Genomic DNA, 57671 nt, shown 5'->3' on the forward strand with positions numbered 1-57671 from the left:
CGGCACGGGCTCCGCCAATCTGGCCATCGGCGAGATCGCTTCGCCCGGCCTGTTCAAGATTTTTGCGTCCAACCCCAGCAACGCCAAGAACGTGCTGGATGAGTTCATCGTCGCGAAAGACAGTCCCATCAAATCCATCGCAGACCTCAAGGGGAAAAAGGTCGGTTCTGGTCCCGGCATCCAGAATTCCACGCTGGCCAAAGCAGTCCTGGAGCGCGCCGGCGCAACGGGGGCAACCGTGGTGGAGTTGGCGATCAGCCAGCACGTCGCCGCGGTTGCCGCCGGCCAGTTGGACGCGTGCTACACGCTGGAACCCACGGGGACGGTGGGCCGCCTGAACGGCACGACCCGCGTGCTGGAGACCGGCGTCATCGCCAAGTACGTCCTGGGCGATCCGATGGCGCCGTGGTTCGGGGGTTCTGCCTCGCTGACCACCGCCTTCCTGAAGAAGCATCCTGAGGAAAGCAAGAAATTCATCGCCGCGTACGCGCGCGGCATCGAGCTGATCCGCACCAAGCCCGACGAGGCGCGCCCCTTCCTGAAGGGCTACACCGCCATCGAAGGCCCGATGACCGAGGAAGTGCCGCTGGCCGCCTACACGCTGCACAACGAGTTCACGCCCAGCGACGTGCAGTACTTCCAGAAGTTCTTCGACCTGTTCACCGACAAGGGCGTCTTCGCGCAGAAGGTCGACGTCTCGACCATGCTTTACAAGGGTTGATCCATGACCGCGACCACGGCTACGGGCGCCACGCCCGCCCCCTCTACGGCCACCGCCGCCGCGCCGGCCAAGGCGCAGCCGACCATGTCTAAGACGCAGCCGGCCATGTCCAAGCCGCCGCGCAAGTTCGACTCCTCCCGCCTTCTGCCGCTGATCGGCCCGCTCGCGCTCTTTGTGGTGTGGGACCTGGTGGTCCGGCTGCAGCTTGTCAGTCCGGTGCTGCTGCCCACGCCCAGCGCCACCATCGTGGCGCTGGTCAAGGGCATGGCGGGCGGCCCGCTGCTGGCGGACTTCCTGTCCTCTTTGAACCGCACCGTGCAGGCCTTCCTGATGGCCGGCGTGATCGGCGTGCCGCTGGGCGTGCTGCTCGGCAGCAACGAAAAGGCCTACCGCAGCGTCGAGTTCCTGGTGGACTTCTTCCGGTCCACGCCCTCTTCCGCGCTGATCCCGTTGTTCCTGATGATCTTCGGCGTGACCGACATGAACAAGATCGCCATCGCCGCCTTCGCGGCCGTGCTGGTGATCCTGTTCAACAGCGCGTACGGCGTCATCAACGCCCGCAAGCAGCGCGTGATGGCGGCGCGCGTGATGGGCGCGTCGCGCTGGCAGATCTTCAAGGACGTGCTGATCTGGGAAAGCCTGCAGCCCACGTTTGTCGGCCTGCGCAGCGGCGTGTCGATGGCGCTGGTCATCGTGATCGTGGCCGAGATGTTCATCGGCTCGGACAGCGGCCTGGGCAATCGCATCATCAATGCGCAGCAGGTGCTGAACGTGCGTGAGATGTACGCCGCGATCCTGGCGGCCGGCGCGCTGGGCTATGTGCTCAACATTCTCTTTCTCGTGCTGGAAAAGCGCGTGGTTCACTGGAGCGGCCGATAAATGTCCACCGTCATCAACCCCGTCATCGCCCCCGCGCCAGCCGCCGCGCCCTTCCAGCCCGGCCCGCTGGGCACGCACATCACCATCCGCGGCCTGACCAAGTATTTCGCCGGCTGGCCGCTCTATGAAGACTTCAACCTGGACATCCCGAAGGGCAAGATCGTCTCGGTCTTCGGGCCGAACGGCTGCGGCAAGTCCACGCTGATCAACATGATCGCCGGGCTGATCCCCATCGATTCCGGCGAGATCCTGTTCGACGGCAAATCGCTGGCGCAGACCAAGATCGGCTACGTGTTCCAGAACTACCGCGAAGCCATGTTCCCGTGGCTGCGCACCATCGACAACATCGCGTATCCGCTGCGCCTGGAAGGCCGCAGCAAGGCCCAGGTGGATGCGCGCGTCGAGGAACTGGTGGCCTCGTTCGACGTGAAGTTCGACCTGAACCGGTATCCGTACGAACTCTCGGGCGGACAGCAGCAGACGGCATCCATCATGCGCGCGCTGGCCCCCGGACCCGAAGTGCTGTTTCTGGACGAACCGTTTTCCGCGCTGGATTTCGAGATGACGCTGTTCATCCGCGAAAAGCTGCAGGAAGTCTTTTTGCAGACCGGCACGACCATGCTGCTGGTCTCGCATGACCTCGAAGAAGCGGTGTATCTGGCGGACCAGGTGCTGCTGCTGACCAAGCGTCCCACGCGGGTCGCGGAGATCCTGGACTACACGGATGCGCGGCCCCGCACGGTCGAGACGCTGTCCGAGCCCAGCTTCATCCAGATGAAGAAACTGAGCCTGGAAATCTTCCAGCGCGAAGTGCGCAAGTAATCCCACGCCACCATCGGAAGCCATCGCCATGACACAGGAAACCATCGACCAATACGTGCGCAGCGCGCTGGCGCTGTCGGGATATGCGCTGCGCGAGTCCGCCGCCGAGCAGGTCGTGCAGCAGTTCTCGCGCATCCACGACATCGCGTCGACTTTCGCCGACGAGCCGCTGCCCGTGGAACTGGAATCTGCTTCGGTGTTCCGTCCGTGACCGGCCCCGCTCACGATATCGCCCGCCAGGTCCGCAGCGGCGAACGCAGCGCCGCCGCGGTGCTGGACGCCACGCTTGCCCGCGTGCGCGAGCGCGATCCCCGCTACAACTGCTTCACCGCCGTCACGGAAAGCCGCGCCCGGCAGGAAGCTCTGGCCATCGACGCCCGCCGTGCGCGCGGCGAAGCGCTGCCCCCGTTGGCGGGCGTACCCTACGCCGTGAAGAACCTCTTCGACATCGCCGACGAGGTCACGCTGGCCGGCGGCCGTGTCAACGCGTCCAACCCGCCCGCGCGGCGCGACGCGTTGCTGGTCGAGCGCATGCGCGAAGCCGGCGCCGTGCTGGTCGGCGCCCTCAACATGGACGAGCACGCCTACGGCTTCACCACCGAGAACACCCATTACGGCGCCTGCCGCAATCCCCACGACACCTCGCGCATCGCGGGCGGCTCGTCCGGCGGCAGCGCCGCCGCGGTGGCCGGCGGACTAGTGCCGCTGACGCTGGGATCGGACACCAACGGATCGATCCGCGTGCCCGCCTCGCTGTGCGGCGTATTCGGCCTGAAGCCCACGTTCGGCCGCCTGCCGCGCACGGGCTCCTTTCCGTTCGTGGGCAGCCTGGATCATCTGGGCCCCTTCGCGGGCAGCGCCAGCGACCTGGCCGCCGCCTACGACGCGCTGCAAGGCCCCGATGCCGCGGACGTTTCCTGCGCGCAGCACCCGGCAGCGCCCACGTTGCCAGCCATTGCCGACGGCGCAGGCGGGCTACGCATCGCGGTGCTGGGCGGCTACTTTTCGGAATGGGCGGGTCCCCAGGCGCGCCGCGCCGTGGAAATCGCCGCGCGCGCCCTGGGCGCGACCGACGTGGTCGAGATGCCGGCCGCCGTGCAGGCGCGGTCTGCCGCCTTCATCATCACCGCGGCGGAAGGCGGCGCGCTGCACCGCCGCCGGCTCGTCACGCACTACGACTACTACGAACCGCACTCGCGCGACCGCCTGGTGGCCGGCAGCCTCGTCCCTGCGGCGTGGGTGCAGCAGGCGCAGCGCGTGCGCCACCGCGCCTACCTCGAGGCGCTGGCCCTCTTCGAGCAATACGACGTCCTCATCGCCCCCGCCACGCCCGTCAGCGCCACACCGATCGGCGCGGACTGGCTGACGCTCGCCGGCAAGCAACTGCCAGCCCGCGCCAGCATGGGGCTGCTGACGCAACCGATTTCCGCCATTGGCCTGCCGGTCTGCACGGCGCCCACGTGGCCCGAATTGGACGAGGACGGCCATCTGCCGCTGGGCGTGCAGCTTATCGCCGCCCCCTGGCGCGAAGCCGATTGCCTGCGCGCCGCCCACGCACTCGAGCAGGCCGGCGCGGCCCGCACGCGGCCGGTCTGACACGCCCACCCTGCCCTTCTATCGCAAAGCCTGGAGCCTCGACATGGAAACCGCATTCGCCGCCATCGACATGCCCCGCACGCTGGCCGACTCCGCGTACACCACGCTCAAGCGCGACATCTTGGAGTTCCGGCTGGCCCCGGGCGACCGCTTCACCGAAACGGAGATCGCGGACCGCCTGCAGGTCAGCCGCACACCCGTGCGCGAGGCGCTGTTCCGCCTGGAGCGCGAAGGCTATCTGGAGGTGCGGCAACGTAACGGATGGCTGGTCAAACCCCTGGACTTCGAGACGCTGGATCACTTTTATGAGCTGCGCAGCGTGCTCGAAGCGGCGGCGGTACACGCGCTGTGCGCCCCGGGACAATCGCCCGATCCGCTGCTTGCGCTGCGGCCGCTCGCGGAGACGTGGCTGGTCGACGAGAACGAGCGGTCCAGCGATTGCGAATGGCTGGCCGACCTGGACGAGCGCTTTCACGTTGAATTGGTGGCGGCCGCTGGCAACCCCGAGATCGCGCGGGTGCATCGGGCCGCAACCGAGCGGATCCGTATAGTGCGCCGGCTGGACTTCACCCAGCCCGACCGTATCGGCACCACGTACCGGGAACACGGCGCAATCCTGTCTGCCGTGCTGGCGCGCGACGGTGCAGGCGCGGCGGAATTGCTGCGCGCACATATCAAGGACAGCCAGGACGCCGTGCGCAAAATCACCCTGCACCGGCTCTACGCCACACGCCGTGCAAAGGCGGCGTGAAGGCGGGATCAAGAACGCTTTAGCCTGCGCGCAGCCAGCGGTGCAGCACCCGCGAGATGAACGGAATGCAGACGAACACCATGATGGGCGTCAATATCACGCTTGTGATCAACACGCGCCAGAACACCGGCAGGATGCTCAAGTGCTCGCTCACCAGCACCGAGAACACCAGCAGCACCGGAAAATAGGCCAGCCAGATGCTGACCGCCTGCTTCCAGCGCGGCGGCGTGCTGGCCTTCGGCGCAAACCAGCCGGCCGTGCCAGTCACCCGATGCTCGTGACTCGCGCGCACCAGCGTCGCGCCACGTTCCAGCCACATGCGGCGCGGCAAGGATTTTTCCCACCGGTTCAAGCTTGCCTCGTCGGTAAAGCGCAGCACAATCTGATACTCGTCGCCCCCTTCCGGCGGCTGCAGCACACCAGACCCGAGAAACCCCGGAAAGCCCGCCGCCAGGATTTCGCCCTGGCGCATCCACGACAGGAAATCGCTATAGCGCTCGGGCGCGATGTGCCGAGTCACCAGCATGGTGACCGGACTGGAAACGGCAGAATGAGACATGGCGGAACTCCTGGGCAGCGTGCAGCGTGTTATGCACGTTAACCCTAGCAATCCTCGTGCCAGCTTTGCGGCGCAGCATTTGCCCCGAGCCAGCGCCGCTAAGCCCGAATGGTCGAATAATTGCGCACCGCAACACACCCCATATTGGTGATAACCCTAAACAACGCACCAATTCGGTGCACACGGAGATACGCAGCAATGGACATCAATCTGCCCGACGTCTTGGCCGAAGTCACAGCCGCCGTTGAACGCTACGAGGCCGCGCTGGTTTCGAACGACGTGCAGGTGCTCGACACCCTGTTCTGGAACAGCCCTCACACCTTGCGCTACGGCGCCGGCGAAAACCTTTACGGCTACGACGAGATCCGCGCCTTCCGCGCACAGCGTTCGCCGCAAGGACTCGCAAGACAGGTCCTGCGCACCGCCATCACCACCTATGGCGAGGACTTCGCCACCGCGAACCTGGAATTCCAGCGCGAAGGCAGCACGCGTATCGGACGCCAAAGCCAGACCTGGATGCGCACGCCGCAGGGCTGGCGCGTGGTGGCGGCGCATGTCAGTTTGATGACTTGAGGCAGTCATGCGCGTGCGCTTCACTCGGTGCCAAGCGAGCCATATGAATATGCGCAATCGGCATTGAGCCTGGCCCCATGCAGGTCTACACTGGCTGTTCCTTTTTCCCTCGTTGGAGCACACGCTCATGAGCACATACAAGATTGCAGTCTTCGTCGGAAGCCTACGCGCCGCCTCGATCAATCTGCGCCTGGCGCGTGCGCTGGAAAAGCTGGTTCCGGCCGACTTCAAGTTCGAGTATGTGAGCCTGGGCGACATCCCGCTCTACAACCAGGACAACGAGAACAACCTGCCCGCGCCCGCCGCCAAGCTCAAGCAGCAGATCGCCGATGCGCAAGGCATCCTCTTTGTCTCGCCCGAACACAACCGCTCGGTCCCGGCCGCCATCAAGAACGGCATCGACTGGGGCACGCGCCCGTGGGGCCAGAACTCGTGGGCCGGCAAGGCCGTGGGCATCGTCGGCGCATCGCCCAGCGCCGCCGGCACCGCCATGATGCAGCAGCACCTTCGCAACATCCTGGCGGCCGAAGGCGCCAACGCCCTCACCACGCCGGAGGTCTTCCTGCAATATTCCGAAGGCCTGGTCGACGACCAGTTCAACATCACCAACGAAGGCACCCGCAAGTTTCTGCAGGGCTGGGTGGACCGCTACGTCGACTGGATCAAGAAATTCAACGCCTGATCTGCCGCCGACGCCGGCCACGCGCAAGGCGTGCCGGCGCCGATCGCCCGACCTACCTCCGGGCGATCAAGCCCCTCGATTCGTCGAGGGGCTTTTTTTTACTTTGGAATCTGGCACACGTTCGCGATATTCCGAACCCATGACATGCACGGGCGGCGGCATGCCTCGGACTTTCAATACTCGGCACACCGCGTACCAACACAGAGCGCAAAACATGTTGTAGGGGAAGAAAATCAGCCATAGGGGCAAAAGCCAATTGCTCTTTCCTTGCATCTCATTGGGTTCTCCCGTGCGCCATGGGACGTAATGGCGCAATGCCTGGGCGGGAGTCAGGCAAATACGAAGATTCGGACTGTTCCACCAGCTGGATTCGCCAGGTTCCGGCAGTTTGTCTGGACCTTCATCCATGAAAATTCGAATGAATTCCCATACTTGCGCAATATATATCTCAAACGGCTCGGTCGGCGCATTGCTTTCGATCGAAACGAACAATGACACCGGTAAGGACGTTACCCCGTCAAGAGATGATGATTCGGCTTGCATTCTCAATAACAGCGAGTGCATTACCACCACTGATTTGCCAGTAAATTCCACTTTGGATTGCTGACCTCCAACTGTGGAATCCCAATCACCTGCAATTACACGTCCGCGCTCCCTGTAGAAAACCCTCTTGGTAGACCTATCAAAGAGAAAATCGGATTCGTTTTTTATCACACGAACGCTCACCCCAAGCATCAATGAAATGAACGCAATCACTAACGCCACTGAAATCAAGAAACCGTAATCTAATCTGGGCTTCCCATAAACTTCACTCAGAAAAAATAAGGTCGCCGCAGCAGTGCCGCCGATTAGGACAGATGCATAAATTTTCCCCATCTGCGCGGAGTTTGCCACCCATGGGTTCCTCATTCGCAAACGGGCATTGTCGATACTTACAAGTTGCTCTCCGATTCTTGGCTCGACACCAGCAGAATCTTTGCTCGACCAAATCCAATTTATTGACATATAAACCGCTCAATCCTCTAGCAGAAAGTCGGCGACGGCGATGGCGTCTTCATCCAGCCCTTGGTTTGGCTTAAATTCAATCGCCAATATCGCATTGGCATGCCCCGTATGCTTGATTTTGAAATGCAATACCAAGCCAGCAGACGTGGTGATACAAGTCGGTTCCACGCCAAATACTGTAACTGGAGGCTCACCCAGCCCTACCGTTTTACCAACGCTGCCCAGCCCGCCTTCCCATGTACTTTGCTCCATAACAAATCCCGGCAGAAGCACCACGAATTCGATGTCATCTTCGGAAAACCATTTGTCGTGCCACCCGCTCGCCATGCCAGTCAATCCGAGAGATTCGATTTGATCAGAATCGAGCAAGATGGGAACAAAAAACGCCTGATACCAATCCTTCATTTCTGTGTTCGGGTCCACATATCTTGGAAGATTGAGATCTTTATCGAGCACTAGGCCTTCCCGACGCTCGCCGTCATTTTTTAAATTACCGAATTGGCATCGTGCGGCCCAAAGCTCCATGGCTGAATGCATTTCACCGGCGGCTAAAGAATGGAACCAAATACCTCCCGCCAAAAAAGCCACGCCCGTCAGAACGACTGCCGCCACCACCCAGCCAACAACCGGAACGGTTGCCGATGCTCCCGCAACCGCAGCCCCACCCGAAAGAGCGTTGGCAATGGCGCCAGTTCCCAAGAGCACGCCCGATCCTATTGCCGCCAGTGTTCCTCCGGCATACGTGTAGTTTCTTGCAGCCTGATTGCCGCCCTGGAAGAGCCGATTGGCTTTTATTATGTCGGCCGCCAAACCAGCAATAATCGCGACCCCGCCAGTAGCCGTAGCATATAACCTGGACATCACAAGCCTTTTTCTTGCAACAGAAAAGGCGAGACCAGGAATTCTATAGCCAAGTTTCGCTATTGCCGCTGAGTAAGCCGTTCGCGTACTCATCGCTGCCGCGCTTATAGAACTTATCATCCCTAGAAGCGCCGAAGCGAAATTCACAGCAGCCTCGTGCGAGTATTTACTTTCCAGCGTCTTTAGCGCATACCCCAGATTGATAACGTTGAAGTAAAGCATTCCGTAGTTAAAGCCAACTCCCATTGTCGTGGCGCTCAGGGACTTTAGCTTCGGCTTAACCGTGAGAGTCTGGGTTCGTTCGATCGATACCGTTCTATTGCCTTTAACGCTGACGCTACTGCTAGCAAGTTCCACTTCAGCCATGCCTTTGTCCACGAGTTTCTTCAATTCCTTGGAAAGCTCGTGTTTTGTGGTCACCGTATCTAAGGTCCTATAACGCCCCGCCATCAACCCCAACAATTTTTCCAAATTTGCCTCTCGCGCTGCCGCGTGGACTTGTTGGCGGAGATTGCGGCTTGCGTCCCACCGAGTCTTGCCCTTGAGCCGCTTTAACGCGACGGTGGTAACGGTCTGGGATGTCAGATCGGTGACGCCGTTAATTGCTGGAAATTTGAGGCCAAGCTCGGATATGACAGCGTCTGGTGCGCCCAGTATCGAACCAACCGCGTCGGCTTTATCTTTAAATGGATTAAATGCCGCTAGTGAAATATAGACAGCACTTTCCGGATCATCACACCATTTCTCAAGCCGTTCATACCGGGAGTCCCCGTCGTCTTTGATAGCGAGCGCCTGCGTCATGCTCTGCAACATCAACGCGATAGACAATTCCAAGCCCGCCGCAGACTGACGGTTATTCCTGTCAAATGTCTCGAACGCTGCAGCTAGACTCTTCGGGTCAAGCTTATGCTTTGATTCCGCGGAGGATATCCAGCAGTCATGATCCGAACACGCTTGGTCCAGTTCATGCACCATTACGCGCAGCTGTGCATCGGCTTCTTTGCGTTGCCTTAAGAAATCGAAATATCGTTCGGTGTCGATTCTTGTAGCTAGGCGCGCGCCGGGCGGAGACATTCTTTGGTCGGTCAGGACTTCATATTCAAGCTGCTCGTGCGATGGTATCGGCCGGTAAGTTGGCTGATTCCGATGCCACTCGCCTCGTCTTGACGCGATGCTCGCGGGATCGTCGCCGTCAGCGCGAAACATGGACCGCAGGGTCCGAGTCAACAACAGGGCGGTTAGATTCTTGTGATGAAACTCTGAACTTGCAAGATGGATTTGTTCGACGTCCAAGCGCAGACAGTCGGGTAAGTGAGGCCGACCGGCACCTTCAGCCCGCTTACTAGGCGCGAGTTTCAAATCCGTAATCTGATGTTGATACGCAGCGGCAATCAAACCCAGATCGAGGCTGATCCCCTCTGCGTCATTCAGTGCAACCACCGCGGGCACGCGCGGTTGCGTGAAGCGGTAGTGGTTGGCCTGGGCTACGAAGGTAGCGGCTGACAAGTCATCCTCGCTGGCATGGCAACTCCACTCCAGCGGCAGGCGCTGCTCGAGAGGCTTGAAATCTTCCACCCACTCCATCAAGGCATTGGCCGGTAGTAAATGGGGCTGGTCAGATGGTGATTTGACGCCGGAGGTCAGTTCGACCATGTCCAACGCTCGCATATGAAGCTGACGCGCTGCAGGATCTTTGCTGACCCTCTTCGTCATGGCGTTGGTCCAAAGATGCGTGCTGTAGCCAATCCACACCTCCGCGGCGGTGGCTGGGCTGGTGTCTGCCCACACCCATCCCATGCGCGCTCCCGCCCTGTACTTGTCCTTCTTGTCGTAGCCTTCCAAACCCGTGTAAGTCAGTTCCTGATAATGGCCCTCACCATCGTATTCATGGATGACTAACTTTTCGCCCCGGGGGCCTTTCATGAACACGTAGACGTATCCCGGTCTAAGCGCACGCAAGGTATAGGAGGAAAGCTGCAGTCGCTGGAAACCCGCTTCCAGATTGAAGCCGGACTTGCCATACCGATACAGGGGAGATCCATCCGCATTCGGGACGATTGCATATCGGATAGGAAGAATGGGGATGCGCGGGCAGCAGGCCGGTGCCGACGTCGCGCCGCCGGCCGTTGTCTTGGACATGGGTGGATTCCTTTGCATTCAGACCTATCTCACATTCTGTGAGGATCAAGGCCGCCAATAGGAACGCGTCCACCGCAAATAGGAAATCGCAATGGACGCGCATGGAATGCGCTTCCATTACCCCACACCTACCCCCCTCTGAAAATCAGACAAAAACTATTTTTGGCGGCAAACAATCTGAATGTTCAAAAGCGCGCGCGGTTTCGAGTCGTGATGACGTTTGTCAACCCGAAGGAGCTACATCCAGCGATGCACCACGCCGCCGGGATCGGTCCTGACCGAGCCCCGCTGCGCAAAATCTCCGCTCGGCCGCACTTATCCCCCTGAACTGTGGAGAAAGGTGAGGACAGCCTTGGGGCAGGTCGAAAATCTCCTGCCACGCCAAGCACTTGCGAGGGTCGATCAATAAATGCGCAATCATCCTTTTGGACGATTTCCGGTGGAGTTATCCCCGTTTTTAAGCGCGCGGAGCGGCGGAAACGGTGTTTGCGCACCCCGATGTGGATTTGTCCCCGCCTTCTGTGGAAAAGCATGAGGACAGTGTGAGGGCAGGTCGAAAATCCTGTTTCATATCAACGCCCTGCAGGCCGTGGTCAAGAAAGGCCCAAACGCAGTTTGCGCGGGCCTGTGTTGTCCCCGCCAAATGTGGATAAGCCTGAGGACAGCTTAGGGGGAGTCTGCAAAAAGCCTTGCAGGTCAGTGACTTGCGGGTCGCGGGCAAGAAACGCTCACGTGGCCGCCATGATGCTGGCCGCGCTGTGGATGACCGAGCCTGGGGGAAAAGCAGACAGGCTTGTCCCCACGGAATGTGGACAAGCCTCTGAACAGTCGGACAACAAGTCCGGAAACTCCTTATCCGACAGTCACTTGCGAGGTGCGGTCAAGGAATGACCACCACTGGATCAGGAATCGCCTTCGAGGCGCATGCCGATCTTCAATCCCACCTGCCAGTGCGCCACCTTGCCGTCCTTGATGTGACCACGCACTTCGGTCACCTCAAACCAATCCAGATTGCGCAAGGTTTCGGATGCGCGCTCGATGGCTTTCGCGATCGCATCGTCGGAGGATTTGGTGGAAGAGCCCACCAACTCGATCTGCTTGTAGACATGATTCGACATAGCTCGTCTCCGCTGTGAGGTGAGTCGTGAATCGTCGGTGCTTGGGCCGTGTTCCGGCGCTTACGACCGGCAATCCATTCGAACACACAGGATACCTGCGCAGCGATAGAGTGGTGTTACGAGTTCCGTCGCGCGGTCTCGACCGGCGACGGAATCGCTTTTGCAATGCGAGCAAAGGAGGTCACCATGCCTGAACGAAAAACCATTGAACGCGCCAAACGCGACAAGCGCGAAGGCAAGTCTGCGTCCACACAGGCCGGGGAATTCGTGCGCGAGGAAATCGACAACGTGCGCGAAGGCAAGCACGGCGTGCGGTCCAGCAAGCAGGCGATCGCGATCGGCCTGTCCAAGGCGCGGCGCGCTGGCGTCAAGCTCGGCACGCCCAAGAAGGCCAGCGCCGAAACCAAGCGCAAGGCAGAGCAGGACACGCGCGCGGCGCACGACGGCCATGCCAAGTCGAGCACGCGCTCCAAGGCCGCGACGAAGGCCTTGAAGAAGGAAAGCACCAAGCCCGCGTCGAAGGCGGCGCTGTCACGCAACGCCACCAAGACGGCCAGCAAGCGCACGCCTGCGGACCGCTCGGCCGCCGCGCGCAAGGCAGCGGCGACCAAGGGTGCTGCCGGTCGCTCAGCCGCGGCCAAGAAGGCGGCGCGCACGCGTGCGGCGAACAAGCAGGCAGCGGGCGGGCATCATGCGGCGCATTGATATGGCGAATTGATGTGGCGTGCCGACGCCGCCCCCCATCAACGCGCTGCTATCCCGCCTCGAACGCCTTGAACCGCTCCTGCAAGAACTCCCGCAATCGCCGCACCGCCGGCGACAGCAGCATGCGGTGCACGCACAGCAGGTATAGCGGCGACGGTTCGCTGACATAGCCGGGCAGCAGTTCGACGAGCCGGCCCGCGCGCAAGTCCGTCAGCACGTCGTACCGTGATTTGTATGCCACGCCGTGCCCGGCCAGCGCCCACCGCCGCACCAGATCGCCGTCATCGCCGACGCGATCGCCCTTGACCGGAATGGTCAAGCTGGTGCCGTCTTGCTCGAACGTCCAGCGGTCGTGCAGGGTCTCGCCGAGCACGAAGGATAGGCAGTTGTGTCGCCGCAAATCCGCCGGCGTTTGCGGCACGCCGTGCCGCGCCAGATATGCGGGCGCCGCACATACGACGCGCCGGTTGTGCTCGGCGAGCGGTAGCGCGACCAGGCTCGAATCGTTTGGCGTGCCATAGCGCACGGCGATGTCGACCGGCTGCCGGTACAGGTCCGCCAGCCGGTCGCTGATGCGCAGCTGGAAGCTGACGCGTGGATGCTGCCGCTGGAATTCGTCCAGCCACGGCAGCAGCACGTGGCGGCCCAAATCAGATGGGATTGACACTGACAGGGTGCCCGCGATGTCTGTCTTGTCGCGCGCCATGGCATTCTTGCCGGCGTCGAGCGTGGAGATCGCGGAGCGCGCATACTCCAGATAGCGCTCGCCGTCGCTGGTCAGGCGAAGGCTGCGCGTGGACCGCACGAAGAGCCGCGTCTCCAGCTCCTGTTCCAGCCGCTTGAGCGCGGCGCTGGCCACCGCCGGCGTCAGGTCGAGTTCGCGCGCGGCAGCGGAAAAGCTGCCCAGATCCGTCGCGGCGACAAAAATCCTCAAATCCTCGAATCGGACCAATTTGGCCTCATTTTCAAAAATTTATTGAAACTGCCTGCGATGCTAGCCCGTTTTTCCCCGGTGCGGTGTGGGTAATCATGCAGTCATTCCCCGACAAGCAAGGAGTCACCGCATGAAAATCGAACTGAAGGGCAAGAAGGCATTGGTCACCGGATCGTCCGGTGGGATTGGCTTGGCCATCGCCACCGGACTGGCCGAAGCTGGGGCGCAGGTCGTCCTGCATGGCCGCAATGCGAGCAAGCTGGCGCAGGCCGCGCAGGCCATCTCGCAGCGGGTGGCGGGCGCGCAGATCACCACCGTGCAGGCGGATCTGGCGACCGCGGACGGCGCGGCCTCGGTCTGCGCCGCGCATCCCGACGTGGACATCCTCGTCAACAACGCGGGCACGTTCACCCCCAAGTCCTTTACCGAAATCACCGATGACGACTGGCAGGCCATGATGGACACCAACGTCATGAGCGGCATCCGCCTCTCGCGTTATTACCTGCCGCGGATGCTGGCGGCCAACTGGGGCCGAATCGTCTTCATCTCCAGCGAGTCCGCCGTGCAGATCCCCGCCGAGATGATCCATTACGGCGTCAGCAAGACAGCTCAGCTCGCCGTGTCGCGCGGTCTGGCCGAGCTGACCGCGGGCACCAATGTCACCGTCAACGCCGTGCTGCCGGGCCCGACCCGTTCCGAAGGCGTCTCCGACTTCTTCGCGGAAATGGCGAAGGAACAGGGCGTTTCGCAGGAACAGATGGAGCAGGACTTCATCGCCCAGCATCGCCCGACGTCGCTGCTGCGCCGCCTTGCCACGGTGGAAGAGGTGGCGAACATCGTTGTCTACACCTGCTCGACGCAAGCGTCAGCCACCAACGGCGCAGCCCTGCGCGTGGACGGCGGCGTGGTCCGCTCCATCATCTAATCCCTTGAACAGCCTGAACTCCCACATGAAAGCCATTGCCTACTTCAAGAACCTGCCCGCCGATAACGCCGACGCGCTGCAGGACATCACCGTCCCGGAACCCGTGCCGGGCGACCACGACCTGCTGGTGGACGTGCACGCCATCTCGGTCAATCCCGTTGACGTGAAGATCCGCGCCAACCGCAAGCCGCAGGACGGAACGCCGGAAATCATCGGCTGGGACGCCGCGGGCGTGGTGCGCGCGGTTGGCGCCCGGACCAGCCTCTTCAAGCCAGGTGACCGCGTCTGGTATGCCGGCGCCCTGACCCGCCCCGGCGCCAACAGCGAACGCCACATCGTGGACGAGCGCATCGTCGGCCACATGCCCGAGAGCCTGGATTTTGCACAGGCCGCCGCCCTGCCCCTGACCACCATCACCGCGTGGGAACTGCTGTTCGACCGTCTGCGGGTGCTGGACAACGCGGCCCCCAGCCAGCGCAGCCTGCTCGTCGTCGGGGCGGCCGGCGGGGTGGGCTCGATCCTCGTGCAGTTGGCGCGCCGGCTTACGGGCCTGACGGTCATCGGCACGGCATCGCGGCCCGAGACCCAGGCCTGGGTGCGCGAACTGGGCGCGCATCATGTCATCGATCACACGAGGCCGCTGACCGAGGAACTCAAGCGCATCGGCTTTGAAAACGTCAGCTACATCGCGGGCCTGACCCACACGGACAAGCACTTTGCGCAGATGGCTGAGGCAATCGCGCCGCAGGGCAAGATCGCGCTGATCGACGACCCGGCCGCGGTGGATGTGCGGCTGCTCAAGGGCAAGTCGGCCTCGCTGCATTGGGAGTTCATGTTCGCGCGGCCGCTGCACAACACGCCCGATCTCATCGCCCAACACGAGCTGCTGAACCAGGCAGCCCGCCTGATCGACAACGGCACGCTGCGCACGACGCTGGGCGAGCACTACGGCAAGATCAACGCCGAGAACTTGCGGCGCGCCCACGCCTTCATCGAAAGCGGCAAGGCGCGCGGCAAGATCGTGCTGGAGGGGTTCTAGAGACGCGGCGATCCCGAGCGGGGCCGCGCGCCAACGCCGTGCGCCGCGCCGGGCGCGACCAGGCCTGTCAGCCCCGGCCTTCGCGCTTGGCGCGCGCGTGCGGATCGTTGATCTCGGCTTCCAGCTCGGCGATCAGCCACTGGAACCAGCCATTTTCCGTGCGGGCATAAACGGCGGCCGCCGGCGTTTTGCCTTCGCGCCAACCTGTCTGGTGCGCGTCCATCCAGGCCGACAAGCTCTTGTGCGGCGCCAGCAGGCCCGACAACCACGACCACACATAATCGGGCACGTTGCGGCGAAAGCCCTTGGCGCTGGCATAGATGGTCGGCTCCAGCGGCAGGTTGCCCGCGCGAGCCAACTTGACCTGCGTCCGGCGCAGCGTCTCGACAGCGGCCTGCAATTGTTCGGTGCTGAGCTTTTTCACGTAACGACTCCTGATACTGGGTTCGTGCGGATTATCGCCGCAGGGTGCGGCGGTTACCAAGCTGCCATTCACTTTTTGCGCGCTGGCGCAAGCCCCAGCAGCAGCGTGGCAGCGAAGCGCTCGCCCGGTTCCAGCACCTGCATGCCAGTACGGGTATCGCCGGCCGCCGCCAGATTGAACGCGTCGGCCACATTGCTGACCGGTTCCACGCAAAGAAAATCCGCGCCCGGCGCCGTGTACACCACCAGATGCGCGAACGCCGGATCGGCATGCAGCGCCAGCTCGTGGCCATCGGGCCAGTGCAGCGTCGCGCGGCCCTGCCACTGCGACAGGTACGTATCGCATCCCTCGGCGGACTGGCGCAATTCCCGCACCGTCGTCGTTTTGCTTCCGGTGGGCAGACCATTCTCATCCGACGGCCAAATGCGCCGAGCATGCAGCGAAACGCGCTGGGCCGTGAAATACGGATGGATGCCCATGCCGCACGGCATCGGGGTGTCGCCCCGGTTGGTGATGGACAGCTTCAGGCTGAGTCCGCGGCTGTCCAGCCGCCAGCGCTGCACGCACTCAAACGGCCAGGGCCAGCCCAGCACACCGGCCGGTTGGTCAAGCACCAGGTCGACGCTGTCGGCCGTCAGATTGCGGACCTGCCACGACTGGAACAGCCCGGCGCCATGGATCGCCTGTGGTCGATTGGGCACGGACTGCAGCGCGTGTCGGGCGCCATTGAAGGTGAAGACGCCGTCGCGGATCCGGTTGGCATACGGCGCCAGCGGATACGACCCGGCGCGCGGCCATTTGCCGGCGGGCCATTCGGTGGCGGTCAACGGCACTATCCAGTCGTGTCCGCCGGTGGACAGCCGCGTCAGCCGCCCTCCACCGCCCGGGGCGAACTCAGCCTGGTGGTCGCCACTGGAAATGGAAACGCGCTCGGTGGCGTCCAGGACGGCGGGAACGGCAATATCTGGCATGGCATTGAAACTCCCGCAGCGTCCACACGCGCCACGAGGTGGGATTGTGCCCGGCGGCACGACGCGGCTGCAAGTTGGCGTCACCGTGACGCCGGCCGCTACTCTCTGGCGGACCACCACAACCATGCCGCCGCGGCAAGGCCCACCCAGACCAGAACGATGAATACTGCGCCAAGGAAGCTCCGGGGCTTCGAACGCTTTGCGAGCACCCATTCTTCAGCGCGACTGCGGCAGTCTGAAATGGCATCCGGGGGCACCAGCTTGATGCTTGTTCGTTAGCTACGACAACTCGGCTGCCGCCCGCGTTGAATTTCAGAGCGGCTGCGGGGTGCTAGTGCCAGTTCGGGTTTGACAGCCCCGGCTCATGCCCCGCGTGCGCAGTCCCTCCCTGGAAATGCCATGCTCGAAGCACGCCTACGCTTCATCGAAGAACTGATCGACGTTTTCAATTTCGGCAGCTCGATCAGAAGTAGTTCGAGGGTGACCAAAGGCAAAGGGCCGAACCCCTTGTTTCAAAGGATTCGGCCCCACTTGCTAGGTGCCAGCCCGCTTGCCTTAGGGCAAGCCAGCCAGTTCTTAAATCGGTTTGATCATTGTCGCCTGAGGACCTTTCTGACCTTGGCCGGCGACGAACGTCACGCGCTGGTTCTCTTCCAGAGATTTATGCCCGCTACCCTGAATTTCGGAGTAATGAGCGAAGAGGTCCTTACCGCCCTGCTCCGGCATGATAAAGCCGAAGCCCTTGTCGTTGTTGAACCACTTCACAATACCAGTTTCAATCTTCCCTGCCCTCACTATCGGGCATTGTCAGCCAGATTGATATGTCCGTTTCAATTTGACACATTCTCCGACGCGCCCGCCGGTGCCCGTCATGGCGATAGTCCCACGCCGCCCCCAGTTCACGGCGAAGGATCTGCGGCTGTACAGGAATGTGGGAGAACGATTCGATGAGACAAAACGCATCCGCACGAGTGACCGTCTCTGCAGGCTTGCTCGCAAGGTCCCCCACATGGTTTTGAACGTGCGCTTGATCTCAATCAGGCATTTCTCTGCCCGATGCTGTTTGATGTGTCCGGTTAGGTAAATGTCGCAGGCGTCCGCTACCGTCAAAAGGCCTTTAGCCTTAACTTTGGCTGCAGCAGCGGCAACCTTCAACGCCTGGCGCTCTTGCCTGGCCTCCACCGCCACGTCCATGCCAGCATCGCGTTTTTGTCGGAGGATTTCCCATTCCACGACCGCAGCAGCGATCGACATGGCCGGCCAGCGTCCCAGCTTCTTCTGACGCATATTGCCGCTCACCGGGCTCTTGTACGGGTAGATCCATGTTCTTGCCGTGGCGGTTGCTTCAAGCCGCAGCCCGGGATAGCCATCAATGGTAAGGTGTCGGCCTGGCTCAAGCAGCTTGGCGGCGCGCGCGTCGAATTGCATGAAGGGAAGGATCCTCTGGCGTCGGTTGCGAGAGTCCTAAACGAAGCGGCGTAACTTCTCAATTCGACCCACCAAAAAGCTACGCCAAACCGCCAAGTGTTGGTGGATTTTGATGGGCGTGGTTGGGCCATACGACGATGACAACTTTCCCGACTCTCCCTCAATAAATGCAAGAAACTCAAGGCACAACGCCGAAATCTCGGGCCAAAACGGACGAGGATCTGTCAAGCCATACCCCCATGATGCAGCAGTACCTGCGCCTCAAAGCCGAGGCCGGGCCGTTGCTGCTGTTCTATCGCATGGGCGATTTCTATGAAATGTTCTACGAAGACGCCGAGCGCGGCGCGCGGTTGCTCAATCTGACGTTGACCAAGCGGGGCTCGTCCAACGGCGTGCCCATCCCCATGGCCGGCCTACCCGTGCACGCCATGGAGCAGTATCTGGCGCGGCTCGTGGCGATGGGCGAGTCCATCGCCATCTGCGAGCAGATCGGCGATCCCGCCGCCTCCAAGGGCCCGGTCGAGCGCCGCATCGTGCGCATCGTGACGCCCGGCACGTTGACGGACGACGCGCTGCTGCCCGCCAAAGCGGACCGCGCGCTGGCGGCCGTTTTCGTCAGCGGCAGCGCGCGCGCGCCGCGCGCCGGGTTGGCCTGGCTGAATCTGGCCAGCGGCGAGTTCCGGGTGACGGAATGCGCGCCTGCCCAGCTGGAATCCGAGTTGCACCGCATTGCGCCGGCGGAGATCATCTGCGCCGACAGCGCCGAGTTCGACTTCCCGTTCGAAGGCGCGCGCTCCCGGGTGCCGGACTGGCACTTTGAAAGCGACGGCGCCCGTGCGCATCTGCTGGCGCATTTCAAGACGGACACGTTGGCGGGCTTTGACATCGAAGACATGCCGGCCGGCATCTGCGCGGCGGGCGCCCTGCTGCGTTATGCGGCGCGCACGCAGTCGCAGGCGTTGGCGCACGTGCAGAGCCTGTCGGCCGAGCGGCCCGGGCAGTTCGTGTTGCTGGACCCGGTCACGCGCCGCAATCTGGAACTGACGCAGACGCTGTCTGGCGAAGACTCGCCCACGCTGTTCTCGCTGCTGGACGGTTGCCGCACGCCGATGGGCAGCCGCCTCTTGCGCCGGTGGCTACATCACCCCTTGCGCGAAAACGACCAGGCGCTGGCGCGCCAGCAGGCGATTTCAGCGCTGCTGGCCGGGCGCATGGACGTCGAGCAGACCTTCGGCTCGGCGGGCCTGCTCGAAGCCCTGCGTGCCGCGCTGAACGCCTTTCCCGATATCGAGCGGATCGCTGCGCGTCTGGCACTGCGCTCCGTGCGCCCGCGCGAACTCGCCAGCCTGCGCGACGCGCTGCAGGCCCTGCCCGCGCTGGCCGATCTGGTTGAACCCATGTCGGCCTCGCCGCGCATCGGCGAACTGATTTCGTATCTGTCCGTGGATCCCGCGTTGGCCGCGCTGCTGGTGCGCGCCATCGCGCCCGAACCGGCCGTGGCCATCCGCGATGGCGGCGTGCTGGCGGCCGGCTTTGACGCGGAACTGGACGAATTGCGCGGACTGGCCGCCGACGGCGGAGACTTTCTTGTCCAGCTGGAAGCCCGCGAGCGCGAGCGCACCGGCATCAGCAATCTGCGCGTGGAGTTCAACCGCGTGCATGGCTTCTACATCGAGGTCACCAAGGGCCAGACGGCCAAGGTGCCGGAAGACTACCGCCGACGCCAGACGCTCAAGAACGCCGAACGCTACATCACGCCCGAGCTCAAGACCTGGGAAGACAAAGTACTGTCCGCGCAGGACCGCTCGCTGGCCCGCGAAAAATGGCTGTTCGAGCAATTGCTCGACGTGCTGGCCGAACACGTGCGCCCGCTGTCCGACTGCGCCGCGGCGCTGGCCGAACTGGACACGCTGGCCGCCCTGGCCGAGCACGCGCAGCGCCACGACTGGGTCGCGCCCGAGTTGTCCGAACAAGCCGACATCGACATCGACGCCGGCCGCCACCCGGTGGTCGAGCGCGCCATCGAACGCTTCACGCCGAACGGCTGCCGCCTCGATCCGGCGCGGCGCATGCTGCTGATCACCGGCCCGAACATGGGCGGTAAGTCGACGTACATGCGGCAGGTGGCGCTGATCGTGCTGCTGGCGCGCATCGGCAGCTTCGTGCCCGCGTCGCGCGCGCGGATCGGCAAGATCGACCGCATTTTCACCCGCATCGGCGCGGCCGACGATCTGGCGGGCGGACGTTCGACCTTCATGATGGAAATGACGGAGGCCGCAGCCATCCTGTCTGCCAGCACGCCCAACAGCCTGGTGCTGATGGACGAGATCGGCCGCGGCACGTCCACGTATGACGGCCTGGCGCTCGCCTGGGCCATCGCCTGCCGCCTCTTGTCGCACAACCGCGCGCTGACGCTGTTTGCCACCCACTACTTTGAACTGACCCGTCTGCCCGCCGAGCAGGCCACGGCGGCCAATGTGCACTTGGCCGCCGCCGAATCGGCAAGCGGCATCGTCTTCCTGCACGAAGTGCGCGAAGGCCCGGCCAGCCGCAGCTACGGGATTCAGGTGGCCCAGCGCGCGGGCGTGCCCGCCGCCGTCATTCGCCAAGCGACGCGCGAACTCGAACGCCTGGAGGCGCAAGGCGCCCCCACGCCGCAGCTTGGTCTGTTCTCGGCCGCCGCCGAGGCTGACGCGCAGGCGTACGCCGAAGCCGAACGCTCCGACGCCATCGAGGCGCTGGATTCGCTGCGCGAGGAGCTCTCAGCCATTGACCCCGACAGCCTCACCCCGCGCGAAGCGCTGGATGCCCTTTACCGCTTGAAGAAGCACCTCCAATGAACCTCGACCAACCGCTGCCGCTCTTGGGCAATCAAAGCCCCAACGACTTCATGCGCCGTTACTGGCAGAAGAAGCCGCTGCTGATCCGCCAGGCCATCCCGGCTTTCAAGCCGCCCGTCACCATCGCGGCCATCAAGAAGCTTGCGCGCCGCGACGACGTGGAATCGCGCCTGATCTGGCGCGAAAACGGCGAATGGCAGATGGAAAACGGCCCCTTCGCGCGCCTGCCCAAGGACAACGAGGGCGACTGGACCCTGTTGGTGCAAAGCGTGGATCTGCACAGCGATGCGGCAGCCGAGCTGATGGCCTTGTTCCGGTTCATTCCGGACGCCCGCCTGGACGACGTGATGATCAGCGTTGCCAGCCACGGCGGCGGCGTCGGCCCGCACTTTGACAGCTACGACGTGTTCCTGCTGCAGGCCGCAGGCGAGCGCGAGTGGCGCTATGGCCGGCAAAAGGATCTGTCGCTGGAGCCGGGCCTGCCGCTCAAGATCCTGAGCAACTTCCAGCCCGAGGAAAAGGCGGTGCTATCGCCCGGCGACATGCTGTACCTGCCGCCGCAGGCCGCGCATGACGGCATTGCCATGGGCGACGGGTGCATGACGATCTCCATCGGCTTTCGCGCACCGACGCAGGCCACGCTGGCGCGCGGCCTGCTGGAAGCGGCGGCCGACCAGGTCATGGCGCGCGTGGGCCTTCTGGGTGGCCCCTACGGCGAACCGGCGTTGCCCGGCGCAAAGCTGTCGGCCGTGTACCGCGATCCGGCCCAGCCGGCCGTGGACACCCCTGCGGCGCTGCCCGACGCACTGGTGGCCGCCACGCTGGACACCGTCGAAAAACTGCGCTTTGACGACGCCCTGGCGTCGCGCTTCCTGGGCTGCTGGCTGACCGAGCCCAGCAATCTCAGCGTGTTCGATGCGCCCGAGGGCATGGACGTGGATCTGGAGGAAGACTGGCCCGCCTCCGGCCGCCTCGTACTGGATCGCCGCAGCCGCATGCTTTATCGCGGCAAGCAGCTCTTCATTAATGGGGAAACGGCCATGACGCCCGCGGACACGGCATTGCGCCTATTGGCTGACGCGCGTAGCCTGGATTGCGCGCATCCCGCTTGCGCCCGCTTATCGGAGGACGCGCGCACCTGCTTGGCGGACTGGCTGGACTCGGGCTGGATTCATTACCGCCCCGAGTAGTATCTGGAAACGTCGGCGTATCCGTGTCGCACAGAAAGAAATCAGGTCTGTAAGGCGGGTCACATCAAGAAAGACATAACACCAAGCTGAAAGGTTTGTTGCTTTTGGGATGCCACCGCTTTAACTTTCATACGCGATCGGCTTGAACCTTCCTGTAGCCTGGATTCTGGTTTCCCCTAACGGGGTTTCAAGAGTCGTCATCTATAGGAGTTCAAATAATGATGAGCAAAACCTTGATTATTGCCTCGGTGCTGGCCGTCGCGCTCAGCGCTTGCAACAAGAAGGAAGATGCCCCGGCACCGGCGGCCAACCCGACTCCGGGCGCCTCCACGCCCGCACCCGCTCCTGGCGGCACGCCGCCGGCCTCGCCCGCGCCGACGCCTGGCACGACGCCCGGCTCCGGTTCGACCACTCCGGGCGGCTCGACCACCCCGGCGTCGTAAAGCTTCAGGCACGAACCCCCGCACTGAAAAGACGCAAAAAAAACCCTGGCATGTCATGCCAGGGTTTTTTTGTGTCTTGCCGCAGCGCAGGCGGCCATTGAAGGCCGCATTTGCCGCCAGCCGGGCGCGGATTCCGTTGGAACCCTGCCGGCGGCCGCGGCACGCGGAGCGTGCGCGGCCTGGCGTTTCAATTACATCTTGTCCTTCAGGACGCTCAGCAGGCGCTGCGCCGTCGGGCTGTTGTCAGGCGAACCGTTGGCGTCCAGCACCGAAACGGTCGTCTGTTCGCCGCTGCCCACCAGGTGGATGCGGTACTGGGGCGCCTGCGCCTTCTTGTCGCCAGAGAACATACGGCTGAAGAAACCAGGCTGTTCCATCTTTTCGCCGGTGTCGGTGTCGACATAGCGCACGAAGTAGTCGCCGGCCGAACGGTCGCGGTCTTCGACGGCGAAGCCGCCGCCATCGAGCGCCACGCCGACACGACGCCATGCGCGGTCGAACGATTCGCTGACGATGAGGGACGCGCCCTGCGCGCGGACATCCTGCTGCACGGCGGGACGCTGCGGCGACGCTTCGGCCTGCTGCACCAGCTTGCGGGCGTTGTCGACGTCGGTGCCCAGGTAGACCATCATGCGCGCCAGCATGGCGGCGTTCAGGCCCGGGTCTTCCTTGCCGTTCTGCCACTGCACCTGGCCGCCGTCGGAGCCGACGCGCTTTTCGAGCATCTGGCGGTGGCTAACGTAGATCTCGGTGTGGCCGTTGACGCGTTCGACGCGGGTGCGGAATTTCTCGCGCTCGCCGCTATCCCAGGCCGATTCGAGCACCGCGCCCAGCGCTTGGCGCAGCCAGCTTTCCGGGATCTTGGCACGGTTCTCGGCCCAGTCCGTTTCGATCAGACCGGCGCTGGGGTTGTTGCTGGCGACGGTAAAGCCGTTTTCGGTCCAGAAGTCGACCAGGCGGGGGAACACCTGCTCGGGCGGGCGGTCCACCACCAGCCAACGCAGATCGCCGTCGCGCTCGACACGCATGTCGGTGCGGTTGGGCAGCACGTTGCTGGTCTTCGGGGCGCTGGCCTGGGTTACGCCTTGCTGCTGGAATTCAGAGAAGGTGGTGGAGCCGGAGGCCGGCGCGCGGTAGCGGGGGTCGCTGTTGGCTTGCGTCAGGTCGGGCGGAATGCTCAGGGGCTCTCCGCGTTGGTTCACTGCGCTCTTGTAGTCGACTGATTCTTCATTGCCCAGGAATTGGTTGACCTCGGAGCACCCGGCCAGCAACACCAGAGACATCAATGCCGACAAACCGGCATGACGCTTGTTCATACGTTTCCTCACGATATTTAGAGCAGTCCCGTTTCCTGGAGCGCGTTGCGCACCGTTGCGTGATGCTGCGCGCTCAGTTCGACCAGTGGCAGTCGGTAGCCAAGTGCGCTGCGGCCCATTTCGGCCAACGCCCACTTGACGGGGATGGGGTTGGCTTCAACGAACAAAGCCTTGTTCAGACGCGCCAGGAACGCGTTAAGTTCACGGACCTTCGGCACGTCGCCCGCCAGGGCGGCGGCACAGAGGTCACGCATGAGCTTGGGCGCCACGTTGGCCGTGACGGAAATATTGCCGCGCGCGCCCAGCAGGATCAGGGCTGCCGCGGTGGGATCGTCCCCGCTGAAGACCTGGAAGCTGGCGGGCGCCTCGCGGAGCAGCAGGCCGCCGCGGGCGATGTCGCCGGTGGCGTCCTTGATGCCGATGATGCCCGGCACCTGCGCAAGGCGCAGGATCGTCTCGTTGCTCATGTCGGCAACGGTGCGGCCCGGCACGTTGTACAGAATGGTGGGCAGGTCGACGGCTTCCGCGATGGTGCGGAAGTGGCGGTACAGGCCTTCTTGCGACGGCTTGTTGTAGTACGGAACGACCGACAGGCCAGCCTGGGCGCCGACCGCCTTGGCGTGGCGCGTCAGGTGGATGGCTTCGTCGGTGGAGTTGGCGCCCACGCCTGCGATGACCGGAATGCGGCCGGCGGCGTGTTCAACGGCAACGCGGATCAGTTCCGCGTGTTCTTCCATGGAGACCGTGGGCGACTCCCCGGTGGTTCCCACCACCACCAGCGCGTCGGTGCCTTCCTGGACGTGCCAGTCGATCAACGACCGGTAGGCAGCGTAGTCCAGGCTGCCGTCGGGTTGCATTGGGGTGACCAGGGCCACCATGCTGCCCTGGAAATTAACGCCTGCGGCGGTAGCAGGGGATGCCATAGATTCGGGCTCCAAAACCCCGCGGCGGGATTGCCCCAGGGCCTGATTCAGTGAAACCGCTGAGTTTAACGGATATTGGGTGGAATCTTACAGAAACCACTGAACGATTGTCGTTCCCAGCGCGAGCACCGGTTGCATCAATAACCAGAGCACATCGGTGACCAGCAGGACAATGACGATGATCAATCCATAAGGCTCGATTTTCGAATAATGCCAAGCCAGACGATTGGGCAGCAGGCTGAACAGGATGCGGCCACCGTCCAGCGGCAGGATGGGCAGCAGGTTCAGCGCCATCAGCACGAGGTTGACGTTGACGCCCGCGACGGCCATTTCGAACCAGAAGCTTTCGTGCAGGCCGCTTTCCATGAAAAGGCGCAGCGACAGGGCCCACAGAATGGCCATGAACAGGTTGGCGGCCGGTCCGGCCAGGGCCACCCAGGCCATGTCTTTCTTGGGACGGCGCAGGCGGCCGAAGTCGACCGGAACCGGCTTGGCCCAACCGAAGAGCAGCATGGAGCCGCCGATGAGCTTGGAGGCCAGCAGGATGGCAACCGGCACCAGCAGGGTGCCGATGGGGTCGATGTGGCGCGCCGGATTCAGGCTGACCCGTCCGGCCTGGTAGGCGGTCGGATCGCCCAGCATGCGCGCCACGTAGCCGTGCGCGGCTTCGTGCAGGGTGATGGCGAAGATAACCGGTATCGCGTAGACCGCAATGGTTTGGATGATGTCATTCATGGCGAACCGGATTGTAGATGAGCCACGCGCCGGCGCGGCGCGTCTCGTGCATCGAGTCGAGGAGAGGAATCAGACAAGTCCGAGAGTGGCGGGATCGCCGCGGCCCAGGCGCACCACAAGGGGATCGTCGCCCGTGAGGTCGATGACTGTGGTGGGCGCTTGCGGGCAGGCGCCCGCATCGATGATGGCGGCCAGATCGTGGTCGTAGCGCGCGCGGATATCCTCGGCGTCGTTCAAAGCCTCGGTTTCATCCTTGGGAATGAGCGTCGTGGACAGCAGGGGCGAGCCCGCCTGTTCCAGCAGGCCCAAGAGGACGGCGTGATCCGGCACGCGGATGCCGATGGTCTTGCGCGAAGGGTGCGAAACGCGCCGCGGGACTTCCTTGGTGGCTTCGAGAATGAAGGTCCAGGGGCCGGGGGTCGCGGCCTTCAGCAGGCGGTATTGCTTGTTGTCGACGCGGGCGAAGTGGCCGATTTCGGCCAGGTCGCGGCACAGGACCGTAAGGTGGTGGCGTTCGTCCAGCCCGCGAAGGCGACGCAGCCCGTCGGCGGCGTTTTTGTCGTCCAGGCGCGCGACGACGGCGTAACTGGAGTCGGTGGGAACGGCAACCAGGCCCCCGTCATTAAGCCATTGCGCGGCTTGCTTGAGCAGCCGCGGCTGGGGATTTGCAGGGTGGACAGAGAAGTACAAAGCCATGGGTTTATCCTAACATCCTTGAAGGCCGCTCAATTGCGCGGCGATGCAAAATGGCGGTATCGCCGATCCGCCCCGGAGAACGAACATGCGCCTTGGAAATTCGCGCCAGAGCAACAATGTGGAAGACCGCCGTTCGGGCGGCCCGCGAATCGGGGGCCGCGGCACCATCGGCATAGGCACGATAGTACTTGCCCTTGTCGCAATGTACTTCGGTGTTGATCCCCGCGTGGTCCTGGATATGGCCGAAGGCCCGGCGGTGCAGCAGCAAGCGCCCGCGACGGCCCCGCCGGCCAACGATCCGCAGGCCGTTTTCGTGTCCAAGGTGCTGGGCGAAACCGAGGACGTGTGGAACACCATCTTCCAAAAGGAACTGAACCGCCAGTACGTCGAACCCAAGCTGGTGCTCTTTCGGGGCGCCACGCCCACGGCCTGCGGCACCGGGCAATCGGCCATGGGGCCCTTCTATTGCCCGGGCGACAGTAAGGTCTATATAGACCTGACGTTCTTTGACGAACTGCAGAACCGGTTCAAGGCGCCCGGCGATTTCGCACAGGCGTATGTGATCGCCCATGAAGTCGGCCATCATGTGCAGCACCTGCTGGGCATTTCGGATCAGGTGGATCAACTGCGCCGCCGCAACCCTTCGCAGGCCAATGCGCTGTCGGTGCGCCTGGAACTGCAGGCGGATTGCTTTGCCGGCCTGTGGGCGCAGCGCGCGGATGCGGCGCGCAACATCCTCGAAGGCGGCGACGTCGAGGAAGCGCTGGCGGCAGCCACCGCCATCGGCGACGACCGATTGCAGAAGCAGAGCCAGGGGTACGTGGTGCCCGATGCCTTCACACACGGCAGTTCGGCGCAGCGCGTGCGCTGGTTCAAGCGCGGTCTGGAAAGCGGCAGCATCAAGCAGTGCGACACGTTTGGCGCGACTTCGCTCTAAATCGGCGCGTTCCGGTTCCAAGCCGGCGTCGGCCTGCTGCGTTAACTGTATATCCATACAGCCAACTGACCCCGGCCGTCTTCATCTTGTAAGATTACGCCCCCTCGCAATGCTGCGCGCGCGTGTTTCTCTTCCGCGGCGCGGCGGGCGAAGCGCTTGCCTCTCGCAGGTTTGCCCGCGCGCCCCCAAGACCCTTTATCTGTTTCCATGGCCAACAAGTTCGAACCGCTAATCACCGTTGATGAGGTGCAAGAGATTCTTGCCGAACCCAAGGAAACCGCGAAGCCGATCCTCTGGATCCCAAAGCCGGCCGCGGGCAGCGCGCAGTGGATGGAGTTCAGCAGCCCTTGCAAGATCAAGGGCGACGTGCGTGAGGACGTGATCTTTCGCGTGATGTACCGGGGCGCCCGCACGGCCGTGCACGGACAGGCCACCATCTTTCTGACAGAGGCGTTCTGTGCCAGCCTGTTCGTGGGTCCGCACCGGGTGTACGGCGTCGACACCGACGACTCGTTTCACACCAGCCTGGTGGGCGCCGACCGGCCGCAGTACCGCAAACCGCTGGCCGACCGCAGCCACGAGCACATCTGGGTCGAGGAAGGCGAAGGCTATGCCGAGCCCGTCGTGCCCGCGCTGGACACCATTGCGGCGCTGATGCAGTATTTCCTGCCGCGAGCGAACCTGACGCTGGCCGGCGGCTTTGCGCATCCCCTCAAAGGCCGCCAAATCGAACTGATCCTATGAGCAATTTTCTGGAAGCCTCCGGCTGGACTGTCCTGCCGGCGGGCGAATACGCCATCCGCGCCGTGTCTCCCATGACGCTGGGCCTCGACGGCCAGCACGCCGCCTTCTTCATCGCGCATCCGGACGAGTCATCGTTCTACCTGACCGACGCCTGTGAGACCGCGATGCATGCGTCGAGCTTCGGCATCGACGTGGCGGCAAAGCGCATCGACATCCTGAACGAGACGCCCGGCGTCACCCTTGCCCACTTCGACCGGTCGGGCGCCATCGTGGCATCGGGTCCGAACGAGCAGTTGCAGGAAGCGTTGTGGGACGCGGTGAAGCTGGCAATGGCGCTGTCGTTTCAATGCGCCAAGTGGATGCCGCGTTTCAGCCAACTGCGCTTCCGCGCCCAGGTGGGACGCGCGCTGGCCGAAGGCGTGGGCGTGAACCGCATGGTAAAGGGCGCGCGCGCCAAGGGCAGCAGCGGTCACACGGCGGACTTTGCGTATGCGGTGCGCGCGGCGGGCAGCACCGCCCTGACTTACATCGAACCGATTGCCCTGAAGGCTGGCAAGAAGATGGACTGGACGCAGGTCTATCAGACCCACGGCAAGATGTCGGACGTGAAGATGGCCGATGCGCGCAACTCGCGCATGGTGATTCTGGAAGACGGCGCGTCGGCCGAGGAATTCAAGAAAGCCGTGACGATTCTGGAGCAATCCGCCACCGTGCAGACGCTGGCCAAGACCCGCGACTGGCGCGAGGTGTTTTCGGCCTAGCCGTCAGGGCCGCAGGAGTCAGGCTGGCAGATTAGTCAGGCCGTCCACGATCTCGCGGCCATGCACGATGGCCGCATGGACGGCCTCGCGTGGGCTGTAGACAAAGCCGCCCCCGGCAAATTGCGGTACGGGATATTCGTCGCCGCCTTCAAGGATGGCGCCTGCCTGCACGACCATCACCGATGCGATGAAGACGGGGCCGCTGGCTTGCGCCGGAACTTCGATAGCGCCGCTGCCCCGGGAGACCTTGGCCGTGAGGCGGTATCCCTTGTAGATCAAGTTGTTCTGATGCACTTCGGTAGTCCTCTATCTGCCGTCGAGCATACTCCGTGATTTGATGACACTTCGGATAAGTTTTGTAACCCAAGCAGAAAATAGAAACACTGTTGCGCTGCCGCAAGCGCGTCCCCGTTTCTCAAATGCTGGGAAGCAAAACCGCATTCGCGCCGAAAGGTAGCGCTGACGCGGCTTGCGGGGCTGCACCGCCTGCGGGCGGTGCAGCATCGAACGCGGTTTCCCGGGGATTACCCTAGGGCCTGTTGTGAAAGCGCATCCTGGGACACTTTCATCCCTGTCACGCGCCTGTATTCGTCCAGCCGCCAGCCCCGGCCCAGCAGGATCATGCGGGTGTGCAGATCGTCGCGCACGCTCTCACTGACTGCCGGTCCCAGATACGTAAGCTGCTTGCATCGAAGGTCCACGAAGCCCAGCGCATAGTCGCGAGCCAGCCCCATCCATAGACGATGCGCGCCGACCGATTGGCGCGCGCCGCTGAGGATGCAGAGCCCCGCATCCAGCGCCCAGCGGTACACCGCCGTCGCCAGCCCCATGCCCTGGTATGGCGCAGCGTATTTCGAATGCGGGGCGCGCACGTAGGGATCGGCGCGCCGCCCCACTTCGATCAGGCGGTTGAAGACCGTATAGCCCGCCAGCCGGCCGCGTCGCACGTCCACCACATACACGTAATACTCGCCGTCGGCTTCGCGGTAGCGAAGCACGATGCCAGGGATGTCGGTCTTGACCTCCGGCAATCCATGCAGGCGGTCCATCGGACGATTCATGCGGTTGTGGATGGCATCGAGTTCCTTGTCGACCTCTTGGGGACTATGGTTAACGTCGATGCGCAGTTCCGTCACGATCGACATGACGTGACGGAACGCGTGCAAGGCCAGCGTAGGCAAGGCCACCTCCTGTGCAGGGTTGAAAAGCAGTCCGCAAGGGACGGGAAGACGTAAAAAAAGCCGCATCCGCGGCTTGAAAGCTTGTGTGCGGGTACGCCGCCGGTTGGGACGGTAGGGATCGGCAGAGGCGAGAAGGAAGCGATCAGGCTGCTGCATGCGCGTCCTTTTGAGCTGCGGGCTGGTCGCCGGCAAGGCCAAAGAAGGCCGGGAACTGCCGTTCGCCCTTGGCCGTGATGCGCAGCGCGCGCGAGTCCAGATCCTTGCTGATCCAGCCGCGCGCCAACATCGCATCGAGCAGCGCCGCGCCCAGCGCGCCGCCCAGATGCGACCGGCGTTCGCTCCAATCGAGGCATGCGCAGGCGAAGCGGCGGCGGCGCTGCCGCGCTTGCGTGGCATCAACGCCCACCTGCGCGAGCGAGGCCTCACCCAGCGGCGTCAGCAGATAATCGCGGCCGTCCGGCTCCAACCAGTGCCGGGCCAGCATCGCATCATGGATTCGCACGGCCAGCGTGCCAGCCATGTGGTCGTAGCAGGTGCGGCTGTCGCGCAGCGCGGAAGGTGTGGTCGGCTTGAATGGGGTGCGCTCGGCGCCGGCCACCACCAGCAGCGCTTCCAACGCATGGCCGACTTCGCCGCTGGCTAACCGGTAGTAGCGATGCTTGCCCTGTACGGCCATCTCGACCAGGCCCTGATCGCGCAGACGCTGGAAATGGCTGCTGGCCGTGGACGCGCCGATGTCGGCGGCCGCGGCCAGCTCCGTGGCGGTGCGCGCGCGGCCGTCCAGCAGCACGCACAGCATGCGGGCGCGCGCGGGATCGGCGATGGCGCCCGCGACGGCGGACAGGTTGATATCGGCGAACTCGGAATCCATGATTCGGTATGGACCAAAGTGTTGTGTGTAGGGCGTAAGCATACTTCGCCCCAACGAAACCGACATCCCACCTGCCCTTCCATGACCGCCTCCCCTTCCTTTTTCGGCTGGACAGTCCTTTGCGCCACCTTCGTGCTCGCCGTTTTCGGCTGGGGCGTGGGCTTTTACGGGCCGCCGGTATTCCTGCACGCCGTCGTCCAGCGCACCGGCTGGAGCGTCGGACTGGTGTCGGGCGCCGTCACGCTGCATTTTCTGGCGGGCACGCTGGTGGTGGCCAATCTGCCGCGTTTGTACCGGCGCATCGGCGTCGCCCGCACGACCGCGGGCGGCGCGGCGCTGCTGGCGCTGGGTGTGGCGGGATGGGCGGTGGCGCAGGCGCCGTGGCAGCTTTATGGCGCAGCGGTGTTAAGCGGAATGGGCTGGGTGACGCTGGGCGCCGCGGCCGTCAACGCGCTGATCGCCCCCTGGTTCGTCCGCCGGCGCCCTGCCGCCCTGGGCATGGCGTACAACGGCGCCAGCGTGGGCGGCATCGTCTTTTCGCCGCTGTGGGTGTTCCTGATTGCGCAGGCCGGCTTTGCGCAGGCAGCGCTGTGGATCGGCGTGACGATGGTCGCCGTCATCGCCGTGCTGTCGCACAAGGTATTCAAGGTCACCCCGCAGCAGCTCGGCCAGGCGCCGGACGGTGATTCGTCGCCCGACGGAGAGCCGCCCTACCAATCTGCAATCGCCGCACCGCCCGCACCCGCGCTTGCGGCCAAGCTGCGCCGCGACCGGGCATTCGTGACGCTGGCCGCCGGCATGGCGCTGGGGCTGTTTGCCCAGATCGGTTTGATCGCTCACCTGCTGTCGCTGCTGGCGCCGCTATTGGGCGCGCAGACGGCAGGCCTGGCAATGGGACTGGCCACCGCCAGCGCCATCGCGGGCCGCTCGCTGGTCGGCTGGCTGATGCCGCCGGGGGCAGACCGCCGCAAGATTGCCTGCGTGGCGTATGCCGTGCAGATTGCCGGGTCGCTGGTGCTGATGCTGGCCGCCGACCATGCATGGGCGGTGTGGGCGGGCGTCGTGCTGTTCGGGTCGGGTATCGGCAACGCCACATCGCTGCCGCCCCTGATCGCGCAGACGGAGTTTGCCCGCGAGCAGGCGTCACGCGTCGTGCCGCTGATCGTCGCGCTGTCGCAAGGCGCTTATGCCTTTGCGCCCGCGGCGTTCGGCGCACTGCGTTCACTGCTGCAGCCATCCGGGTTGGCCCTGCCCGGCTTCCTGGCGGCGGCTGCTCTGCTGCAAGCTGCCGCCATCGTGTGCTTTGCGGTCGGCCGTGGCGCGCACGCGAAGCGCGGCGCGCGCTGATGCCTCAGGCGCTCCCGCCACGCCGTGCGACCAGACCGGCCATGACCGCATCGCCGCGTTCGCTGACCAGGCCTTCGGCCACGCCCTCGCGATCCGCCGCGTTGCGGTTCTGGCTGACCTTCCACTTGCCTTCGATGCGGGCAATGGGAATCTCGATGCCGACAATGGCGCGCATCTGCGCCGCGATGAAGTCGGCGGGCGCCTCGTCCACGCGCCACGGCTGGACGCGCGCTTTCTCCTGGCTGTCGGTCAGCGCCTCGAGCTGGGCACGCAGCCAGGCCGGATCATCCTGGATCACCGGTGTGCCCCACACGTGCACGGCCACGAAGTTCCAGGTCGGCACGACTTTGTGCGTTTCAGCCTTGGTCGCGTACCAGGACGGCGTGATGTAGGCCTGCGCGCCATGAAAGGCGACCAGGCATTCGCGCCCCGCGGCCAGCTCGGCAAGCTGCGGATTGGCGCGCGCCACGTGCAGGCGCAGGACGCCGTGCGGGCCGTCGGGATAGAGCAGACAGGGGATGTGATTGGCCATCAGCCCGCCCTCCCCGCTGGTGAAGACGACCCCTAGCGGGTGGGCGCGGATGAACTCGTGCTGGATGTCCAGCGAATCTTCGCGGAAGGCGGACGGCAGATACATGATGGCGGCGCAGGGAAAAGGTAGGAAAGCGACAACATACCGCGCACGTGGCACCACTGAAAGAGCCACACAATCAGCCTTTCATGGAGCCATGCCCATGGCGCGCCGCCCAACGCCGGTCAGGCCGTTCGGGCGCTATCGTCGGGATCGCTCATAGGCGGCGTTCATGTGCTCGCGCGCCTCGGTCTCATGCGCAAAGGCGCGGTCGTAGTTTTCCAGGCAACCGGGCGTGGGACTGGGCCACTGGATCGCGGCGATTGCGTCGGTCAGTTCGTCACGTGCCCGCTGCCATTCCTTGACCGCGGCATACCATTCGTTGGCGGTGTCCATAGAGTTTCCCCCCTTCTATGTGCACCCACCCATCGTAGCGCTGGCCGGGTCCGGCACGACAGCGTTTTCGCATGGCCAGAAGAATGATGTGGCGGCCGCATCTGGGTACGGCCGGGCCCGCCGATCCGCCGGGAGTTCACGCAGGCCGGCTATCAAGTGATATCCGCGCCCGCGCCCCGTTCAGTGCGGCTGCGCGCCGCCATCACCGGCACCTTCCGCAACGACCGCGATCCACGGCCGGGCGAGTACGTGCCGATCGGTTATGTGCTGGGCCAGACCGCCAAGGCAGCAGGCCTGCGCGACCAATCCGCGCGGCTGCTGATCGAAGCCTCTGCGCGTGATGCCACCACCAATCAATTGCTGATCGCATCGTTGGGCGCGGTCACGGGCAGCAACCTGCCGGAAAACCGCAAGCCCACCGCCGCCGACGTGCAAAGCGCCATCGACGATTGGGCGCGCCGGGTCCGCGAGCAGTTCGACCGCATCTGGGTCACGGAAATACCTAAGACCCAATGACGCGCGGCGGACATTTTTCGCCTTCATATCACGATGTGATGAATATTGACGTCAACCCTCACTTACTCAGGGCCACCGGCTAATGCTACTGTTCCGCCTGTGCAAGGAGTACATGCAATGGATCAGAAAACGAAGCCCTGGGCATTTCCCAAACCCCACCCTGAAAACACGCCACGCGGCGAACGCAACAAACAAGAGTTCGACACGCCGCCCAAGGAAGAAAAACCCGCGGCCAAGCCGCGCGCAAAAAAGCAGACACCTGCGGCCGGACGGGCTCGCTCGTGAGGCTGGCAACAACGGTCTGTGCGGCCGCGCTGACGACGCTGTCCGCGCTCTCCATGGCGGCCGCCGCAGCGCCCGACATCCAGACCGGCGACATGGTGTTCCAGCAATCCCGGTCGGCGCAAAGCCTGGCCATCCAGCAAGCCACGCATTCGCCCTACAGCCACATGGGCATGATCGTGACGCGCCAAGGCCAGCCCTACGTGCTTGAGGCCGCGGCACGCGTCAGCTACACCCCCCTCTCCCAATGGGCCGCGCAAGGCGAGCGCGGCCATTACGTGGTCAAGCGGCTGCGCGACACGTCGCTGCTGACGCCCGACGCGCGCGATCGGCTGGCGAAGGCCGGCGCCGCCTACGTCGGCAAGCCCTACGATCTGGTGTTCGCCTGGTCGGACGATCAGATCTACTGCTCCGAACTGGTGTGGAAGATCTATCAGCGCGTGCTGGACGTGAAGGTGGGCGCGCTGGCGCCGCTGAAGAGCTTCGATCTGACATCGCCAGCCGTGCAGGCCAAGATGCGGGAACGCTACGGCAAGAACATCCCGTGGGAAGAACCCATCATCTCCCCGGCCGCCATGTTCGAATCCGACCGACTGGTCACGGTCGGCACCTTCTGATTGCAGTGCGCGGCGCTACCGCCGCCCAAGGAGCGCAATGACGGCTTCCATCCTGTTGGGCATCGCCATTGCGCTGGAAGCGGGCTGGGGTGCGCTGGCGTTATGGATCCGCGCGCCGCTTTCATCGGTGAGGAAGCGCGTCGCGATGCTGGCATGGGTGCTGTTGGCGTTGGCCGCCCTCGCCGGGCTGGTGTGGCCGCGCTGGTGGCCCGGCCTGATTCTGCATGGCGCGGCGCTGGCCGTTCTGCTGGGCTGGTGGCTGCGCATCCGTCCGTCCAACGACCGCCCCTGGATTGCCGAGGTCGCCCGCCAAACCCATGGCGACGTCGATGGCAGCACCGTCACGCTGCACAACGTGCGCAACTTCGACTGGCGCTCGCGCACCGACTTCACGCCCCGCTGGGAAACCCGCCGCTATGCGCTGGAAACCCTGCAATCCGTGGACGTCGCCCTGTCGTACTGGGGCCATCCCGCCATCGCCCACGCACTGGTGTCGTTCGGCTTCGGCGACGACGATCACGTGGTGTTCTCGGTGGAAATCCGCCGCAAGCAGGGCGACCGGTTTTCCGAGATCGGCGGCTTCTTCAAGCAGTACGAGCTGAGCGTGATCGCGGCGGCTGAAGCAGACTGCCTGCGCGTGCGCACGAACGTCCGGGGCGAGGACGGCTACCTGTACCGCATCCACATGCCCAAGGGCGCGCCGCGCGAACTCTTTCTTGCCTACGTGGACGCCGCCAACCGGCTGCGCGCCTCGCCGCGCTTCTATCACACGCTGACCGCCAATTGCACGTCGATCGTGTTCCAGATGGCGCGGCGCATTGTGCCCGGACTGCCGATGGACTACCGCCAGCTTTTATCGGGTTACCTGCCGGAGTACCTGTACAAGCTCAATGCGCTGCGCGGGGCGGACAGCACCGGCGAATACCGGCGCCGGGGCCGCTACACGGACCGCGCCCGCGCCACCGCCGATCCCGCCGATTACTCGCGCAACATCCGGCGCGGCGTGCCGGGCATCGACCAGGAACTCAGCGAGCCGGCACTGCATCCTTGTAGATCACCCCGTCCTTCATGATGACCAGGAAGTTCTTGTCCGGATCGCCGATCAGCTTGATGTCCTGAATCGGGTCGCCATCGACCAGCAGCAGGTCGGCCAGCGCGCCTTCGCGCACGACGCCCAGGTCGCCACGATAGGGATTGCGCTTGCCTGACAGTTTCAGCAGCTCCGCGTTCGTGCCGGTTGCCATGATGAGCGTCTGCGCGGGGGTGTACCACCGCGTCAGGCTTGCCAGGATCCTGCCCTGCTGCTCGGCCAGCTGGCTTGAAAACAGGATGTCCGTGCCGAACGCGGTCTTGAGCTTGTGCTTGATCGCCAACTGGTAGGTCCGATCGGTGCCCGCAAAGACCTCCTGCGCCTTTAGCCATTGGTCCGACCCGCGCGGAAAGGCGTCGGCCAGTTCGTCCGGAAAGGGCTGCGTGCTCAGCCACACGCCGGCGCGCGCCATCAGCTGCGCCGTTTCCTCGTCCATCATGCTGCCGTGCTCGATGCTCTGCACGCCCGCCTTGATGGCGCGCTGGATGGCCGTGGGCGTGTAGGCGTGCACCGCCACGTAGGTGCCCCAGTCCGTCGCGGCGTCCACGGCCGCGCGCAGCTCCGGTTCGGTGAACGTCACCACATCCAGCGGGCTGTGCGGCGACGACACGCCGCCGCCGCCCGTCAGCTTGATCTGCGTCGCGCCTTGCATGAGCTGTTCGCGCGTGCGCAGGCGCACTTCGTCGGGGCTGTCGGCAATGGTGCTGTCGCCCGCCAGGTCGTGCCGCGACGCCGGCGCGCCCAGGGTGCGCGGCAGGTCCGCCATCGAGCGGAAATCGCCATGCCCGCTGGTCACGCTGATCATCGCGCCCGACGGATAGATGCGCGGGCCCGGGATCACGCCCTGGTCCACCGCCAGCTTCAGGCTGAAGGCCGAGCCGCCCAGGTCGCGCACCGTGGTGAAGCCGCGCATCAGCGTCTTCCGCGCCTCGACGCCCGCGACGATGTTGAGATACGTGGGGTCCTGCGTCATTGCCACCGCAATCGGCACGCCCACGAACATGCTGTGCCAGTGCATGTCGATCAGCCCCGGCATCAGCGTGCGGCCGCCGCCGTCGATGACGCGCGCGCCGTCAGCGGCAATCTTGTCCCTCGACACTTTCTCGATGACGTTGCCGTGGACCAGCACGCTGCTTGCGGGGCTCAGATCGCCCGACAGGCCATCGAAGACGCGCACGTTTTCAAACAGGATCCGCGAATCCGGCGCGGCCTGCGCGGTGGGCGGCGGCGCGCCATTCGGCGCCGCGGGCAGGCCATGGGAATGCGCCAGCGAAGCGCCAAGAATCAGCGATGCGGCCGTGATTGCAATGCCAGTCCTGACAAACATGATCGAACCTCTGGGTGGGGTCATCCGCCCTCAGGACGGAAACAGGATCGGAATCAGCGTCACGCTGACCACCAGGGAAAACAAGGCCAGCGGCGTCCCGATCTTCAGGTAATCGGCAAATCCGAAGCCGCCCGCCACGCTGACCAGCGCATTGGAGGGCGTGGACACCGGCGACATGAACGCCGCAGACGACGCGATGGCCACCGTCATCGCAAACGCATAGGGCGAGGCGTGCAGGCTTTCGGCGATGCTGATCGCAACTGGGCCCATCAGCACGGCGGTGGCCGTGCCGGAAACCACCACGCCCAGCGTCACCGTCGCCACGAACACCAGCGCCAACTGCCCGTAGATGCCCCAATCGCCCGAATAGTGCAGCAGGAACTGTGCGGCGAGATCCACGCCGCCGCTGCGCTTGAGCGCCAACGCAAACGGCAGCATGCCCACGATCAGGATCAGGGCCCGCCAGTTGATCGACCGGTACGCCACGTCCAGCGTCACGCAGCCGAAGAGGCCCATCATCAGGGCGCCGATCAGCCCCGCCATCACGTTGGGTACCCAGTCGGTCAGCATCAGGAACACCACCGTCGCCAGCGAGAACAGCGCGTGGATGGCGCGATTGGCAACCGGCACCAGCGAATCGGCTTCGACCGGCATCGCCAGACTGACCAGATCGTGCTCTTCCGCCTGCAGGGAAAAGATGCCCGCCCACGGCCCGACCACCAGCAGCGTGTCGCCCACGCGCATCTTCACGTCCGGCAGGTCGCGCTTGGCCTCCTTGCCGCGCCACAGCCCGACGACGAAGAGCCCATGCCGCGCCAGCACCACGGAGTCGCGCGCGTTCGCGCCGTCCAGCCGCGACTCCGAGGGGATGATGACCTCGACCATGCCCACGTCGCGGGCCTGGTCCGTGAAGTACACGCCGGACATCGCCAGCCGCTTCAGGTGATGCCGGCCGCAAAAGCCGTCGATATCGAAGCCCTCTGAATCCATGTCGAGCAGCAGGATGTCGCCCGCCTCCAGCACGTCGTCCGCCGTCGGGCGCATGACGGCCCGCGCAAACCGAGTGTTGCGCTCGATCGCGATGACGAACGCCGCCTTGCCAAGTTCGCCCGCCCACAGCCCGAGCCGGCGTCCCACGAGGTCGGAATCGTCCTGCACGACCAGGCGGCATGCCCGGTTCTGCAGGGAATACTTGGTGGCCCAGTCGCCCAGGCTGGGCCGGTTCAAGGCGCGCGGCCCCTGCCCTGCGTCGATCAGCTTGCGCGCAAACAACATGTAGGCAATGCCGCCCGCCAGCACGACGACGCCGATCGGTGTGAAGTCGAAGAAGCCGAATCCCTCATAGCCCGCATAGCCCAGCGCGCTGTTGAGCACCAGGTTGGGCGTGGTCGCCACCAGCGTCAGCATGCCGCTGATGGCCGCCGCCGTGCCCATCGGCATCAAGATCCGCCGGGCAGCCATGCCGGATTTGCGTGCGATCCGCAGCACGATGGGGATGAAGATGGCGACCACGGCCGTGGAGCTCATCACGGCGCCCATCGACCCCACCGCCCCCATCACCAGCAGCACCAGCCAGCCCTCGCTCTTGCCGCCGTGCCGCAGCAACAGATCGCCCACGGCCTGCGCGACGCCGGTGCGGACAAGCCCCTCTCCAACCACGAACAGGCATGCGATCAGGATGATGGCGGGGTTCGAAAAGCCATCCAGCGCCTCGCGGTAGGTCACCGTGCCGCTCAGCGGCAGCAGCAGCATGACCAGCAGCGCCACGGCGTCCGAACGGGGCCGTCCGATGACGAACAGCACGACCGCCGCGCAAAGGATGGTAAGGACAATCGCCAGTTCGCTGCTCATTGCCGTGCTGCCCTTTTCCTGTCGGTTAGAACGCCCTGTTGCCCGTGCTTATCGCCCACACGCCGATGCCGCAGGACACCAGCACGATCAGCAGGATCGGCCACTCGTACGGCGCGAAGATGTTGCCGCGCTGCTCCCGGCGCGAAATCAGGAAGAGGATGGTGCCGGGCGCGTAGATGACGCACGAGAGGACGAAGTACCGGAAGCCGCCCGCATACACCAGCCCCGCCGCATAGACCGTGGCCACCACCGCCAGCCCCAGTTCGATCTTGCGCCGCCGGCTCCAGCCGTCATAGGTTTCGCCGCGCAGCGCCAGCATCAGGCCGAACGCCGCCACGAAGAAGTACGGAATCAGGCTCATCGAACTGGCCATGTTCTTCAGGAGCACGAACGTGTCCTCGGTGAAGAGCGTGACGATCAGAAAGAGCTGCACGATGCCATTGCTGAGCCACAGCGCCGCCGCGGGCACGCCATGGCGGTTCTCTCGCGCCAGGACCGACGGCATGATGCCTGCGCCCGCCGCGGCGCGCAGCACTTCCGCGGCCAGCAAAATCCACGCCAGGTAGGCGCCCGCCACCGACACCATCAGTCCCACACTGACCAGCATGCTGCCCCACGGTCCGACCACCGCCCGCAGCACGCCCGCCATCGAAGGATTACGCAGCGACGCCAGTTCCGCGCGCGGCAGCACCCCATACGACAGCATCGTCACCAGCACCAGCAGCGCCAACACCAGCAGGAATCCCACAATGGTGGCCACCGCCACGTCCTCGCGGCGCTTGGCATAACGGGAATAGACGCTGGCGCCCTCCACCCCCAGGAACACGAACACCGTGACCAGCATCGTGTTGCGCACTTGCTCGAAGAGACTGCCCTTGCCCTCGCCGCTGAGCCCTTCGGCAATGTTTGCGCGCAGCACATCCAGATCCACGGCAAAGGCGGCGAAGGCGATGAAGATGGCGATCGGCACCACCTTGGCGATGGTGACGATCGTGTTCATGCCCGCGGCTTGCCGGATGCCCCGCAGGATCAGGAAATGGGTGGACCACAGCAGCACCGACGACACGAGCACGGCCGACACGGTATCGCCGTCGCCGAAGAACGGCAGCACGGCGCCCAGCGTCCCCTTGAAGATGACGAAGTAACTGACGTTGCCCAGGCAGGCGGCCGTCCAGTAGCCCAGCGCCGCCAGAAAGCCCAGGTACAGGCCGAATCCAGCCTTGGCATACGCGAATATGCCCGCGTCCAGGTCGGGGCGCCGGCGCGACAGGAACTGGAAGACCATGGCCAGCGTCAACATGCCCGTGCCCGCAATGGCCCAGGCCACCAGGCCGCCCACCGGACCGGTATTGCGCGCAAAGACGCTGGGCAGCGAAAAGATCCCCGCCCCCACCATCGACCCCACCACCATGGCGGCCAGCGCCATGCGAGAAAGTTTGGCAGTTTCCCCGCTCACGTTCTTCTCCTGAAAGCGATCCGCTGGTTGCGCGCCCGCGCGGCCGCCCCCGCGGGGACGGCCACGCGCGGCCGTGTCCGCTAGGCGGGATCCCGCGAGATCGGGCACGTCATGCAGTGCCCGCCGCCGCGGCCCCGGCCCAGTTCGGCGCCGACGAAGGTGATGACCTCGACACCCGCCTTGCGCAGCAGCGTGTTGGTGTAGACGTTGCGGTCATACGCCAGCACGACCCCGGGCGAGATGCAGACCAGGTTGGCGCCGCTGTCCCACTGGGTGCGTTCGCGCACATAGGCGTTGCCGCCGGTCTCGACGACACGCATCTTCTTGACGCCCAGCGCCTCGCCGATCACGTCCACCAGCGACCCCTTGTCCTTGTGCAGCTCCAGCGACCCCGGGGCGCTACCCGGCCGGTACGAGAAGGCCTGGACGTTGTTGACGATGTCCGGGTACATCAGCACGCAATCGCGGTCCGCGAAGGTCAGCACGGTGTCCAGATGCATGGCCGCGCGCAGCTTCGGCATGGCCGCCACGATCACCCGGTCCGCCGCCTCCTTGGCGAACAGGCTGGCCGCGAGCTGGCTGATGGCCTGGCGCGAGGTGCGCTCGCTCATCCCTATCATCACCGTGCGGTTGCCGATGGGCATGACATCGCCCCCTTCCAGCGTGGCCAGCCCGTGATCCGCCGTGGGGTCGCCCCACCAGACGTTCACCTTGCCGGCAAAGCGTGGATGGAACTTGTAGATCGACGACGTGAGGATCGTCTCTTCGTGCCGCGCCGGCCAGTAAAGCGGATTGAGCGTGACGCCGCCGTAGATCCAGCAGGTGGTGTCGCGCGTGTACAGCGTGTTGGGCAGCGGCGGCAACAGGTATTCCGTGACGCCGGCGGCCTCCTTGATGAGCATGAGCTGTTCGCCGCCGATCGACTCGGGAAACTCCTCGGTAGACAGCCCGCCGATCAGCGTCTCTGCCAGCTTGCGCGCGGGCAAGCCATCCAGGTAGCTGCGGATCTCGTCCAGCAGGCCCAGGCCAACCTGGTTCGCGACGACCTGGTTGTCCAGGATCCACTTCTTCGCTTCGGGAATGGCGACCGTTTCGGCCAGCAGGTTGTGCATTTCCACGACGTCCACGCCGCGGTCCCGCATCTTCGTCATGAAGTCGAAATGGTCGCGCTTCGCGTTGTCGACCCACATGACATCGTCAAACAGCAGTTGATCGCAATTGGAGGGCGTCAATCTCTCGTGGGCGCGTCCCGGCGCGCAGACCATCACCGTGCGCAATTGCCCGACTTCTGAATGGACTCCAAATTCCTCGGTATCAGCCATGACTAGCTCCCAGACGTTAGATGGCAATCCAGCCGTAGACGAGGCCGACAATGGCGGCCACGGCTCCGACGCATGCCACGATGAAAACGACCAACTCCCAACCGGTGAAGAATTTCCGGCCCTGCTCGCGCCGGGCCCAGAAGTACAGGACCGACCCGGGCGCATACAACAGCGCCGACAGCAGCAGGAACTTCAGGCCGCCGGCAAAGATCATGAAGAGGGTGTAGACGGCCGCGATGCTGGCAAGCGTCAGATCCCGCTTCTGGTGCTTGCCGCCGACATAGGTTTCGCCGCGCTTGGCGAGCTGCCAGCCGAATCCCGCCACCAGCAGATAGGGAATCAGCGACATCGCGCTGGTCAGGCTCAGCATCAGCGAGAAGGCGTCGCGCGACCAGTACGTGCTGATGACGAAAAGCTGCACGATGATGTTGGTCACCCACAGCGCCACGACCGGCACGCCATTCTTGTTTTCGCGGGCGAACGCGCGCGGCATGTCTTCGTTCTTGGAAGCCGCGTGCATCACCTCGGCGCAGATCAGCGACCAGGCCAGGTATGCGCCCAGCACCGAGATCAAGAGACCCACGCTGACGAACACCGCGCCCCACGGCCCGACCACCGACTCCAGCACCCCGGCCATGGACGGCTGGCGCAGCGCGGCGATGTCGCTCTGCTGCATGGCGGCATAGGGCAGCAGCGAGACCAGCACCATCAGCAGCAGCGCCGTCACAAAGCCGATCAGCGTGGCCACCCCCACGTGCGAGCGCTGGGACGCAAAGCGCGAGTACACGCTGGCGCCCTCGATGCCGAGAAAGACGAAGACGGTCACCAGCATGGTTCGCCGCACCTGCTCGAACAGGCCGTAGCCGCTCATCTCGCCCCAGAAATTGATGCGGAAGAGGTCAAGCTTGAACGCCACGAACAGCACGATGATGAACACCACGATCGGGATGATCTTGGCCACCGTCACCACGGCGTTGATGAACGCCGCCTGCTGCACCCCGCGCAGGATCATGAAATGGAACAGCCAGATCCCCACGGACGCCACGGCGATGGCGATGACCGTGTTGCCGTCCCCGAAGATGGGAAAGAAGGCGCCCAGCGTGGATTTGATCAGCACCCAGTACGACACGTTGCCGATGCAGCTTCCGATCCAGTAGCCGAACGCGGACAGAAAGCCGAGGTAGTCGCCAAACCCGGCCTTGGCGTAGGCGAAGACGCCTGCGTCAAGGTCGGGCTTGCGCTCGGCCAGCGACTGGAACACGCGCGCCAGCGTGTACATGCCGGCGCCCGCGATGATCCACGCGATGACGGCCCCGACCACGCCCGTCGCCCCGCCAAAGGTTCTGGGCAGCGAAAAGATCCCGGCGCCGATCATCGACCCTACCACCATGCCCGTCAGGGCAAGCAATCCAAGCTTCTTGGGAGTACTGCTTTCCATCATGCACCTCCAATATTGAGCAAAGACGTGAGCAGGTCGGCCGCCTTCCCGGATGCTGCCCGGGCGAGGCGGCTCAGCCGCGCGTGACGCGCAAACTGCGGCCGGCGCCGTACACCGTGGTCATCGTGATAAGAAGGGGCACGCCGATGAACGTGCCCGGTATGCCCCACACCAACCCCCAGAAAAACACCGCAAACATCACCATCAGCGGCGACAGCGAAAACGCGCTGCCGGCAAGACGCGGCTCCAGATAGCAGCCGTAGACGATCTGGATGCAGTTCAAGACGACGAGCACCAGAATGCTCGTCTGCAGCGATCCGTATTGCACGAACGCGAAGAACGCCGGAAACACTGTCGCCACCAGCGGTCCGAGAAACGGGATGTAGTTCAGCAGGAACGCGAGTCCGCCCCAGGCTGTCGCCAGTTCCAGTCCGGCGTAGATCGCGAACAGCCAGACCGTCACCCCGGTCAGCACGCTGGCGATCGTGCGGATCACCATGTACCAGCGCAGCTTGCTCGCCACCTCGCGCGCGACCGCCAGCCACCGCTTTGCCCTTGCCTCGCCCAACAGGCGCGTCAGCCGGCCGGGTGCCTCGTCCAATTCGAACAGCCCGAGCGCAATGAAGACAAAGGCGATGAAGATCATCCCCAGCATGCTGTTGATCCGCAGCGCCACCTCCTGGATCGCCCGCACCAGCCATGACACGTTGAAGCTGTCCTGGAACATCTGGATCGCCATCGCGCCATGCGGATGCAGGGTCTCGGTCTCCAGCGTGAACAGGCGCTGGAAGCGGGCGGCGTTGGCCATGACCCACTGCGCGACCAGGCTGAAACCCCAGGCCGCCAGCGACAGGAACACCACCGACACGACCAGCGTCACCACCAGCGCCAGGATCGCGGCGAGCGGCGCGGGCATTCTGCGGCCGAGGTACTGGCGCAGCGGCGCGACCAGGCAGATCACAAACAGTGCGAACGTCAACGGCACGAACACGGGGCTGGCCAGGTACAGGAGGCCCAGCAGCAGGATGGCGAAGATGCCGGACAGTGCGAAGGACATCATCTTGGTATCACCCCATCAACGCGCTTGACCAGATAGGCATAGAACGGATTGGAAGTCAGCCGGGTCAGCGTATCCATGCCGATCACGAAAGCCCCGACCTCGCCGCGCATGGACATCGCGCCCAGGCTGATGCCGAATTCCTCGATGTTGTCCGGGTGCGTGCCGTACAGCGCGTCGTCGGTCGGAAACGGCAACGCCACGTGCGACAGCGAATAGACCTCGCGCGGGTAGTCCATGCCAATGGCGCGTTCCACGACCGCGGTGGCGTTTGGCTCGATGACGCGCTCGATCATGGCGCTGGACGTGGGGCTGGCGTTGGTGACAAGCGTCAGGCGGTAGTTGCGCTTTTCGCCGGGCAGCGTGCCCGCCATCTGCCAGGCCACACCGCGGCGGAACAGCGGCCCGAGCTTGGTGGCGCGGTTCAGGTCGAACAGCACCAGGTCGCTGCCGTTGGCGGGCAGGCGCGCGTACAGGGCATTGATCAGCGCGCGCGTGCTGACCGTGAAGTCCAGCACCGAATGAAACGTGATGATGGGCGGCAGCCGTTCGAGGCCGCCGGATCGCTGCTGCGCGACCAGCCGGTCCTGCAGCGTCTGCGTCAGCTCGAACGACTGGCGGGCCGCGTGGACGGGGAACGAGTTGTACTTGAAGGGGTTGAACTCCGGCACGATGCTTAGCCACGCCGCCTTCGCGAACGCGGGCAGGATCGCGGGCAGACCGGCCACGCCCGCAAAGCGCGCGAACGACGTGATGCCGACCATCGGCGAGAGCAGCACCAGGCGGTCGGGTTTGTCGAGCTCGGGATTGTCCAGCGCGTCCAGCGTGTGCATCAGCGCCAGCGCCCCGCCGTTGGAAAAGCCCACCATGTGCAGCGGCTTGGGCGCGGGCACCCGGCGGCGCGCTTCACGGACCGCCAGGCGCGTTGCCGCCGCCCAGTCCTCCCAGTGCGCGTCCGTCAGCCCGCCCGGCACCGTGCCGTGGCCCGGCATCCGGATGGCGATCGCCACGTAACCGACGGACTGGTAATGCGCGGCGACGTGGCGCAGGCTGTAGGGCGAGTCCGTCAGGCCATGCAGCAGCACGGCCACGCCCTGCGGTTCGCCGGGCGGCATCAGGACGAATGACCGGTTCCAGTCGTGCGCGAAATGCTCGGGGTACACCTTGGCGTCCGCGAAATAGCGGTTGCTGTCCACCTTGTCCTCGGGCAGCAGCTTGTCGCCCACGTTCTGCCGGACCAGCGCGAATAGCGCGTCCTCGTGCGCCAGGTAGTCGTCCCAGGTGCTGCGGTCCAGGCGTTCGGCGTCGAGTTCTTGCGGCACATACGTGTGCCAGGCGGCCAGCGGTGGGCCCTGCTGGATGTCGTAAAGGCGCACGCCCATGAGCGTGACGACGACCAGCACCGCGAGACCAGCAATGATGAACACGGCCTTCCGAAGCCTGCGCCACCACGGGCGCTGGCCGGTGCTGACGGGCTTGCCGGCGTTCACTGGGGCGCTCCTACGCCGGGTGGCGGAACGGGGGTCGAGGTGGCCGGCGCTTCAACAGCCGGCGCCACCCCAGCCGGCGGCGATCCCGCCATCACCACCTCCGGCTGCTCATCCCCGCCGCCCAGCGCCACATACAGCGACACCCCGTTCTGAAGCTGCGAGGCCCGCAGCGTCAGCATCTGCTGCTCCGCGTTGAACAGGCCACGGCGGGCGTCGACGACTTCGAGGTAGATCGAGATGCCGTTCATGTAGCGAAGCTCGGCGGTCTCGGCCAGCCGGCGCTGCGCCTGGATCGCCGTTTCCTGCGCGGTCACCTGCTCCCGGAAGCGCTTGCGGTTCTCCAGCGCGGTGGCCACCTCGCTGAACGCCGTCTGCACCGTCTTGCGGTAGTTGGCGATGAGTTCATCGCGCTGCGCCGTGGCCAGGTCCACCGCCGCACGCCGCTGCCCGTAGTCGAAGATCGGCCAACCGATCCCCGCGCCGATGTTCCAGATCTGGCTGGGCGAGGAAAATAGGTCGGACAGCTCGGTGGACGCATAGCCCAGCGAACCGGTCAGCGCGATGCGCGGAAACAAGGCCGCGCGCGCGGCGCCGATGTTGGCGTTGGCGCTGCGCAGGCGGTTTTCCGCCTGACGGATGTCGGGTCTTACGATCAATAGCGACGACGGCAAGCCAGGGCTCAGCGCATCGAACTGCCCCGCCGCCTCGATGGGCTGGCCGCCGCTCATCTCCCGCTGCAGGTCTTCACCCACCAGCACCCACAACCGGTTCCAGTGCGCCGCCGTGGCGCGCTGCCACTCCGCAAGCTGGGTCTGCGCCTGCGTCAGCAAAATGGCCGACTGCTCGAAGTCCACCAGCGACGTCACGCCCGCGTCCAGCCGGTCCTTCGCGACGCCCAGCGCATAGCTGCGCGTGTCCACCGTGCGCTGCGCCAGCGAGATGCCCTCCTCACCGGCCCGGGCGTCGTAATAGGTCGAGGCCACGTTCGCGATCAGTGACAGGCGGAAGGCACGCCGACCTTCGACAGTCGCCAGGTATTGCTGCAGCGCCGACGCAGTCATGTTGCGCACGCGTCCCCAGAAATCCAGCTCGAAGGACGAGACCATTACCTGGGCGCTGAACTGGTTGAACTGCACCGTCTGCCGCGAGCCCGCCAGTGCCGGGTCCAGCACGGCAAGCGGCTGCTGGTTGCGCGACGTTGCCGCGCCGGCGTCCAATTGCGGCAACTGGTTGGCGCGTTCGATGCGGTAGAAGGCACGCGCCTGCTCGATCCGGGCAGTCGCGGCGGCCAGATCCTGGTTCAGTTCCAGCGACCGGGCGATCAGGCGCTTGAGTTGCGCATCGCCAAAGAACTGCTCCCACGTCACGTCCTGCGCCGCCACGGCGTCCGGCGGGACTTCGCCGGGAAACTCCGCAGGCGTCGCGACTTCTGGCTGGCGGTGCTCTGGCGCGAAGTTGCAGGCGGACAGCCCCCAGCCCATCAGCGCCACGATGGCAATGCGCGCCGGCCTCATGGGTTTTCTCCCCGCTCTTCGGCCTTGGCTGGAACGCTGGCTGCCGGCTTGTCTTTATTCTTGCGCGGTCCCGACCAGCGCCGCGCAACCATGTAGAACAGCGGCGTGAAGAACACACCGAACAGCGTGGCGGTCAGCATGCTGCCCATCACGCTGGTGCCCACTGCCTGCCGGCTGGCCGCGCCCGCGCCGGTGGCCAGCACCAGTGGCAGCATGCCCAGCACGAAGGTGATGCTGGTCATGATGATGGGGCGCAGGCGCTGCCGGGCGGCATCGACCACAGCCTCCTTGCGGTCGCGCCCTTCCAATTCCTCTTTCAGCGCGAACTCCACGATCAGGATGCCGTTCTTGGCGGCCAGGCCGATGATCGTGACCAGCCCGATATTGAAATAGATGTCCGCCGACATGCCCCGCCCCAGCGTGAACGCGGCCGCGCCCAGAATGCCGAACGGCAGGATCAATAGCACGGACACCGGCACAGACCAGCTCTCGTACAGCGCCGACAGCAGCAGGAACACCACGATCAGCGACAGGCCCAGCAGCAGCGCCACCTGATTGCCCGCCTGCCGCTCCTCGTACGCGGTGCCGGTCCATTCGTAGGTGATGCCTTGCGGCAGGACGCGTCCGGCAATGGCCTCCATCTCGGCCAGCGCCACACCGCTGGAGCGGCCGGCGGCCGCCTCGCCCGAGATCGTGATCGACGGAAAGCCGTTGTAGCGTTCCAACTGCTGCGGGCCGTCGATCCAGCGCATCCGCGAAAACGCGGAGAACGGCACCATCTCGCCCCGGTTGTTCGGCAGCTGCAAGGCGGCAATGTCCTGCGGCTGCATGCGCTGGTCGGCCTCAGCCTGGATGAACACCCGCTGCACCGAGCCGTCATGCAGGAAGTCGTTGACGTAATTCGACCCGAACGCCAGCGTCAGCGCCTGGTTGACCTGCGCCACCTGCAGGCCCAGCGCGCGGGCGTGGACACGATCGATCTCCACATACAGGCGCGGCCCCGGCGGCATGCCGTCCAGCCGCACGCCGGTCAGCACGGGGCTGGCCGCGGCGGCCGCGATCATTGCCGCGCCGGTGGCAGCCAGGCCCGCGCCGCCCTGCGCGGTGCGGTCCTGCACCTTCATCGAAAAACCCGACGCATTGCCCATCGACGGAATGGGCGGCGGATTCAGCGCGAAGATCATTGCCTGCGGAATCGACCGGAAAGCCAGATTGCTGCGCCCCACCAGCGCATCGACCGCCTCGCTGCGATCGGGGCGCTCGCTCCATGGGTGCAGGTCCACGAATGACAGCGCGGCCGTTTGCCCCTGCCCGAAGAAATTGAACCCGACCACGGACGCCACGTTGCGCACGGCCGGCAATTGCCGAAGCTGGCTTTCGGCCTGCTGCACGGCCGCCTCGGTCTGGTCGGCCGTGGTGCCAGGCGCGCCGGTGTACGACACGAAGAAGTAGCCCTGGTCTTCCAGCGGCAGGTAGCCGCCCGGCAGGCGCGAAAACAAAAAGATCGTCAGCCCGCAGACGCCCAGAAAGATCAGCATCCAGCGCAGCGGCCGCAGCAGCATGTGTTCCACCGCCCGCACATACTGCCGGGTCATCGCATCGAAGCCGCCGTTGAACTTGTCGAAGACCCACTGCTTGCCCTTCGAAATCCTGCCCTTGGGCGGCTGGCCGTCCGGCAGTTTGAGCAACGTGGCGCACAGGGCCGCGCCCAGCGACAGCGCCAGTACGGTCGACACGACGATGGCCACCGACAGCGTGATGGAGAACTGCCGGTAGATCGCGCCGCTGGACCCGGGGAACATCGCCATCGGCACGAACACCGCCACCAGCACCAGCGTGCTGGCGATGATCGGCCCCCACACCTGACCGACCGCCTTGCGCGTCGCGTCGGGCGCCGACAATTTTTCGTCCTGCATGATGCGCGCGACGTTTTCCGACACCACGATGGCGTCGTCGTTCAGCACCCCGATCGCCACCACCATGCCAAAGAGCGACAGCAGGTTGATGGACGCGCCAAAGAGAAACAGGCCCGCGCAGGTGCCGATCAGCGCGATCGGTACGATCAACGTGGGGATCAGCGTGCTGCGCCAGCTTTGCAGGAACAGGAACACCATCGCCGTGACCAGCAGCAGCGCCTCGACCATGGTGACCAGCACCGAGCTGATGGACGTGGTGATGAAGGGCGTGGTGTCGAACGGCACGGTCCAGCCGACGCCGACCGGAAACACGGGTTCCAGCTCCGCCATCCGCTGGCGCACCTGCCGCGCAACGTCCAGCGCATTGGCGTCGTTGGCAAGCTGGATGGCGATGCCGGCGGCCTCCTTGCCATTGACACTGAGCCGGAAGTTGTAGCTTTCGTTGCCCAGTTCCACCCGCGCCACGTCGCCAAGCCGCACCAGCGAGCCGTCGTTGTTGACCCGCAGGATGACCTGCCGGAACTGCTCGGGCGTGGAAAAGCGGCTCTGCGCCACGATCTGCGCGTTGAAGTCCGCGCCGCGCGCCAGCGGCAGGTCGCCGAGCGACCCGCCGATCGTCTGCGCGTTCTGCTCCTGCACCGCGCGCATCGCGTCGCTGGCCGACATCTGAAAGCTCGCCAGCTTGCGCTCGTCCAGCCAGATCCGCATGGCGTACGACGAGCCGAACAACTGCACGTCGCCCACGCCGCGGATGCGGCGCAGTTCGTTGAGGATGTTGTTGGACGCGAAATTGCCCATCTCGACGGCGCTGACGTTGCCGCTTTCCGATTGCAGCGCCAGCAGCATCAGGAAGCCGGAGGAGGCCTTGGTGACCGCCACGCCCAGTTGGCGGACTTCCTGCGGCAGCCGGGGTTCGACCCGGCTCAGGCGGTCCTGAACCTGACTGCGAGCCACGTCCAGGTCCGTGCCCGGCTGCAGTGTCACGGTGATCTGCGATGTGCCGTTGGCGCGGCTGACCGACGCCATGTACAGGAAGTTGTCGACCCCGTTCATCTCCTCTTCGATGATGGAGGTGACCGTACGGTCGATGGTGGTGGTGTCGGCGCCCCGGAAGGTCGCCTGGATCGTGATCGAAGGCGGCGCGATGTTCGGGTACTGCTCCACCGGCAGCAGCACCACCGATATCAGCCCGAACAGCAAAAGGAACAACGCCACCACCCAGGCGAATACCGGCCGCAAGACGAAGAATGAGCCCATGACCGACTCCGCTAGGGTTTCGCGGCTTGCTGTTCGACCGGGTCCACCTGTTGGCCTGGCCTGATCTTGTGCCAGCCATCCACGACCACTTTCTCCCCTGGTTCAAGGCCGCTGCGCACCAGCCAGCTTCCTGAGATCTGCTCACCCACTTCGATCTGTCTGGGCACCGCCGTGTTGTCGGGCCCGATGACGAACACAGTGGCCGTGTCGCCGTTCAACCGCGCCGCCCGCGCGGGAATCAGAACGCCCTCCTGGCGCACGCCGACGAGGATCTGTCCGTTGACGAACTGGCCGGGCAGCAGTTCGCGCTGGGCGTTGTCGAAGCGCGCGCGGATGGTCTGCGCGCCGGTGGTCCGGTCCACACTCAGGTCCGCGAAATCCACGACGCCGGTCTCGCCGAACTCTCGGCCGTTGGCCAGCGTAAGCCGCACCGGAAATGTGTTGCCCGCCGTGGCCAGCGCGCCGGAGCGCGCGTAATCGGTCAGGTCCATGATGGCAGTGTTGGACTTGGTGAACGTGGCGCTGATCGGCGAAAGCTGGTTGACCTGCGCCAGCAGCGTGGCCGCCGACGCGCTGACCAGCGCACCTTCCGTGACCAGCGCGCGGCCCACGCGCCCGGCGATGGGCGCCCTGACCGTGCAGCGGTCCAGCCGCAACTGCGCAAGCGTGACCGCGGCCTGCGCGTCGGCGACATTGGCCTGCGCCTGGCCCAATGCGGCCAACGCCGCTTCGTACTCCTGCGCGCTGACCGCCTGGCGCTGCACCAGGGGCCGGAACCGGTCCGTGACCGAGCGCGCGTTTTTCTGCACGGCATGCGCGCGTTGCAGCATCGCGTTGGCTTGCGCCAACTGCGCCTTGTAGTCGCTGGAGTCTATCTGGAACAGCGGGTCGCCGGCCTGCACGTCGCTGCCCTCGGTGTAGAGCAGCTTCTCGACGATGCCGTCCACGCGCGCCCGCACTTCGGCGGTGCGGATGGGCTCGATCCGTCCGGGCAGATCCACGTTCAGGTCGACCGGCTGGCGGCCAACGGTCATCACGAACACCTTCATCGGCGCGATAGTGACGGCCGCCGCGTCGTTCCGGTCACCACATCCCGCTAATACAAGCGTCCATGCACCCAAGGCATACAACATGACACGACGGACATTGCTGCTTACTTGCGTCATCCACAACTCCCAGGCGGTCGGACTCGGGGTCTTGCGCTGCCCTCACCCTGTGCCGGCGTGAAAGGCCCTGCTAAGTCAGCTTATGTGTGGGACAGCTTATGTGTGGGACAGCTTATGTGTGGGACAGCTTATGAGTGGACACCATGCGGGCGCGTCTGGGGCGCGCCGGACTGACGTGCAGCTTATGAAGCGCCGGCGCAGCAAGGCGCCGTGGAGAAATCGCGTTGAAATCGGAGAAAGGCGCCGTTCGGAAAAAATCCGACCCGGGCGCAACCTGCCCGGCTCTGGCAAGGCAAGCTCGGGCACGGCGACAGCCGGGCGCTAGGTGGCGCAAACAAGACCATCGACTTTCGCACAAGCATCCTTTATGTCGTTGACGAGGAAGACAGGCCGAAAACGTGCTGCGTGGTCGAGCGGCGGATGGAACATCCGCTGGCGGGCGCTGGCACGGTACGTGCTGGGCTCGACGCGAAAGCACAGCTTAAGTAGAGGTGACGCTTAGTGCAAGCTTTTCTCGTTTGCACTGTGGGCTTACGGGGACGAAAGCGAAGCGTTGGAAACTGCTGCGCAGACTACTGCGATGGGAGCAATCGGCACGGGTCAGCGATCCGCGGGCAACCTGTTGCCAGACTAAACAAATAGGAACAGAAGGAATCCACCCGTAGCAGGGCGAGCCGGGAAGCGCCGGCTAAGCGCAAGTGGGTGTCCCCTTCCCGAGACGTGCGAATTATCCGCGTAGCCGCAGCTTGCGTACCACTTCAAGCAGATCATCCAGCGAAACCGGCTTGCTGATATGGGCGGAAAAGCCCGCGCTGACGGCCTCCCGCATGTCTTCCTTGGCGCCAAAACCGGTCAGCGCGATGGAAGGCAGGTCGCCGCCGCCGTCTTTCTGGCGAATGGCCCGCATCAATGTATAGCCGTCCATCTCGGGCATGCCGATGTCCGACAGCATCAAATCAAAGCGGGCGGTTTCAAGAATTTCCAACGCTTGGCGGCCGTTGGAGGCGGCCGTCACGTCGGCCCCTTCCATGTCCAGCAGCTCGTGCATGATGTGCAGGACGTCCTCGGAGTCGTCGACCAAAAGCACCTTCAGCCCTTCCAGCGGCATGTCGGCGTTGGGTTGCGGCGCGTCTTGGGCTTCGAGGGAGCCCGCCAGGTCCAGCCACACCGTGAAGCGCGCGCCCAGGCCGACGCCATCCGAATGGACCTGGATCGTGCCGTCATGCGCGCCCACCAGTTCGCTGACAACCGCCAGGCCGATGCCCAGCCCCGGGGTGACGCCTGTCTTTTGCCGCGCGTCGCCCTGGCTGAACATGTCGAACACGCGGCCGATGAACAACGGATCAATGCCTTGGCCCGTATCCGCGACTTCGAGTTTCAGGCGGTTCTTCTCGACGGCAAGCTTGAGCGCGACGGAACCCCCCTCGGGCGTGAACTTGATCCCGTTGTTCAGCAGGTTCCAAATCACCTGCTCGATCCGTACGGGATCCGCATCCAGGTAGATCGCCCGCGCCGGGTCAAAGTCGCTACGCAGCTCGATGCCGGCGGACGACGCCACGGGTTTCAGCACATCGAGAATGTTCTTCGCGATGGCCACGACGTCGATGATCGACCTGTTCAGCGCCAGCTTGCCCGTCCGCACGCGCGACAGGTCCAGCAAATCGTCGATGATGCGGGCCTGACCCTTGACCGAACGCTGGATCAGGTCCGTGGCGCGCGCCGCGGGCGCGAAATTGCGCACGGCCGGCGTGCGGGCCAGCAGCTCGGTGTTGAGCTGGATCAGGTTGAGCGGGTGCTTCAGTTCGTGCGACACGACCGCAAAGAATTCGTCCTTCAGCACGTTATCCGCGTGCGCGCGGTCCAGCCGCGACTCCTGCTCGGCGTCGCGCAATTTCAGGTCGGTCACGTCGCGCACAATCTTGGCGAACCCCTGGTAAACCGGATCGTCCATCCGGTTCACACCGCCCGTGCAGAACACCAGGCTGCCATCCTTGCGCTTGTGCCACCGCTCGTCAGGGGCGTAGCCGATCTTCCTGGCGCGGTCCAACTCATACCCGGGTCTGCCTGCCGCGATATCCTCGTCGGTGAAGATGATTGCAATGGACTTGCCTTCCGCCTCAGCGCTGGTATGGCCAAACATCAGTTCCGCGCCAATGTTCCAGTTGGTGATGATGCCTTCGTTATCCAGCGTCATTATCCCGAAGTCGCGCGCGCTTTCGGTCGTCAGCTTCAAGTGGGCTTCGCCCAGGCGCACGCGGTCTTCTGCCTTGCGCCGGTCCGTGATGTCGATGAACGTAAGGACCGCACCTTCGATGCGATGCTCGGCGCTGCGGTAGGGCAGCAGCCGTGCCAGGTACCAACGGTCCGTCGTGCTGTGCACCTCGCGCTCCAGGGGCCGCAGCGACTCGAACACGCCGGCGGCGTCCTTGTCCAGGTCCGGATAATCCAGACGATGCGTGATGTCGAGCACCGAACGTCCGGCGTCGCTCGGAATTACATTGAAAATATCGGCCGCGCGGGGCGTGAACCACTGGATGCGCATCATGCGGTCCACGAACACCGTGGCAATATCGGTGGACGCGATCAGGTTTTGCAGGTCGTCGTTGATCTTCGCGGTTTCATCGACCTTCGCCTTCAGTTCCGCGTTGACCGTAATCAGCTCTTCGTTGACGGACTGCAGCTCTTCCTTGCCGGTCTCCAGTTCTTCCGTGGTGGAGCGCAACTCTTCATTGATGGCCTGAAGCTCCTCGTTGGAGGCCTTGAGCTCTTCCGTGGAGGTTTCCGCCTGCTCGATGGTCGCCTGCAACTGACCCTTGGTGCGCTGGAGTTCGGCCTCCAGTTGCGTCAGTACCACCGCGGAGCCAGTCGTCGGACCCGCTGCGCCCTCGGCGCTCATGATGTCCTCGACTTCCTCGAACAGCACAAGCATGTAATCGCTAGCCGATTCCTCATGCCGGAATGGCCGCACCACCATGTTGACGTAGGTCTGGCGCTCGCCGAACGTCATTCTCACGCGCCGCGCCTCGACACTCTTGCGCGAGTGCAGGGCCTGGAACATCGCGGTGCGCAGTTCCGTGCGCAATTCTGGATGCACCGACAAAGGCAGATTGCGCGAGGGTTCTCCGCCCGGGTGGCGCAGGAAGCGGCCTGCCCGCTCCGAAATGTGCACGATGTCGTTGTGGGCGTCGACGATGACACTGGGCGGCGCATACATCTCTAGCGCGCGTTGATGCACGGCGGCATACGAGACCTTGGGCTGGCGCACCGGCGCCGACGACGCGTGCACCGGCCGAACGTAATTGAGCCCCCCGTCGGTGAGTTCAGGCATGCCGCTCAGTTGCGCCGGCGTCTCCCGTGCGGCGTAGATGCGGTGACGCTTGTCCACCACTTGAAAGAGCTCCGGGCACGCATCGGCCGATTCGGAACTGCCAAGAAAAAGATAACCGCCCGGCTTCAGCGCGAAGTGGAACATGCGCAACACGTCGCGTTGCACGTTGCGGTCCAGGTAGATCAAGAGGTTGCGGCAACTGACCAGATCCAGCTTCGAAAAGGGTGGATCGCGCAGGATGTTGTGCACGGCAAACAGCACCCGCTCGCGGACGTCCTTCTTGATGCGGTATTCATTGTCCTGCCGGCTGAAGTAGCTTTGCAGCATGACTTCGGGAACGTCGCCCTTGATTGCCATTGGATAAGCCGCCGCCCGGCCCACGGTCAGCGCCGATTCGTCGATGTCGGTGGCAAACAGCTGGATCTTGGGCGGCTGGGGCAACGCTTCGGCCTGCGCACTCATCAGCATGGCTAGCGAATAAGCCTCTTCGCCTGTGGAACACCCCGCCACCCAGGCGCGCAACGCCATTTCCGGCGAGTTGCCCAGCGACTTGAACAACTTGGGCAACACGTATTCATCCAGATTGGCGAACGCTTCCTTATCGCGAAAAAACTGCGTGACGCCGATCAGCATGTCGGACAGCAGCTTGGGGGTCTCGTCGATGCGTTCTTGGAGCAGCTTTCCGTATTCGGGTAGGGTCGACACGCCCGTGACCTGCATGCGGCGCTCGATTCGGCGCAGCACCGTGGCCTTCTTGTAGTGGCGGAAATCGTGCGCAGTGCGCGCGCGCAAGAGGGCAAGAATGTCCCGCAGCGCGTTGCGATCCTGTTGCGACTCGTCAGTCGCCTGCTCGGCGTCGGCGGCTCCGGAGGCCTCAGCCTCGGTCAGCGGCGGCAGGTGGATGCTGTCCATGTTTTCCGCGATCTGCTTGAGACGCGTCGGCATGTCGGCCACAGGTAGCACAATGTCCACCATGCCTGTGGAAATCGCATTGCGCGGCATGGTTCCGTGTTCTGCTTCCTCGGGCAACTGCGCGAACGTCACGCCGCCCTGCTCCTTGATGCGGGCCAGGCCCACCGAGCCGTCCGACCCGCCCCCCGACAGCACGATGCCGACGGCACGGGTCGTATGCACATCGGCCAACGTGCGGAAAAATTCGTCAATGGCGATATGACGGCCTTCCGTCCGGCTGGCGCCCATCGAGACGCGGAGATAGCCATCGACCATCGACAGCGAGGCCGCCGGGGGAATCACGTAGATGTGATCCCGCTGAATCGGCACCGGCTTGGTGACCTGCATGACCGGCATGCGGGTGCTGGACTGGAGAATCCTGTCGAGTACGCTTTCGTGGTTGGGAGACAGATGCACCACGACGACAAAGGCCATGCCCGGCTTGGCGGGCATGTGCGAGAAGAACGTCTTGAGCGCGTCGATCCCCCCGGCCGAGGCCCCCATCCCGACCACCGGAAAGTTCAGGTCACTTCGGGCGACTCCCGGTTTGTTATTGGGAGCGGACGGGGAATCGGACATTTTTAGCCTGTAGTCGCTTGCTTGGGGGTATCGGCAATGATACAGCCGCTGGGCTGCGTCAGACGCCATGAAAGCTGTCTCGCAGACGGAGATCCCGCACGGTGGCCGAGAGGCCAGATCATTCCATCGGTCCTGGCGGCAAGGACCGTTTGTGACCCGTGGCGCGGTACTGGCGCTCGATCACCGCGACCGCGTCGTCCGCGACCTCCTCGCCTTCCAGATACGCATCTATCTGCGCGTATGTCACGCCGTACGCGTCCTCGTCCGGGCGCAGCGGCCGCAGTGATTCCAGATCGGCAGTCGGGACCTTGAGCACCAGCCGGTCCGGCGCGCCCAGCAGCGTTCCCAGCGCCCGCACGCGCCGCTTGGTCAGGCCGCGCAGGGGCAGCACGTCCGCCGCGCCATCGCCATGCTTGGTGAAAAAACCCATCAACGCCTCGGCGGCCTGGTCGGTACCAATCACCAGGCAATCGAACGCGCCCGCAATCGCATACTGAGCGATCATGCGCTGCCGTGCCTTGATGTTGCCGACGTTGAAATCCTCGGCCGCCTCGTTGGGGTACTCAAGGCCAGCAGCGCTCAGCGCCTCGCGTTGCGCGTCCACGGCCGGCTTGATGTCGACACGCATGCGGCGGTCGGGTGCAATGAAATCCAGCGCCTGCGCCGCGTCCTCCTCGTCGCGCTGCTCGCCATAGGGCAGGCGCACTCCGATGAACGTGGCCGGTTTCCCCTGGCTGCGGACGCGCTCGACGGCAAGCTGCGCGATCCGCGCCGCCACCGTGGAGTCCACCCCGCCGCTGATTCCCAGGACATAGCCTGCGCGGCCTGACCGCGTCAGGTAATCGGCAAGGAACGCGATCCGCTTCTCCAGCGCTGCGGCGGCGTCAAACGCCGTGGTGACGCCCAGTTCCCGGGCGATGGCATCCCGCGCGCGCGAGAAGGTCGTTCCTGTTTCCATGGGCAATCCTTTGCATTGGCATATTCGTGCAGCAATCCGAGTTTCCGGCCCGAAGCCGTTTTCGCCGCGTTTAGGTCTTCGCTCAAGGCATCGTGTGCGCGTCCTCGGTCAGCACCTGCATCAGCGCATCGACGGAGTACGGCTTCTGCATCACCGGAAAGCCCAAGGCTCGCGGCCCGGCCATCGCATCGCTGTAACCGCTTGCCAGCACGATTCGGATGCCGGGCCAGCGTTCGCGGATCCGCCGGGCGAGGTCCATGCCGTTCATGCCGGGCAGCACGAGGTCCAGGATCGCCAGGTCGAAGCCCCCGTCGCGCTGTTCCAGTTCGTGCAGCGCTTTCTCGGCATCGACCGTCCAAGTGAGGTCCTGGCCAAGCTCCGCCAGCCACGCCGACACCACCTCGCCGACCATGCGGTTGTCCTCCACCAGCAGCACCTCGCGGCGCACCGGCACGTTGACCATGACGCCTGAC

General features: G+C 64.5%; 53 protein-coding genes (2 of these 53 cut by a window edge). 22 read left to right on the forward strand and 31 right to left on the reverse strand.

All coding sequences use genetic code 11. The annotated features are described in order from the left end of the window. The 6 genes in view from ASD71_RS11615 to ASD71_RS11640 are tightly spaced (at most 43 nt apart) and all read left to right on the forward strand, a layout consistent with a single transcriptional unit that may run on beyond the window. Nucleotides 1-721, forward strand: partial view of an ABC transporter substrate-binding protein gene (locus ASD71_RS11615; protein ID WP_056563590.1) — the 3' portion only. 287 nt of this gene lie to the left of the window's left edge; only the last 721 of its 1008 coding nucleotides appear in the window; its start codon lies off the left edge, out of view; the stop codon is at nt 719-721. Between the two features lie 3 nt (nt 722-724). After that, nucleotides 725-1600 carry an ABC transporter permease gene (locus tag ASD71_RS11620; protein WP_056563593.1) on the forward strand — a complete coding sequence of 292 codons (876 nt, stop codon included), beginning with the start codon at nt 725-727 and terminating at the stop codon, nt 1598-1600. Then, nucleotides 1601-2422 (forward strand): ABC transporter ATP-binding protein, encoded by an 822-nt coding sequence (locus ASD71_RS11625; RefSeq protein ID WP_056563596.1) that lies wholly within the window; start codon nt 1601-1603, stop codon nt 2420-2422. A 28-nt stretch (nt 2423-2450) separates the two neighbouring features. After that, nucleotides 2451-2633 carry a DUF4089 domain-containing protein gene (locus tag ASD71_RS11630; protein ID WP_056563598.1) on the forward strand — a complete coding sequence of 61 codons (183 nt, stop codon included), beginning with the start codon at nt 2451-2453 and terminating at the stop codon, nt 2631-2633. Beyond that, a complete protein-coding gene (locus ASD71_RS11635) occupies nt 2630-4018 on the forward strand; it encodes an AtzE family amidohydrolase (RefSeq protein WP_056563602.1) in 1389 nt (462 codons plus the stop codon). The genes ASD71_RS11630 and ASD71_RS11635 overlap by 4 nt, the downstream gene beginning before the upstream one ends. A gap of 43 nt (nt 4019-4061) precedes the next feature. Further along, the gene (locus ASD71_RS11640) at nt 4062-4769 is read left to right on the forward strand and encodes a GntR family transcriptional regulator (RefSeq protein WP_056563604.1); all 708 of its coding nucleotides are present in this window, start codon (nt 4062-4064) and stop codon (nt 4767-4769) included. Between the two features lie 19 nt (nt 4770-4788). Here ASD71_RS11640 and ASD71_RS11645 read toward each other — a convergent pair whose 3' ends face one another. Next, nucleotides 4789-5328: an antibiotic biosynthesis monooxygenase gene (locus ASD71_RS11645; RefSeq protein ID WP_056563606.1), complete on the reverse strand. Its 540-nt coding sequence runs from the start codon at nt 5326-5328 to the stop codon at nt 4789-4791. Nucleotides 5329-5526: 198 nt separating this feature from the next. Here ASD71_RS11645 and hpxZ point away from each other — a divergent pair, with 198 nt between their 5' ends. Together hpxZ and ASD71_RS11655 are read left to right on the forward strand one after the other, a co-directional pair. Next, nucleotides 5527-5901 carry an oxalurate catabolism protein HpxZ gene (gene hpxZ / locus ASD71_RS11650; protein ID WP_056563608.1) on the forward strand — a complete coding sequence of 125 codons (375 nt, stop codon included), beginning with the start codon at nt 5527-5529 and terminating at the stop codon, nt 5899-5901. A gap of 127 nt (nt 5902-6028) precedes the next feature. Further along, entirely contained in the window at nt 6029-6583 is a 555-nt protein-coding gene (locus tag ASD71_RS11655) for an NADPH-dependent FMN reductase (protein ID WP_056563611.1), read from the forward strand. Nucleotides 6584-6649: 66 nt separating this feature from the next. Here the strand turns inward: ASD71_RS11655 and ASD71_RS27965 are convergent, their stop codons facing one another. The 3 genes from ASD71_RS27965 to ASD71_RS11665 all read right to left on the reverse strand — a co-directional run bounded on the left by ASD71_RS27965 (nt 6650) and on the right by ASD71_RS11665 (nt 11706). Beyond that, a complete protein-coding gene (locus ASD71_RS27965) occupies nt 6650-7477 on the reverse strand; it encodes a hypothetical protein (RefSeq protein WP_156395126.1) in 828 nt (275 codons plus the stop codon). A gap of 120 nt (nt 7478-7597) precedes the next feature. After that, nucleotides 7598-10588: a T6SS effector BTH_I2691 family protein gene (locus tag ASD71_RS11660; RefSeq protein WP_056563614.1), complete on the reverse strand. Its 2991-nt coding sequence runs from the start codon at nt 10586-10588 to the stop codon at nt 7598-7600. Between the two features lie 902 nt (nt 10589-11490). Then, a complete protein-coding gene (locus ASD71_RS11665; RefSeq protein ID WP_056563617.1) occupies nt 11491-11706 on the reverse strand; it encodes a dodecin in 216 nt (71 codons plus the stop codon). Between the two features lie 186 nt (nt 11707-11892). Here ASD71_RS11665 and ASD71_RS11670 point away from each other — a divergent pair, with 186 nt between their 5' ends. Further along, the gene (locus ASD71_RS11670) at nt 11893-12411 is read left to right on the forward strand and encodes a DUF6496 domain-containing protein (protein WP_056563620.1); all 519 of its coding nucleotides are present in this window, start codon (nt 11893-11895) and stop codon (nt 12409-12411) included. Between the two features lie 49 nt (nt 12412-12460). Here the strand turns inward: ASD71_RS11670 and ASD71_RS11675 are convergent, their stop codons facing one another. After that, nucleotides 12461-13363: a LysR family transcriptional regulator gene (locus ASD71_RS11675; RefSeq protein ID WP_056563623.1), complete on the reverse strand. Its 903-nt coding sequence runs from the start codon at nt 13361-13363 to the stop codon at nt 12461-12463. Nucleotides 13364-13475: 112 nt separating this feature from the next. Between ASD71_RS11675 and ASD71_RS11680 the strand changes: the two genes are divergently transcribed. Next, the gene (locus tag ASD71_RS11680; RefSeq protein ID WP_056563626.1) at nt 13476-14270 is read left to right on the forward strand and encodes an SDR family NAD(P)-dependent oxidoreductase; all 795 of its coding nucleotides are present in this window, start codon (nt 13476-13478) and stop codon (nt 14268-14270) included. Nucleotides 14271-14295: 25 nt separating this feature from the next. Next, nucleotides 14296-15309, forward strand: coding sequence for a zinc-binding alcohol dehydrogenase family protein (locus ASD71_RS11685; RefSeq protein ID WP_056563630.1), 1014 nt, complete (start codon nt 14296-14298; stop codon nt 15307-15309). Nucleotides 15310-15376: 67 nt separating this feature from the next. Here ASD71_RS11685 and ASD71_RS11690 read toward each other — a convergent pair whose 3' ends face one another. From ASD71_RS11690 to ASD71_RS11705, 4 genes are all read right to left on the reverse strand, one after another. Further along, nucleotides 15377-15733 carry a hypothetical protein gene (locus ASD71_RS11690; RefSeq protein ID WP_056563633.1) on the reverse strand — a complete coding sequence of 119 codons (357 nt, stop codon included), beginning with the start codon at nt 15731-15733 and terminating at the stop codon, nt 15377-15379. Between the two features lie 68 nt (nt 15734-15801). Then, entirely contained in the window at nt 15802-16704 is a 903-nt protein-coding gene (locus tag ASD71_RS11695; protein WP_056563636.1) for an aldose epimerase, read from the reverse strand. Between the two features lie 576 nt (nt 16705-17280). Next, nucleotides 17281-17484, reverse strand: coding sequence for a cold-shock protein (locus ASD71_RS11700; protein ID WP_056566782.1), 204 nt, complete (start codon nt 17482-17484; stop codon nt 17281-17283). 27 nt (nt 17485-17511) lie between these two features. Then, the gene (locus tag ASD71_RS11705; RefSeq protein WP_056563639.1) at nt 17512-18132 is read right to left on the reverse strand and encodes an Arm DNA-binding domain-containing protein; all 621 of its coding nucleotides are present in this window, start codon (nt 18130-18132) and stop codon (nt 17512-17514) included. A gap of 239 nt (nt 18133-18371) precedes the next feature. Here ASD71_RS11705 and mutS point away from each other — a divergent pair, with 239 nt between their 5' ends. From mutS to ASD71_RS27640, 3 genes are all read left to right on the forward strand, one after another. After that, complete coding sequence (mutS, locus tag ASD71_RS11710) at nt 18372-20972, forward strand: DNA mismatch repair protein MutS (RefSeq protein WP_056563641.1); 2601 nt, start codon at nt 18372-18374, stop codon at nt 20970-20972. Further along, nucleotides 20969-22162, forward strand: a complete 1194-nt coding sequence (locus ASD71_RS11715; RefSeq protein WP_056563644.1) for a cupin domain-containing protein — start codon at nt 20969-20971, stop codon at nt 22160-22162. The genes mutS and ASD71_RS11715 overlap by 4 nt, the downstream gene beginning before the upstream one ends. Nucleotides 22163-22383: 221 nt before the next feature. Further along, the gene (locus ASD71_RS27640) at nt 22384-22605 is read left to right on the forward strand and encodes an endopeptidase (RefSeq protein WP_234015678.1); all 222 of its coding nucleotides are present in this window, start codon (nt 22384-22386) and stop codon (nt 22603-22605) included. 191 nt (nt 22606-22796) lie between these two features. On the opposite strand, the gene bamC is transcribed toward ASD71_RS27640, so the two are convergent. The 4 genes from bamC to ASD71_RS11740 all read right to left on the reverse strand — a co-directional run bounded on the left by bamC (nt 22797) and on the right by ASD71_RS11740 (nt 26275). Next, on the reverse strand, nt 22797-23921 hold the full coding sequence (gene bamC, locus ASD71_RS11725; protein ID WP_056563649.1) for an outer membrane protein assembly factor BamC: 1125 nt from the start codon (nt 23919-23921) through the stop codon (nt 22797-22799). 17 nt (nt 23922-23938) lie between these two features. After that, the gene (gene dapA / locus ASD71_RS11730; protein WP_056563652.1) at nt 23939-24844 is read right to left on the reverse strand and encodes a 4-hydroxy-tetrahydrodipicolinate synthase; all 906 of its coding nucleotides are present in this window, start codon (nt 24842-24844) and stop codon (nt 23939-23941) included. Nucleotides 24845-24931: 87 nt separating this feature from the next. Beyond that, a complete protein-coding gene (locus tag ASD71_RS11735) occupies nt 24932-25579 on the reverse strand; it encodes a site-2 protease family protein (protein WP_056563656.1) in 648 nt (215 codons plus the stop codon). A 69-nt stretch (nt 25580-25648) separates the two neighbouring features. Beyond that, a complete protein-coding gene (locus ASD71_RS11740) occupies nt 25649-26275 on the reverse strand; it encodes an L-threonylcarbamoyladenylate synthase (RefSeq protein ID WP_056563659.1) in 627 nt (208 codons plus the stop codon). An 85-nt stretch (nt 26276-26360) separates the two neighbouring features. Between ASD71_RS11740 and ASD71_RS11745 the strand changes: the two genes are divergently transcribed. From ASD71_RS11745 to ASD71_RS11755, 3 genes are all read left to right on the forward strand, one after another. Next, a complete protein-coding gene (locus ASD71_RS11745; RefSeq protein ID WP_056563663.1) occupies nt 26361-27212 on the forward strand; it encodes a neutral zinc metallopeptidase in 852 nt (283 codons plus the stop codon). Nucleotides 27213-27419: 207 nt separating this feature from the next. Next, on the forward strand, nt 27420-27956 hold the full coding sequence (locus ASD71_RS11750) for a hypothetical protein (RefSeq protein WP_056563666.1): 537 nt from the start codon (nt 27420-27422) through the stop codon (nt 27954-27956). After that, nucleotides 27953-28717, forward strand: coding sequence for a DUF1828 domain-containing protein (locus ASD71_RS11755; protein WP_056563669.1), 765 nt, complete (start codon nt 27953-27955; stop codon nt 28715-28717). Before ASD71_RS11750 ends, ASD71_RS11755 begins: the two co-directional genes overlap by 4 nt. A gap of 18 nt (nt 28718-28735) precedes the next feature. Here the strand turns inward: ASD71_RS11755 and ASD71_RS11760 are convergent, their stop codons facing one another. The 3 genes from ASD71_RS11760 to ASD71_RS11770 form a co-directional block, all read right to left on the reverse strand. Next, complete coding sequence (locus tag ASD71_RS11760; RefSeq protein WP_056563672.1) at nt 28736-29011, reverse strand: hypothetical protein; 276 nt, start codon at nt 29009-29011, stop codon at nt 28736-28738. A gap of 230 nt (nt 29012-29241) precedes the next feature. Further along, nucleotides 29242-29898 (reverse strand): N-acetyltransferase, encoded by a 657-nt coding sequence (locus ASD71_RS11765; RefSeq protein WP_082578866.1) that lies wholly within the window; start codon nt 29896-29898, stop codon nt 29242-29244. A 142-nt stretch (nt 29899-30040) separates the two neighbouring features. After that, nucleotides 30041-30769, reverse strand: coding sequence for a helix-turn-helix transcriptional regulator (locus ASD71_RS11770; protein ID WP_056563676.1), 729 nt, complete (start codon nt 30767-30769; stop codon nt 30041-30043). Nucleotides 30770-30850: 81 nt separating this feature from the next. On the opposite strand from ASD71_RS11770, the gene ASD71_RS11775 reads away from it, so the two are divergent. Continuing rightward, complete coding sequence (locus ASD71_RS11775) at nt 30851-32116, forward strand: MFS transporter (protein ID WP_056563679.1); 1266 nt, start codon at nt 30851-30853, stop codon at nt 32114-32116. A gap of 4 nt (nt 32117-32120) precedes the next feature. On the opposite strand, the gene ASD71_RS11780 is transcribed toward ASD71_RS11775, so the two are convergent. Both ASD71_RS11780 and ASD71_RS11785 read right to left on the reverse strand, forming a co-directional pair. Next, complete coding sequence (locus ASD71_RS11780) at nt 32121-32753, reverse strand: FMN-binding negative transcriptional regulator (protein ID WP_056563683.1); 633 nt, start codon at nt 32751-32753, stop codon at nt 32121-32123. 135 nt (nt 32754-32888) lie between these two features. Continuing rightward, nucleotides 32889-33083 (reverse strand): hypothetical protein, encoded by a 195-nt coding sequence (locus ASD71_RS11785; RefSeq protein WP_056563686.1) that lies wholly within the window; start codon nt 33081-33083, stop codon nt 32889-32891. Nucleotides 33084-33206: 123 nt separating this feature from the next. Between ASD71_RS11785 and ASD71_RS11790 the strand changes: the two genes are divergently transcribed. The 4 genes from ASD71_RS11790 to ASD71_RS11800 all read left to right on the forward strand — a co-directional run bounded on the left by ASD71_RS11790 (nt 33207) and on the right by ASD71_RS11800 (nt 35570). Beyond that, the gene (locus tag ASD71_RS11790) at nt 33207-33599 is read left to right on the forward strand and encodes a DUF3313 family protein (RefSeq protein ID WP_255357198.1); all 393 of its coding nucleotides are present in this window, start codon (nt 33207-33209) and stop codon (nt 33597-33599) included. 117 nt (nt 33600-33716) lie between these two features. After that, nucleotides 33717-33884 (forward strand): hypothetical protein, encoded by a 168-nt coding sequence (locus ASD71_RS28205; protein WP_200949380.1) that lies wholly within the window; start codon nt 33717-33719, stop codon nt 33882-33884. Then, on the forward strand, nt 33881-34498 hold the full coding sequence (locus tag ASD71_RS11795) for a YiiX family permuted papain-like enzyme (protein WP_235512102.1): 618 nt from the start codon (nt 33881-33883) through the stop codon (nt 34496-34498). The genes ASD71_RS28205 and ASD71_RS11795 overlap by 4 nt, the downstream gene beginning before the upstream one ends. Nucleotides 34499-34535: 37 nt before the next feature. Further along, nucleotides 34536-35570, forward strand: a complete 1035-nt coding sequence (locus tag ASD71_RS11800; protein ID WP_056563689.1) for a DUF4105 domain-containing protein — start codon at nt 34536-34538, stop codon at nt 35568-35570. Here the strand turns inward: ASD71_RS11800 and ASD71_RS11805 are convergent. The 13 genes from ASD71_RS11805 to ASD71_RS11865 all read right to left on the reverse strand — a co-directional run. Further along, entirely contained in the window at nt 35524-36915 is a 1392-nt protein-coding gene (locus ASD71_RS11805) for an amidohydrolase family protein (RefSeq protein WP_235512104.1), read from the reverse strand. The genes ASD71_RS11800 and ASD71_RS11805 overlap by 47 nt on opposite strands. A 30-nt stretch (nt 36916-36945) precedes the next feature. After that, nucleotides 36946-38766, reverse strand: a complete 1821-nt coding sequence (locus ASD71_RS11810; protein WP_056563692.1) for an SLC13 family permease — start codon at nt 38764-38766, stop codon at nt 36946-36948. A gap of 25 nt (nt 38767-38791) precedes the next feature. Next, nucleotides 38792-40192 (reverse strand): basic amino acid/polyamine antiporter, encoded by a 1401-nt coding sequence (locus ASD71_RS11815; protein ID WP_056563694.1) that lies wholly within the window; start codon nt 40190-40192, stop codon nt 38792-38794. Nucleotides 40193-40302: 110 nt separating this feature from the next. Next, complete coding sequence (gene arcA / locus ASD71_RS11820; protein ID WP_056563697.1) at nt 40303-41544, reverse strand: arginine deiminase; 1242 nt, start codon at nt 41542-41544, stop codon at nt 40303-40305. Nucleotides 41545-41560: 16 nt separating this feature from the next. After that, nucleotides 41561-42982, reverse strand: coding sequence for a basic amino acid/polyamine antiporter (locus tag ASD71_RS11825; protein WP_056563700.1), 1422 nt, complete (start codon nt 42980-42982; stop codon nt 41561-41563). Nucleotides 42983-43055: 73 nt separating this feature from the next. Then, nucleotides 43056-44042, reverse strand: a complete 987-nt coding sequence (locus ASD71_RS11830; RefSeq protein ID WP_056563704.1) for an AI-2E family transporter — start codon at nt 44040-44042, stop codon at nt 43056-43058. Continuing rightward, entirely contained in the window at nt 44039-45529 is a 1491-nt protein-coding gene (locus tag ASD71_RS11835; RefSeq protein ID WP_082578868.1) for a carboxylesterase, read from the reverse strand. Before ASD71_RS11835 ends, ASD71_RS11830 begins: the two co-directional genes overlap by 4 nt. After that, a complete protein-coding gene (locus ASD71_RS11840) occupies nt 45526-47043 on the reverse strand; it encodes an efflux transporter outer membrane subunit (protein ID WP_082578869.1) in 1518 nt (505 codons plus the stop codon). The genes ASD71_RS11835 and ASD71_RS11840 overlap by 4 nt, the downstream gene beginning before the upstream one ends. Beyond that, nucleotides 47040-50216: a multidrug efflux RND transporter permease subunit gene (locus ASD71_RS11845; RefSeq protein WP_056563707.1), complete on the reverse strand. Its 3177-nt coding sequence runs from the start codon at nt 50214-50216 to the stop codon at nt 47040-47042. The genes ASD71_RS11840 and ASD71_RS11845 overlap by 4 nt, the downstream gene beginning before the upstream one ends. 11 nt (nt 50217-50227) lie before the next feature. Continuing rightward, entirely contained in the window at nt 50228-51250 is a 1023-nt protein-coding gene (locus ASD71_RS11850) for an efflux RND transporter periplasmic adaptor subunit (RefSeq protein WP_235512106.1), read from the reverse strand. A gap of 859 nt (nt 51251-52109) precedes the next feature. Next, nucleotides 52110-56240 (reverse strand): CheR family methyltransferase, encoded by a 4131-nt coding sequence (locus ASD71_RS11855; protein WP_056563713.1) that lies wholly within the window; start codon nt 56238-56240, stop codon nt 52110-52112. A gap of 118 nt (nt 56241-56358) precedes the next feature. Further along, entirely contained in the window at nt 56359-57198 is an 840-nt protein-coding gene (nadE, locus tag ASD71_RS11860) for an ammonia-dependent NAD(+) synthetase (RefSeq protein ID WP_056563716.1), read from the reverse strand. Between the two features lie 82 nt (nt 57199-57280). Beyond that, nucleotides 57281-57671, reverse strand: the 3' portion of a protein-coding gene (locus ASD71_RS11865) for a PAS domain-containing sensor histidine kinase (RefSeq protein ID WP_056563719.1). Its footprint extends 1160 nt past the window's final position; only the last 391 of its 1551 coding nucleotides appear in the window; the start codon falls outside the window, past its right edge — the gene reads right to left on this strand; its stop codon occupies nt 57281-57283.

The organism is Achromobacter sp. Root565, assembly GCF_001427425.1.
GTDB classification, from domain to species: domain Bacteria; phylum Pseudomonadota; class Gammaproteobacteria; order Burkholderiales; family Burkholderiaceae_B; genus Achromobacter; species Achromobacter spanius_D.

Excerpts from the sequence above, each read along its gene's own strand:
- ASD71_RS11620 (WP_056563593.1), top strand. The coding sequence starts at position 725 with ATGACCGCGACCACGGCTACGGGCGCCACGCCCGCCCCCTCTACGGCC.
- ASD71_RS11625 (WP_056563596.1), top strand. The coding sequence starts at position 1,601 with ATGTCCACCGTCATCAACCCCGTCATCGCCCCCGCGCCAGCCGCCGCG.
- ASD71_RS11630 (WP_056563598.1), top strand. The coding sequence starts at position 2,451 with ATGACACAGGAAACCATCGACCAATACGTGCGCAGCGCGCTGGCGCTG.
- ASD71_RS11640 (WP_056563604.1), top strand. The coding sequence starts at position 4,062 with ATGGAAACCGCATTCGCCGCCATCGACATGCCCCGCACGCTGGCCGAC.
- ASD71_RS11645 (WP_056563606.1), bottom strand. The coding sequence starts at position 5,328 with ATGTCTCATTCTGCCGTTTCCAGTCCGGTCACCATGCTGGTGACTCGG.
- hpxZ (WP_056563608.1), top strand. The coding sequence starts at position 5,527 with ATGGACATCAATCTGCCCGACGTCTTGGCCGAAGTCACAGCCGCCGTT.
- ASD71_RS11655 (WP_056563611.1), top strand. The coding sequence starts at position 6,029 with ATGAGCACATACAAGATTGCAGTCTTCGTCGGAAGCCTACGCGCCGCC.
- ASD71_RS11660 (WP_056563614.1), bottom strand. The coding sequence starts at position 10,588 with ATGTCCAAGACAACGGCCGGCGGCGCGACGTCGGCACCGGCCTGCTGC.
- ASD71_RS11665 (WP_056563617.1), bottom strand. The coding sequence starts at position 11,706 with ATGTCGAATCATGTCTACAAGCAGATCGAGTTGGTGGGCTCTTCCACC.
- ASD71_RS11670 (WP_056563620.1), top strand. The coding sequence starts at position 11,893 with ATGCCTGAACGAAAAACCATTGAACGCGCCAAACGCGACAAGCGCGAA.
- ASD71_RS11680 (WP_056563626.1), top strand. The coding sequence starts at position 13,476 with ATGAAAATCGAACTGAAGGGCAAGAAGGCATTGGTCACCGGATCGTCC.
- ASD71_RS11685 (WP_056563630.1), top strand. The coding sequence starts at position 14,296 with ATGAAAGCCATTGCCTACTTCAAGAACCTGCCCGCCGATAACGCCGAC.
- ASD71_RS11695 (WP_056563636.1), bottom strand. The coding sequence starts at position 16,704 with ATGCCAGATATTGCCGTTCCCGCCGTCCTGGACGCCACCGAGCGCGTT.
- ASD71_RS11705 (WP_056563639.1), bottom strand. The coding sequence starts at position 18,132 with ATGCAATTCGACGCGCGCGCCGCCAAGCTGCTTGAGCCAGGCCGACAC.
- mutS (WP_056563641.1), top strand. The coding sequence starts at position 18,372 with ATGATGCAGCAGTACCTGCGCCTCAAAGCCGAGGCCGGGCCGTTGCTG.
- ASD71_RS11715 (WP_056563644.1), top strand. The coding sequence starts at position 20,969 with ATGAACCTCGACCAACCGCTGCCGCTCTTGGGCAATCAAAGCCCCAAC.
- ASD71_RS27640 (WP_234015678.1), top strand. The coding sequence starts at position 22,384 with ATGAGCAAAACCTTGATTATTGCCTCGGTGCTGGCCGTCGCGCTCAGC.
- bamC (WP_056563649.1), bottom strand. The coding sequence starts at position 23,921 with ATGAACAAGCGTCATGCCGGTTTGTCGGCATTGATGTCTCTGGTGTTG.
- dapA (WP_056563652.1), bottom strand. The coding sequence starts at position 24,844 with ATGGCATCCCCTGCTACCGCCGCAGGCGTTAATTTCCAGGGCAGCATG.
- ASD71_RS11735 (WP_056563656.1), bottom strand. The coding sequence starts at position 25,579 with ATGAATGACATCATCCAAACCATTGCGGTCTACGCGATACCGGTTATC.
- ASD71_RS11740 (WP_056563659.1), bottom strand. The coding sequence starts at position 26,275 with ATGGCTTTGTACTTCTCTGTCCACCCTGCAAATCCCCAGCCGCGGCTG.
- ASD71_RS11745 (WP_056563663.1), top strand. The coding sequence starts at position 26,361 with ATGCGCCTTGGAAATTCGCGCCAGAGCAACAATGTGGAAGACCGCCGT.
- ASD71_RS11750 (WP_056563666.1), top strand. The coding sequence starts at position 27,420 with ATGGCCAACAAGTTCGAACCGCTAATCACCGTTGATGAGGTGCAAGAG.
- ASD71_RS11755 (WP_056563669.1), top strand. The coding sequence starts at position 27,953 with ATGAGCAATTTTCTGGAAGCCTCCGGCTGGACTGTCCTGCCGGCGGGC.
- ASD71_RS11770 (WP_056563676.1), bottom strand. The coding sequence starts at position 30,769 with ATGGATTCCGAGTTCGCCGATATCAACCTGTCCGCCGTCGCGGGCGCC.
- ASD71_RS11775 (WP_056563679.1), top strand. The coding sequence starts at position 30,851 with ATGACCGCCTCCCCTTCCTTTTTCGGCTGGACAGTCCTTTGCGCCACC.
- ASD71_RS11780 (WP_056563683.1), bottom strand. The coding sequence starts at position 32,753 with ATGTATCTGCCGTCCGCCTTCCGCGAAGATTCGCTGGACATCCAGCAC.
- ASD71_RS11785 (WP_056563686.1), bottom strand. The coding sequence starts at position 33,083 with ATGGACACCGCCAACGAATGGTATGCCGCGGTCAAGGAATGGCAGCGG.
- ASD71_RS28205 (WP_200949380.1), top strand. The coding sequence starts at position 33,717 with ATGGATCAGAAAACGAAGCCCTGGGCATTTCCCAAACCCCACCCTGAA.
- ASD71_RS11800 (WP_056563689.1), top strand. The coding sequence starts at position 34,536 with ATGACGGCTTCCATCCTGTTGGGCATCGCCATTGCGCTGGAAGCGGGC.
- ASD71_RS11805 (WP_235512104.1), bottom strand. The coding sequence starts at position 36,915 with ATGTTTGTCAGGACTGGCATTGCAATCACGGCCGCATCGCTGATTCTT.
- ASD71_RS11810 (WP_056563692.1), bottom strand. The coding sequence starts at position 38,766 with ATGAGCAGCGAACTGGCGATTGTCCTTACCATCCTTTGCGCGGCGGTC.
- ASD71_RS11815 (WP_056563694.1), bottom strand. The coding sequence starts at position 40,192 with ATGGCGCTGGCCGCCATGGTGGTGGGGTCGATGGTGGGGGCGGGGATC.
- arcA (WP_056563697.1), bottom strand. The coding sequence starts at position 41,544 with ATGGCTGATACCGAGGAATTTGGAGTCCATTCAGAAGTCGGGCAATTG.
- ASD71_RS11825 (WP_056563700.1), bottom strand. The coding sequence starts at position 42,982 with ATGGAAAGCAGTACTCCCAAGAAGCTTGGATTGCTTGCCCTGACGGGC.
- ASD71_RS11830 (WP_056563704.1), bottom strand. The coding sequence starts at position 44,042 with ATGATGTCCTTCGCACTGTCCGGCATCTTCGCCATCCTGCTGCTGGGC.
- ASD71_RS11840 (WP_082578869.1), bottom strand. The coding sequence starts at position 47,043 with ATGAGGCCGGCGCGCATTGCCATCGTGGCGCTGATGGGCTGGGGGCTG.
- ASD71_RS11845 (WP_056563707.1), bottom strand. The coding sequence starts at position 50,216 with ATGGGCTCATTCTTCGTCTTGCGGCCGGTATTCGCCTGGGTGGTGGCG.
- ASD71_RS11850 (WP_235512106.1), bottom strand. The coding sequence starts at position 51,250 with ATGACCGTTGGCCGCCAGCCGGTCGACCTGAACGTGGATCTGCCCGGA.
- ASD71_RS11855 (WP_056563713.1), bottom strand. The coding sequence starts at position 56,240 with ATGTCCGATTCCCCGTCCGCTCCCAATAACAAACCGGGAGTCGCCCGA.
- nadE (WP_056563716.1), bottom strand. The coding sequence starts at position 57,198 with ATGGAAACAGGAACGACCTTCTCGCGCGCGCGGGATGCCATCGCCCGG.